The organism is Faecalibacterium intestinale (genome assembly GCF_040096575.1).
In the GTDB taxonomy this organism is placed as follows: domain Bacteria; phylum Bacillota; class Clostridia; order Oscillospirales; family Ruminococcaceae; genus Faecalibacterium; species Faecalibacterium intestinale.
Window position 1 is genome coordinate 1 of the sequence record NZ_JBBMEN010000014.1, and the last position, 57,671, is coordinate 57,671.

Sequence of the window (57,671 nt, forward strand, 5' to 3'; positions counted from 1 at the left end):
GTAAAGAACACGGAAATGAAAAAAGGAGCGAATGCACTTATGAAAAGCAAGATTATTGGTGTCTGCCCGAACTGTGGCAATTCCGTTGTGGAGCGTGAAAAGGGCTGGTTTTGTGAATCCAATCCTTGCCGCTTTGTTCTGTGGAAAGACAACGCCTTCTTCAAGCGTCTGGGCAAGCGGATGGACGCTCATGTGGCGGACAAGCTGCTGCGGGATGGTCGGGTCCGCCTGAAGGACTGCAAGAGTGCCAAGGGCAAGACCTACAACGCCACCGTGCTGCTGGGCACCGAACCCGATGGCCGCAGCAAGTTTTCTCTGGAATTTGAAGGTGGCTGCTGATGGAGCAGAAAAAAGAAGCGGTTTACCTTATCAACGATGAACGCTATCTCCACCTCCAGGAAAACGGTGCAGGAGTCGGCTTTGCCACCTACAACAAGGTAACTGGTGAGCCGCTGGAAAGCGGGCAGATCTCGGAAAAGAACCTGCCGCCCGATGGCAGGAACACCATCCCTGCCGCCCGGAACTGGTATCTGTTTGAACTTTCGGACGATGACCGTAAGGCCATCCAACAGGAAAGCGTAAAGATCCTCGAAAACATCCCGCAGGCGGGCATCGGCAGGCGGCGCATCTGGGAACCGGAAACGCTGCCGAAGGATATTCGTCTCATCAACAGCCACTATGACGACCTCTACCGCATTCCCAATGGCGGAGTTGTACAGGTGGATTACCCGGATGGGCGCAGCTTTACGGCACGGCTGGAACATCTGGATGATTATCACTTTGACATGGGCGGTCTGGGCAATGTGTTCCACATCTGCCAGTTTGCCGAGGTCATGGAACGAAACCATGCCGACTTCTACCCCGAAATTCAGACACAGGACGAGCAGGCCGCATGGGAACTGGGTGGCAAAGGTTATCTTGCCATCCAGTCCTGTGAGGATGGATGGGACTACACCATTTACCACAGCGATTTTTCCGTGATGGACGGCGGGCAGTTGGATGCCCCGGAACTGACCATTCAGGAAGCCCGTGAGCAGATTCTGGAAGCACACCACATGGAAAAGGGGCGGCGGCTGTTGCAGGACTACGATGCCGTCATGGATAAAGTTGCGGAAGCCGAGGAACTGCGTACAGACCACCGCCCTTCCACACTGGAAAAGCTGGCAGAACTGGCAAGTGATACGTCTGCGCCAAAATCGTCTGCACGTTCTGCGCCAGAACTGTGAGGTGGACGATGCAGCAAAAATGGAACCAGAATTTTGACGGTGAACCCATGACGGACATCCCGCAGAAGTTTCTGAATGCGGGGTGCGATGTTTATATGGTGATGCAGCTGCGGCATGACGAAAAAATCCTCGATGAAAGATTTGCTTCCATGCGGGAACTGCATCGTCGGGGCAAAACGCCCGACCCGGAGCATTACGAGGTCACCTACTATGCTGATCTGCCCGCCATGTGGCAGGATGTGCCGAACAACGAGATTTTGGAAGAACTATTTCAGATGTTCAACCTCTCCCGTCCGCAGGATTTTGAGGGGCACAGCCTGTCGGTCAGCGATGTGATCGCACTCAAACGCAATGGCAAAGTGTCTGTGCATTATGTGGACAGCATCGGCTTCAAGGAGCTGCCGGGGTTTCTGGATAAAAAGCCGGAGCACTCTTCTGTTCTGCAAAACCTCAAGGAGAAGTGCGATGCCCCGGAGTGCAATCCTACCGTCTGCCGGAAAGCGAGGGATGAACATGAACTTTGACCACGAGGAATTGACCCTGATGATGCTCTACAACACCGGCACCCGGCTGGGGCTTATCCACGAGTTGCGGCTCATGCTGTGCTACCTGATGCCCGACGAAACCGCCCTGCGGGAGTTGTCGGAGGGTGTTATCGAAAAGCTGAAACTGCTGACCGATGCGGAGTTTGTCGAACTGGAATTTCCCCCGGACTGATCTTTGCCGCCTGCGGGCGGCGTACATATCCTCTTTCTCTATGGTTGGCAGTGTGGTATAATTGGCTCAACAAACAAAAGTTTATATCTGCTAACGATAATTGCCGAATGGCAACGTGCAGATTGAAAGGTCTTCGCCATGAATCGTGCAGGATTTATGCAATTTATTCTTGAACAATATAGCGTTGAGCCGGATTACCCGTGGATGAAGAATCCCAATTTTGCAGTCTTCCGGCACAGCAACAATCAGAAATGGTTTGCCTTGATTATGGACATTCCAAGGAGCAGGCTGGGATTACCCGGTGACGAACTACTGGATGTGGTGAATCTCAAATGCGCCCCACTTCTGATTGGCTCACTGCGCAGTGAACCCGGTTTCTTTCCTGCCTACCACATGAACAAAGATAGCTGGATCACGGTTTCACTGGACAACAAAGCTGATGATGACAAGCTGAAAATGTTGCTGGACATGAGCTACACTGCTACTGCGTCAAAAATTCGTAAGAAGCACTGACAGTATTCTGTCCGTGCAATCAACATACAGAATGGAGAGTATCTGAAATGAAAATCGTAGTTTTGAACGGTAGTCCCCGCAAAGGCGGCAACACGGAGATTATGACACAGGCTTTTGCAGAAGCCGCCCGCAAGAACCAGAATGAGGTCAGCATTCTGGATGTAGCACCCATGAACATCCGTGGCTGTCTGGGCTGCAAATACTGCTGGGCACACAAGGGCGAATGCGTCCAGAAAGATGATATGGGCAAGGTCTTTGAGGCTCTGGTGGATGCCGACATGGTGGTGTTCGCATCGCCCATCTACTGGTTCGACATTACCGCACAGATGAAAACCGTCATTGACCGTCTGTATGCCGGCGGCAGTGTAGGCTTCCACTTCCACAAGACCGCCCTGCTGCTGGATGCCGGTGCCGACCATGTGTTCGATGCAGCCATCGCACAGTATAAGGCTATGACCTCCTATCTGAAGTGGGAGGATATGGGCATCATCACAGTTCCGAACATGGAAACCAAGGGCAGCATGACGACCGCTCCCAATCTGGCCGCGGTTATCAGACTGGGCGAATCGCTCTGATTTTTGAAAAATAATATTACATCCCTGCGGGCAATCATAAAACGGTTGCCCGCTATTTTTATGCTCAAAACCGGAAGGAGGCAACAATGTCTAGCAAAACCGAAGAATATCTTGCTCTTGCCCAGCGCACGGCAAACGGCTTGACGCGGTACTGGGAAAGCTGGACGGACTATCTGACCACAGCATCCCGGCTGTACAAGTACAGCTTTCCCGACCAGTTGATGATCTACGCCCAGCGCCCGGATGCCACCGCCTGCGCCGAATTTGACATTTGGCGCAACCGGATGAACCGCTATGTCAGGCGTGGCTCTAAGGGCATCGCTCTGCTGGACGAATCCAGCGGATTCCCTCGACTGCACTACGTTTTTGACGTAAGCGACACCGGGGTGCGCCGCAATTCCCGTGACCCGGAGGTGTGGCAGCTCGGTCCCGATTTGGTGCAGCCGGTTTCAGAAATGCTCGCCGCCACCTACGGCATCAACGGAGAGCGTGTCAGCCAGCAGCTTGCTGATGTTGCCGGGAAACTGGTGGCAGATTACTGGGACAACAACAGTGGTGACATTCTCGCCATCGTTGACGGTTCGCTTCTGATGGATTATGATGAAGCCGGAGTGGAGATGCAGTTCAAAAGCGCCGCCGCCATCAGCGTCACCTACACGCTGCTGGAACGCTGCGGGTTTGAACCGACAGGGTGGTTTGACAAGGACGATTTTCAGGCAATCTACAATTTTTCAACCCCAGATGCCGTCTACACCCTCGGCGCAGCCGTCAGCGACATGAGCCGGGAGGTTCTGCGGAACATCGAACGCACCGTAAAAACAACCATTCGCCGCCGAAACAATGAAAGGAGCCAGCATGAATATGAGCAGCAATCTGAGTTACACGCAGACCGGGGATTATCTTCTCCCGAACCTGACCCTGCATCAGCCGAAGACCCCGCTGGGCAAGTACGGCAGGCTGCGCCGGACGTACCTGAAAGACCATCGCCCAGTGCTGTACAACACGATGCTCCTGAACGGGAGCCTGTACCCGACCCTGACCGAACTGGAGCAGACCGCAGCAGCGATGAAGAAGCAACTGATGGCCGATCTGCTGGCGAAGAACCCGGCCCCGGACAAGGAGAAGAATCAGATGGCGTGGGTACAGCACATGAACAGCCTACAGGAGCAGGTCGAGGAAGTGATTCGGACGGAACTGATCTACAGCTAAGTTTTCTGGATGCCGTCATCCCCACCGAAGCCCAGCAAATTGAACATATCGACCGAGCGGAGAGCGAAAAATCGCCCTCCGCTTTTGTTTTGTCGCAGGCTGAAATTGAGAATGAACTGCGCAAGCATGGTTCCGGTTTTCAGGATGGCAAGCAGCGGATCATCGAACTGTACCAGACACAGCCCGACCGCAAACTCCGCGCTAAAGCATTGGCGAAAGAGTACGGCATCGGCGGACATTCGCAGGATTTTCTGGATGGCAGCAGCGGTTTTGTAAATCATGATGGAAAAGGACTTGAATTTGACCACTACCCGGATCATCAAAAGGTTACGTTAAGCTGGACACGGGTCGAGAAATACATCGACCTGATGATTCAGTCTGACCGCTACCTGACCGATAAGGAAAAAGAGCATCGTGCCGCCGTGCAGGAAGCGGAACGACAGCTCCCAATGCTGGATGGTGATGCCGCTGCCGAATACAATGCTCTGAAAGAGCAGTACCCCAATACCCTGATTGGCTTTGAACTGGGCGGATATTTTCTGTTCTATGACAAAGATGCAATCACTGTAAAGGAAGTTTTTCGTTCTAATTTGCTGTCACAGGAAAATGCGCTGGGAAAAGTCAAAGTGACCGGCTTTCTGCGCAGAGAGTGGGTAGCAAAATCGCAGAAGCTGTGGGCCGAGGGCAACAGCATCTATCTGGCTGGACAAGGCGGAGATGGTACCCACCACCAGACAAAATATCTGCGAGAGGAAGATTACCTGCCGATCGGCAGCATCATCAAGCTGGATGGCCGGGATTTCCGTGTGGATCATGTCAACTTCATGTTCAAGTCTGTCAGCTTGCAGGATATGGACTTGACTAACAGCGGACAGCCCATCTTCCGAAGCGAGGGTTTGCCCCATATCAGGGAACTGTATGAACAGCAGCAGGATGAACTTGCTGAGGTCGCCCCTGAAAAAACTGCCGATTACAAGGTTGGCGATTCCGTTGTTGTAGACCTCCCCACTAAAACCATTAAGGGAACTATCGGTTATGTGGGCGAAACCGATGTGCGCATTGACACCAGCGCACAGGGATATTCGTGGAGCAATGAGGTACTCAACAAAGAGCAGTTCGAGGGCGGTTTGCGGCAGGATGAACCTACACCTGATGAAGAACTGGACAAACTGCCGATCTCCGCAGAAGTCGATGGTAAATGGCAGACCTTTCCGAACGCTGCGGCCGCAGACGAAGCCCTGAACGCTGAACCGATGCCGGAAGCTGTGGGAAATTTTCACATTACGGATGATAATTTGGGTGTCGGAGGCCCCAAACAGAAATTCGCCCGCAATATTGAAGCTATCCAGACCCTGCGCACTCTGGAGCAGGAGCGTCGTGGTGCCACCGCCGAGGAGCAGCAGATTCTTTCGCAATATGTCGGCTGGGGAGGTCTGGCGGATGCCTTTGACCCCAGCAAAGAAAATTGGTCTGCCGAGTATACCCAGTTGAAAGGACTGCTCACCGAAGAAGAATATGCCGCCGCCCGCGCTTCCACGCTGAACGCGCACTATACATCTCCGGTGGTGATTCGTGCCATCTATAATGCCGTAGAAAAGATGGGCTTTCAGTCGGGAAATATCTTGGAGCCTTCCATGGGTATTGGCAACTTTTTCGGTATGCTGCCCGACAGCATGGCCAGCAGCCGTTTGTATGGCGTAGAACTGGATTCTATTACTGGCCGCATTGCACAGAAGCTGTATCCACAGGCTGATATCACCGTTGCCGGCTTTGAAACCACTGACAGACGAGATTTTTACGACCTCGCCGTAGGTAATGTTCCTTTTGGCCAGTACAAAGTCAGTGACAAGGCGTACAATAAGCTGGGATTTTCCATCCATAACTACTTTTTCGCAAAGACCATCGACCAGATCAGACCGGGCGGCGTGATTGCCTTTGTGACCAGCCGTTTTACGATGGACAGCAAAGACAGCACTGCCCGCAAGTATATGGCGGAACGCGCCGACCTGCTGGGCGCAATTCGTCTGCCCGACAATGCGTTCAAAGCCAACGCGGGCACCGAAGTGGTATCGGATATCATCTTTTTGCAGAAACGTGACCGTCCTGCGGACATCGAACCTGCATGGGTACAGTTGGGACAGACCGAAGATGGCTTCAGCATCAATCAGTATTTTGTTTCCAACCCGGAAATGGTACTGGGAAATTTGGAACTGGAAAGCACCCAGTATGGCCATGACCTGACCGTTGCACCAATCGAAGGTGCAAACCTTGCAGACCAGCTTACCGAAGCAGTGCAGCACATCGAGGGGCAGTACACTGCGGTAGAGATTTCCACCCCGGATGTTGCCGATGCGGAAGCACAGCGCAGAACGCTGCCCGCAGATCCAACCGTAAAAAATTTCAGCTATACTGTGGTGGACGGTGAAATCTACTACCGCGAGAACTCCATCATGACGCAGATTGAACTGTCCGACAACGCCAAAGGTCGTGTAGCTGGCATGGTGGAGCTGCGGCAGATTGTCAGTGAACTGATCGACCAGCAGTTGAACGACTTTCCGGACGAGGATATCAAGGCATCGCAGGCAAAGCTGAACGCCGCCTATGATGCCTTTACCGCAAAATACGGTCTGATTAACGACAAGAAAAATGCCAGACTTTTTGATGATGATAGCTCCTACTATCTGCTCTGCTCACTAGAAAACTTGGATGAAAACAGGCAGTTGAAAAGCAAAGCGGATATGTTCACCAAGCGGACGATTCGTCCAGAGCGTGTTGTCACAAGCGTGGACACCCCCAGCGAAGCACTGGCGGTGTCCATTGGTGAGCATGGCAAGGTCGATTTGCCCTACATGGCCGACCTGCTGGGCACTCCCGGTGACTATGAGCGCATCACCACTGAACTGTCTGGTGTGATTTTCAAAGATCCTGCCGCTGATGCTGACGATCCGGAAGCCGGCTGGCAGACTGCGGATGAGTACCTTTCCGGCAACGTGCGCGATAAGCTGCGCATGGCACAGCTCGCTGCAGAAAGCCACCCGGAGTTCAAGGTCAATGTGGACGCACTTGAAAAAGCCCAGCCCAAAGATCTGGAAGCATCTGAAATTGATGTGCGGTTGGGTGCCACATGGCTTGACCCCTCTATCGTGCAGCAGTTCATGATGGAAACTTTTCAGCCGCCCTACCGCATCCGCTACAACAACTCCATTACTGTCCGCTACTCTCCCTATACCTCCGAATGGCGGATCAGCAATAAATCTGCTACTGGCTTTGGTGACATTATGGCCACCGAAACCTACGGTACCCGCAGGGCCAACGCTTACAAGATTTTGGAAGACACTTTGAATTTGCGTGATAGCCGCGTTTATGATACCATCGTGGAGGATGGCAAGGAAAAGCGCGTGCTGAATCAGAACGAAACCACCCTCGCCCAGCAGAAACAGCAGGCTATCAAGGACGCTTTTGCTGGCTGGGTCTGGAAAGACCCGCAGCGGCGCGCCTTACTGGTAAAAAAGTACAACGAGCTCTTTAACAGCACCCGGCCCCGTGAGTATGACGGTAGCCACATTCATTTTGTGGGAATGAACCCGGAAATCAATTTGCGAGAGCATCAGCGCAATGCGGTTGCCCATGTGCTGTATGGGTACAACACCCTTTTGGCGCACGAAGTCGGTGCCGGCAAGAGTTTTGAGATGACGGCTTCCGCTATGGAACTGAAACGTCTTGGCTTGTGTCAAAAAAGTCTTTTTGTCGTGCCAAACCATTTGACGGAACAATGGGCCAGCGAGTTTCTACGCCTGTACCCCAATGCAAAGCTGCTGGTTACCAGCAAAAAAGATTTTGAACCTGCTAATCGCAAAAAATTCTGTGCGAGAATTGCGACCGGCGACTACGACGCAGTTATCATCGGACACAGCCAGTTTGAAAAGATACCCTTGTCCGCAGAACGACAGGAGCGTCTGATTCAGGAACAGATGGATGAAATCGAGGAGGCCATCGAAGAAGCGAAAGCACAGGTTGGTGAGCATTTCACGGTAAAGCAACTGGAAAAACTGCGTAAGTCTCTGAAACAGAAACTGGAGAAGCTGCAAGGCGCAGACCGTAAAGATGATGTGGTTACGTTTGAGCAATTGGGCGTAGACAGGTTGTTTGTGGATGAGAGCCAAAACTATAAGAACTTGTTCTTATATACGAAGATGCGGAATGTGGCCGGACTGAGCACATCTGAAGCGCAAAAATCCTCCGATATGTTTGGAAAATGCCGCTACCTCGATGAGATCACCGGAGGGCGCGGTGTTATTTTTGCAACGGGTACGCCCCTGAGCAACAGCATGACCGAGATGTATACTCTGATGCGTTATCTCCAGTACAACACCTTGCAGCAGAAAGGATTGACCCATTTTGATGCATGGGCATCCACCTTCGGTGAGACAACCACGGCTATTGAACTTGCGCCCGAAGGCACCGGATACCGTGCGCGCACTCGTTTTGCGAAGTTTTTCAACTTGCCCGAACTGATGGCGATGTTCAAAGAAGCGGCGGATATCAAGACCAGCGACCAGCTTCATCTCCCGGTGCCTGATGCAAAATTTGAGACGGTAGTGGTCAAGCCTTCGGAAATCCAACAGGACATGGTGCAGGCGTTGAGCGAACGTGCAGCCGAAGTCCACAGCGGTTCTGTTGACCCTTCTGTGGATAATATGTTGAAAATCACGTCGGATGGCCGCAAAATTGGTCTTGACCAGCGGTTGATGAATTCCGCTCTGCCCGATGACCCCAACAGCAAGTTAAATGCCTGCGTCAACAACGTCCTGCGCATCTGGAACGACACCAAGGAGCAGAAGCTGACCCAGTTGATTTTCTGCGATATGTCTACTCCCAAGGGGGACGGTTCGTTCAACGTCTATGATGATATTCGCACCAAGCTGCTCAACGCCGGTGTGCCCGAACAGGAGATTGAGTTCATCCACAACGCAGATACGGAGAACAAGAAAGCAGAACTTTTCTCCAAGGTACGCAGCGGACAGGTGCGTGTGCTGCTGGGCAGCACTGCCAAAATGGGAGCAGGGACCAACGTCCAGACGCTGCTCGTAGCGGTGCATCATCTGGATGTAGGCTGGCGTCCGTCTGATATGACCCAGCGTAACGGCAGAATCATCCGCCAAGGCAACCAAAACAAACAAGTCTACGTCTATAACTACGTCACGGAATCGACATTTGACGCCTACCTCTATCAGACCCTTGAGAATAAACAGAAGTTTATCTCGCAGATCATGACGAGCAAATCGCCTATGCGATCTTGCGATGATATTGACGAACAGGCTTTATCTTACGCAGAAATCAAGGCTCTGTGTGCAGGCGACCCTCGCATCCGGGAAAAGATGGACTTGGACGTGCAGGTAGCAAAATTGAAGGTGCTGCGCGGAGACTTCCAGAATCAGAAATATCGTCTGGAGGATAAGCTGCTCAAAACTTTCCCGGAGGAGATCCAGAAACAGAAAACCCGCATTGCTGCTTTACAACAGGACTCACAGATTGCAGCAGCACACCCGCAGGACAAAGAAAACTTCTGCGGCATGACCATCAAGGGCATGGTGTACGATGACAAAAAGGCTGCAGGCGAACGGCTGCTGCTGGCTCGGCAGGAGATGCCCAATGCTGATATGATGCTGCTGGGCACCTACCGTGGGTTTGAACTGAACATTCGATTCGACAGCTTCAAGAACGAGCATCAGGCCGTACTCCGGGCAGAGTTGAGTTACCCGGTGTCGCTGGGCGATGATGCGCGCGGCAATATCACTCGTCTGGACAATGCCATCGACAATTTTGCTGACCGAATTGCAGATGCTGAAAATGCTCTGCAAAATCTGGAACAGCAGAAGCAGGCCGCAGAGGTCGAAGTGGCAAAGCCCTTTGCACAGGAGGAAGAATTGGCCGAAAAGTCTGCCCGCCTTGCTGAATTGAACGCCTTGCTGAACATCGACCGTGACCGCAGTTCCTCGCAGGATGTTCCCGAAGAAACCGAGGAAACCGAAACACCTGCAATTCGTCCGTCTGTGCTGGCTGCACTGGGGGAAAAGACCAATCAGCCGGAGCCTGTCAAACCGTTCCGCAGCTATTATGATAAGGATGGTGATGCCCGGTGAGCGACCGCCGCGACCAGCAACTCCATTTCCGGGTCAGCAAACCGGAGTTGGAGCGGATTCGGAACAAAATGGAATCCAGCGGCATTCTGAGCATCGGCTCCTATCTGCGAAAAATGGCGCTGGACGGGTATTGTCTGCATCTGGATCTACCGCAGCTGCGCCGCATGGCGTATCTTTTGCAGATGTGCAGCAACAATTTAAACCAGTACGCCAAAGTAGCCAATGAAAATGGCCGGGTTTATGCTGCCGATATGGAGGACTTGCGCGCCCGGCTGGATGAACTAATCAGCATCGGCAAGCAAATTCTTTCCCGGTTGGCAGAACTTTAAAATTTTCCCCGCAGTTGGAGGACTGCGGTGTACATATAACGCTTGACATCCTTGCAACGTAGTAGTCGATACCTTTATAATAAGGGCGAACAGAAAGGAAGTGCTTGATATGATGTCTATGCTGAAGAAAATTGTTCTTTTCCCGATTTCTCTCTTTGTGGCGTTTCTGGCTCTGATGGCAAAGTGGTTGCTTACCTTGTCCAGCTATGTGGTCGCGCCGCTGATGCTCTACATCTTCGGCTGCGGCATCTACACCGCCTACCGCCAGACTTGGGATCAGTTTTTCATTCTGCTGGTGGCAGAGTTTATCTGCTTCGTTCTCTTTTTCGGCGCAACTGCCATCACAGAGGGCATCGGACGGTTCAGCGAATGGCTTGCAGAACTGTAAGTGTTTTTATCTTTGCCGCCTTCGGGCGGCTTTTTTGTTTGGGGCTGCGAACGCTACAAGTGGCTCAAGTATTGGCTGTCACACGGGGGTGATTCAGAATGGCCGCAACACGGCTGATTGCATTGCACAAAAACAAGGGCAAGTCGGTTGCGGCCTGCCTGAAAAGCCGCACGGACTACGCAAAGAATCCTGACAAGACGAACAGGGGAGAGCTGGTCAGCAGCTATGAGTGCAGCCCCTTGACCGCAGACGAAGAATTTATGCTGTCCAAGCGGCAATACGAACTTGCCACAGGGCGCAGACAGAAAAATGATGTGATCGCCTATCAGATCCGGCAATCTTTCCGCCCCGGTGAAATCACCGCAGAGGAGGCCAACAAGGTGGGCTATGAGCTGGCAATGCGCTTCACCAAGGGCAAATATGCGTTTATCGTTGCCACTCACACGGACAGGGAACACATCCACAACCACATTATTTATAACTCTACTGCGTTGGATGGAACACGAAAATTCCGGGACTTTTTCTTTTCAGCGTTGGCGGTGCAGCGGTTAAGTGACCTGATCTGCTTAGAGCATCAGCTCTCCGTCATTGAGATAAAGCCTTACCGGGAGCGGCAGAAGCGTGTTCTTTATCCGCCCAAGGAGAGCAACCGTGACCGCCTGTGTGGAATCATCGACAGCATCCTTGCAGAAAAGCCCAAGGATTACGAAGATTTTCTGCAAAAACTGGAACAGCAAGGTTATGAGGTCAAGCGTGGAAAATACACCTCCGTCAAGGGCGCACGGCAAAAACGGTTCATACGCTTCAAAACACTGGGGGCTGGGTACAGCGAGGATGAACTGCAAGCGGTGATTGCGGGAAAAACTGAACACCATCCACGTCAAATACAGCTGCTCCAAGAGCCGCCCTTCCAATTGCTGGTTGACATTCAGGCAAAGCTGGCCGAGGGAAAAAGCGAAGGCTATGCACGATGGGCGAAAAAATATAATTTGAAAGAAATGTCCAAGACGCTGATTTTCTTGCAGGAGCACAAAATTGGCAGCGCAGATGAACTGAATGAACGCACAGCGGCGGCAACAGAAAAATACCACCAGCTGGGAGATTCCATCAAAGCCGCTGAAACACGGATGGCGGAAATTGCTGTGCTGAAAACGCACATCGTCAATTACGCCAAGACCCACCCAGTCTACGATGCCTACCGGAAAGCGGGATATAGCAAAAAGTTTCTGGATACTCACCGCGAAGAAATCACACTGCACAAAGCAGCCAAGGCCGCTTTCGATGAAACAGGCTTAAAAAAGCTACCGAAGGTCAAAGCACTGAATGCAGAGTATTCCGATCTTCTGACCCAAAAGAAAGCAGCCTACCCGGACTATCGCAAGGCACGAGAAGAAATGCAGGAGTTGGTAAAGGCACAGAAAAATATTGAATTGTTCTTCGCAGAAGAAAAAGACGCACAGGAAAAGCAGCAGACCCGATAAACGAAAGTCGCCGAGGATTCTAACCCTTTCATGGGGCGGAATCCTCGGCGACTTTTTTAGTTTATGTAGCAGCGATCCTGCGAAACGAGCCAATCTTCACACAGCCGCTGGGCTTCATCTTTCGTTCGGCAGGTGCAGTTGAACAGCTTGCCGTGCAGGGAGCAGTAGGTGTAACGGATTTTCGGCACACCGTTCTCATCCTGAAATTTTGTGTAGCGTTCGTCACCGGGCATCAGATATAGTTGCTCCATTTCTGCATCGTCCTTTCCGTTTTTATGCGTCAGGCACACAACGCACCTATTCTACCACGAACATCGGAGTTATGCCATTGACGCTTGCACCAAAAAGCGACTCGGATTTTTGGAGAGAGTTTGTATTGACACATTCAAAAGCGTTCGGAAGGAACGCGTAGCCTGCACCGAAACGGTGCAGATCAGAAAGGGTTTGGGATTTCCCAACAAGCATTTTGCAACGCAAAATTTGCATTTGTGCGCACGAATGCACTGCTTGCCACAACAATGCGTCCTTTTTGTCCGCAATTTGTAATTTTCAGATTGGAGAAAAACGCCATGGCAAAGACGAAGGCTGAAGAAAAAGCTCTCAACCTTGATCAGATTTTGTTTAACTGCCGGGATTATCTGCGCGCTGCGCGCAACTCCGGCTCGTTCTTTGAAAAGCGTGATATCCCCCGCAGTACAGCCCCGAAGTTCTCAAAAAGGTCATGGAACAGGTAGAGAACTTTGAGGAGAACAATTAAGCATTTTCTCGTTTTAATGTGGGATTAGATTGCTGTAGACCTTAATACAAAAAGATAGATAATGAAAATCTGGTGTCTGCTGGTACCAAAAAGCAGTTTGGCATCCTGAAAGACCTGATGAACCGCTCCGACGTGGATATCATCGTCAACGCCTGTGATGCAGGGTAGTGCGGTTAGGTGACTTAAGAGAGAAAAAAGAGACCTCATCTCGTAAAAAAGTCAATGCGGTCGTCTGCTTCTGTATTGAAATACAGTGGACGACCGCGTTGATCTTTGATGAGCAAGTACTGCCATGCCCCACACAGCGGGCAAAACTGGACGCGCTGCTGTATAATAATCCTTTGGAGTACGCCCAGCTTGTGCTGATTGGTGAGATTGAGCACTATCTCTCACTTGGTTGTGACCACGGTAGAATGGAAGACTAACCTTTAATTAAAATAAACTATCAATAATACACTCGGCAGCTGTATTAAACATATCCATCATGGAAGTGTAGGCGCGTCAAGATAGTTTTGGGGAATTCATTGCGGTAAAGCGGTAGAAGTAAGACATATGATGCCATGGAGAACCGTTTGTCTGGTATTAACAATTGAATCAAGAGCTCAAAGAACGCCATAAACGATATTCCCTGAGACCAGCCCAATAATTGTGTAAACCTCCGGAGAGGTGTAAAATAGAAGCATCAGGATGGAGGGGAAAGATATGTCCCGAAGCCCGGAAGAAAAAGCCCGGAGAGAGAAAATCCGTGAACTGCTGCAGCTTGCAAATGTCAGCAGCATGGACGACATTCAGGAACTGTTCAAGGATACCATCGCTGAATTCATGGAAAATGGTTTGGATGCGGAGCTGGAAGAAGACCTTGGATACAGCCGGTACCCATAAAAATACCTCCAAAGTAGATTTTGGTTATTTAACCTGTCTACTTTGGAGGTATCATATCATCTAAAAAAGTCAGGTACTCTTTCCACATGGAAAACCAAGGGAGAGAGAGTAATATTCGGCTACCTTTTTAAATGCTATCCAACCTAATCTCTCCGTCCTCCATCTCCAAAATTCGATCTGCAGCCTGGGCCAAATCCGGGTCATGGGTCACATAAACCACCGTCTGATGCTGCTCGGCAGCTACAGCTCGTATCAGGGAGAAAACCTCCTCGCTGTTTTTGCGGTCCAAATTACCGGTGGGTTCGTCCGCCAGTACCACCGCCGGGTGAACAATCAGCGCCCGAGCAATGGCAGCGCGCTGCTGCTGTCCGCCCGAAAGCTGACCGGGCTGGCGGTGCAGAAGGTCGGCCAGACCAAGACGCTCGGTCAAAAATTTGAGGTATGCCTCATCGACGGCCTTTTTATCCAGCATGAGGGGCAGCAGAATATTGTCCCTTATCGTGTACTCCGGCAGAAGGTTGAAGGCCTGGAACACAAAGCCCAGCTTTGTGCGGCGCAGCCAAGCAAGCTCGTCGTCCGGCAGGTCGTACAGGCTCTGGCCCTCAAGCAGTACCTGTCCGCTCGTGGGTGCGTCCAGCCCGCCAAGGGCCTGCAAAAGTGTGGATTTGCCGCAGCCGCTTTTGCCGATAATGGCCGTGAAGCTGCCGCGCTCGATGCCCACGCTCACGCCTCGCAAAGCGTGCACAGTGCCCTCGCCGCTGCCGTAGACCTTTGTCAAATTTTTTGCTTCCAGTACGATATCCATACGGTCAGGCCTCCTCTTTCATGTTTTGCACCGGGCTGCACCTCACGGCCAGCGACAAGGGCCGCAGCTGCAGCCACAGCATAAGCACAAGATACCCCGCACACACCGCCAGATGCAGCGCCCACGGGTATTCCGAGCCGCGCATTGGCAGGCTGGTGAGCACATGTGTACCGCCAGCCCGTGTTGTCATGAGGCGGGCCGTCGTGATGGCCCACAGCAGGGCCACCGCCGCATGTCCTATGACCAGCGAGCACGCCCCGGCCGCGACGGTCTGCCGCAGACCGCTGCGCAGTAACATCCTGCGCGCAGTGCCCTCGGCCTGAAGGATACCGATGCGCCGCCGCTGCTGCTGCCAGTAGATATAGAACAGGTTCCACAGCAGGAACACGGCCAGCGCTGCGCCCAGCACGCCCGCTGTCGCACAGAGGAAGGCTGCGGACGAACCCTCCTGCCAAAGCCGCTGTGCGGTTTCGTAGTCGTTCGATTTCAGCACGCCGCCGCGTCTGGTGACCAGGGCGGCGATGGATTTTTGTGTCGCATAGGCGGCATCTTGATCCAGACGCACATTGATGGCTGTGTAGCCGTAGGCCTCGCCTACTTCGTCTGCCCACAGCTGCTGGCCAAGCGTCTCGCTGCAAAACACCGCATACGGCGAGACTATCACACCGCTGAGCGCCAGCAGGTCGTCCGGCAGCTCGGCAAAGCAGCCGCCGATGGTCAGCCCTTTCGTCAAGTCCTCGTCCGACGTCAGGGTCGGATAGCGCAGCGTCATCTGCTGGCCCGTAAAGTCCGCCGTACCCTCGGCCCACTGTGTCACGCCAGTTTCGTCAAGCACAAAGCTCTGCGAATACAACAGCACGCTCTCGCCCGAGAGCAGAGCGTCTATGTCCACCTCACCGCCGCACTCTGCGGCCAGCTGGCGCAGAGTGCTTTCCGGCAGGGCATAGACCTTTGTCTCCACCGTGGCCTCGTCCCACATCCTGAACGCTGACACGCTGCGGCTCTGGCCCATGTACAGCTGCCAGTACCCACGCTGGGCAAAGACCTCGCTCACAAGCCCGCTCTGGAACGGCAGCTCCGTGCGCACGGCGACGTCCTGCACGTCCGGCAGGCTGTCAAGGTCCTGCGCAAGACCGCTTGTCAGCGCCTCGCGCACCGACTGTATCTGCACTGCGGCGGTATCGGCCTTGCGCTGATAGGGCAGCAGGCTCCACGCAGTCAAAAACACACAGCTGAGCGCCAGTACAAGACCGACAGCGTTCAGCGCCACGACTCGCAGCGGCAGCGGACTGAGTATGCGCACCCTGCGCTGCGGCCTAACACGCTTTTGCGGCAGATGGGTCTGCGTCTGCCCGGCCTGCTGTACGGCTGGCAGCAGCATACCCGCCAGAATGGCCATAGCGCAAAGAGCAAGGCCTGCGCACAGCTGCCCGGCAGGCACGCTGAAATATTCAAGATTGCCCTGCACGGCCAGCCCTGCAACACAGAGAGCCGCGCCAAGGACCGCTCCAAGCGGCAGACTGACCGCGAGCAGCAGCACGGTCTCCCACAGGCACAGGCGCAGTATCATACCCTTGGCCGCGCCGATCATGCGCAGAGTGACAAGGCCCTGCTGACGGCGGCGTAGCTGGATGGAGCACAACCCAAACACGGCGCACAGCGTCAGAACGGCACAGATGCCCACAAAGACCGCAAGCCCGGTATCTCCCTCGGCCTGCGTGGGATAGGCATAGGTGTTTTGCACCCACGTCGGGTCCTGCGCGCCGTCGACATAAGGCACAACAGGCGTTTCTCCCTCGGCATAGCAACAGAGCAGCTGCACCGTGGGCTGCCACGCGGCGGGCAGGCTGTCCGCATCCGCGAGCACAGCGTCCACCGGCAGGTTATTATCCACCGCCCAATAGGCATCGTAGGATGGCAGCACACCGCAGAGAGTGTATCGCAGCGCAACGGCGTCGCTCTCGCCGTTTTTGGCCAGAAGCTCGATCTCCTGCCCCAGCTCATACGAAGCGCCAAGGCTGTCCAGCACCGAGGTCGTCAGCGCGATCTCGTGCGACGTCTGCGGCAGATGTCCGCTCAAAAGCTCTAGCCTGCCGCACGCAAAATAGCGCTCATCCGCCGTGCCCAGCGCACCAAACGCCAGCCCCTGCGCGTTGACAAGGCTGGCGTACTGCTGCGCTTTGCCCACAGCGGTGGGCGCTGTGCTCTGCACGAACTGCTCGGCCTGCTCGTCGTCGAGCGCATAGCGCGCGATCTGCCACGAGCCATAGATCGACTTGCGAGTCTCGTCCTGCGCCCGCGTGCCGCTGGCCGCATAGCACAGCATGGCCGTCATCAGCGCAAACGCCGCTGCAAGCACGCACAGCATCATGCGAGTGTCACGCCTGCGGCCTGCAAGGCCACTGTATGCCAGTTTGCAAAGTGCGGTGTGCATAGACATCCTCCTTTGGGTGCAAAGCACATTGAGTTATATGATTTTAAGCTTTCTTCTATACGAGCTTTAGAAGATATAGCTTATGCACGTCCCAAATCTACATCATAATAATAGTAGGTTCCACAACGAAGGCAAACATACATAAATGTTTGATATCTGTGGATGCTCTTATCCTCTTCATCCCACTTGAAGAATTCGCTTCCCACGGCAGATGCTTTCCATGCGTGTGGGCAAACAGCAAGAAGCGACGCTGAATCATCCCCCAAAAGTGTATTTGACAGAGGGTCAACAACTGCCGGAGATGTAGCAAATGTAGCAAAGCTCATTGCAACGCAGACGGACAACGTAAGGACGAACGAAATGAGTCTCTTCATACTTTTTCCTCTTTCTTTTTAGATAGAGTTGTATTTGGATATCACATTATTGTAATACCATATCTCTATCAAAATTACAAATGTGTCATCAATAGAATCCTCTAGGAATCACTTGTACTCTGAACTCTTTGGAATCTCTGGCTGGTATGCGGTAAAGAAACAGGTGCTGTTCACGCTCGCTTTTGCGATTGCCAATGCAATAGCACTAGCCGCTTTACCGATGACACAGCGCCAACTTGAAGACCCACTCATTTTTATACACCACCTTTCCTTTTGAATATATTTGTCAGTTGCTCCACTTGGCTTTTTCGATTTTTCCAACAGCGGAACAACTGCAAAGACAATCAAAACCCATTTCGATAAGTAGTAGATCGTTAGCGCTCTGGAGCGCGGGGTGATATTAGAAACAGCAATCACGACTGTGTCAAGGGAAGTTCGCATGGATGGCTGTATCGAAACCAGTCAAATTGTCTGTACATGCGATAAAAATATCCTCTACGCCCCGATTCCTCAGACCATTCAGTACGGTCGCCCAGAACCTTGCGCTCTCATTCTCGCCGACCCACATCCCCAGAACATCTTTGCGGCCGTCCAGATCAAGGCCGATGGCAATGCACACTGCTTTCTTTACGATTTGCCCTTCGCTGCGGACATGGTAACCATTGATACAATCAAATCACAAGAATCAATCTCTGTCCACGATTTTGTATCAAAATAGAGAAAACTTGTAACGAAATCGGTGTGGCTGCAAACAATATGACCCTCAACACTGGGCATCCAGCATTGAGGGCCATGTCTCTAAGTTATCTTTTGCATTGTTCTCGCACTGTATTGCAAATCAATCGTTAACCGAAGGCTTTTATTATGTCATGAAGAATTTCCATCTGCTGTGGGGAAAGATCATTTCCTTTTTGACTTGGTGAAAGCAGTTCATTACGGAGTTTAATTAAAGTTTTCTTTTGCGCACCAGTCAATCCAGAAAGAGATAGTACTTCTGGCGCATCCAGTCCTAGGAGTTCATCTGTTGAAATGCTAAATAAGGATGAAATGCTTGCAAGAACATCCAACGGAATTGCATGTGCATCACTCTCATATCCACTAACCGTGGATACAGCCTTATTTAACCGTTTAGCCAAATCCGCCTGCGTCCAGCCACGACTTTCCCTCAGCTTTTTTAGCTTTTCTCCTAAATAATGCTCCATTCCCGTACACTCCTATCCTATATAAAGTGTACTATTTGAAATTTCAACATAATCGTACTATACTACATATAATGTTCGATTATGTTGAAATTTGATTGACTTGTGAGGAGCAGGGCTGTATGTTGTGTGATAAAAAGCATTCCCATGTGCACTGGAGGGATTTCAAAATGAATGTCTTGGTTTGTGACGATGACCAGCAGATCGTTGATTCTATTATTGAAGAACTCAAAAAGAAAAGCGAGGAAACGCATGTATCATCAAGATTTTATGGTTTTTCTCAACCAAGCCAAATAGACTTATCACTTCCTTATGATATTGCGCTTCTGGATATTGATATGGGCGAAACAAATGGAATTGAGCTTGCCAGAAAGTTACGAGCGAGCAATGAAAACATTGTGATTATCTTCATTACGAATTTCATTCAGTATGCTCCAGAGGGATTTGAGGTTCAAGCCTTTCGATACTTACTAAAAGCAGATCTCTCTGCTAAACTTGATTCTTACTTTGATTCAGCCGTCCAAGAAGTGCTTCGGCGGAAACAGCTTATCACAATTTTAATCAACTCTGAAATTATCGATGTACCTGTAAATGACATTCTGTATTTAGAATCTCATCGAAGAATCATTGTCATGCACCTGTTGGACGAAAAACGTCCAGCATACCAGTTTTACGGTAACATAACGGAACTATCCGAAAAAATTGAGCCACTCGGTTTCCTTCGTATTCAAAAAAGCTATCTTGTCAATATGCACTATGTCGAAATCTTTCAATACAATAAAGTCCAATTGCGCGGTGGTCTTTGTCTGGCTCCAAGCGAAAAGAATTATAGTGAGCTAAAACAGAAATATTTACACTGGCGAGGTAAAAGTAGATGGATGCTTTAATCAGTTTGGTTTACACAATCATAGATTCAGTCTGTGTATGTCTGTTTTTAGACGCTTTTGCTTCGCACCGTTGGAGGGATCATAGATTCCTTGTCGGTGTAATAGTTCAAACTATTTTAATGTATGCATCTATTGAATTCAGTGTTATTGCCTTAAATCGAAACCAAATCGTCAAAATTCTCTTGATTCTACTATCCTGCTTTATTGTTGCCAGAACTCTATATGAAAATATCTCAGGAAGGTTTTTATTATTTCTTATTGTTGTAGAATATCTCTTGACTTATAGTTTATCTTTTGCAGTCGGAATGCTTGCAACTTCGGTTTGTGGGATGGATGCTCAGACGTTTCAAGCCGATAAGACTTTATCTCTAATCTATGGAATCTCTTATTATTCTGCTGAATTGTTTATTATTGCACTGTTTCGTAAAATAATGCTTCAGCGTATAGGCAACAGGCCCAGAAGCGATGCTCAACATTCGCAGCTGATACTGTACTTTCTATTTCCATGCGCATCGTTTGTAATGCTTGTGATCCTACTTTACGTTACAAGCGGTCATAATATAGAAGAGTTTGTTTCTGCTGGCTGTTGTATTCTCATTTTTATTTCAAATGTCGCAGTCCTCTTTTTATTGGAGCGAATGGAGTATGCCGCATTGGAAAGAGAACAGTTATTGATGCTTAACCAGCAGATTCAGCTGCAATCGAAAAACATGACTTCGGCAAGCGAACTTTATTCTGCCCAAAGGAAAAAAGTTCACGATTTTCGAGCGCACCTGAATATCCTAAATCAATTGATGAAGAATCAAGAGTATTCTGCCGCTGAAGAATATCTTGAAAAAATCACCGAACAGCAAACTGATCGACTATTCCTTGTCAACACACACCATCCTATCTTGGATGCACTTTTCAACACAAAAGCTGCCGAAGCAACTCAAAAGAAGATCAGTATTGATTTTGAAGTGAATGATCTATCAAATCTTCCATTTGATGCCTCTGATATAGTAGTGCTTCTATCAAACCTCTTGGATAATGCCATTGAAGCGTGTCAACGGTACGATAAAGGTGACAAAACGATTCATGTCATGGCGGTTGCGCAACAAGACTTTTTTATCTCTGTCCGAAACACATCAGAACCTGTTACAATTATAAACAGTTCCATTCCAACTACAAAACCAGAACCACAGCTGCATGGTTTTGGACTTGCGAACATCCGACTGATTCTTGAAAAATACAGCGGCGAGTATACCATGTTCTATGAAAATGGGTGGTTCCAGTTCACCGCTGATATACCGCTCACTCCGATTTCGTGACAAAAAAAGTCCATTTCGTTACATTATTGTGGAAATTGTAGCTCAACTTGTGTATTCTTTCTTTCAAGAAAGTTCTTTTAATGAGGATTGTCGCAATGAAAGATTTTGCAATGCAATTAACGCAAAAGTGCGTGTCGATGGGATTGCTTGATGAATCTTATTCTGAATGGTTTGCATATAGCATCGAAAAAAGAGTGACAACCTTATTCACTTGGCTTGTGCAGTGTCTGATTGGCGGTTTTTGCTTTGGCTGGACCTTAACGATTTCATTTTCTGTGTTCTTCCTCTTAATTCGGAAATACACAAACGGTTATCATGCTGCTACTTATAGTAAATGCCTGTTCTGTTCCATTTTATTAGAAGTAGTTCTTCTTGCTTCAATCTCCTACGTTTTCCGTACAGGCTTGGCGTTGCTTTTCTTAACTATAGTTTCTGATATTACAATTTTGTATATTGCACCAGTTAACAATAAAAGCATTCACTGGTCAACAAATGAATTTAAGGCTGCAAAAATAGCTGTTCGTTGGTTATTATTGATTCTAAATATTTTCGCAATTTTGTTGGTGGGAACTCAAATCGCTCCTTCCATACTACAAGGGTTGGTCGCAGCATTGACTGCTGATGCAATAACATTATCCATTTCACGCTGTCAAAATTGAAAGGAGGGCATACAAATGAAAATTCAAGTCAAACAGTTCGCCAAAAAGAAAATTGAAGCTCTGGTGAAGAAGGATATGCAGGAGTGGCCTCCGGGTTGTGCAGGCTGGATGTATCAGCCGAAGCGTCCCTATGTACCTGAGAAGCATCTGCAAGAAAAACGAAAATAAGTTCAATCCTGAGATGGCATGGTCGCTTTCCTGTTTCAACAGCAAAAAGCACTATGCCATTTTTCTTTGTTGGTGACTCCGATTTCGTTACGAATTTTCTCCATCTTATTACAGAAATGTAGACAATATTGCTTGCTGGGTATACAGTGTAAGAAAGGATGGCACAATGCACAAATCGAAAGGAGTTACTCCGATGCAGCAATATAACTTTGAATGAAATTCAAACTTATCAATCAAGTTTCATCGCACAGAGTGGATGAGGCTAAGGATGCTGTGCTTTTTTGTCGGAGGTGTTCCTTATGCTATCGTCTGAACAGAACTACGAAGCGCAGAATTTCGAGAGTGTCCAGTGCGCCATTGATTTTGAAAACACGATGAACGAGCTGGAGAAACAATTATACTATCGTCATCTTCCGCCAAAAGAGGTTGCCTTACGAGTCATGGAAGCCGCCTGTAAATTCTACGCCGCTGATTGGTGCGGTTTAATTCAGGTCGATCTCGATTTAGGGTTATGGAAACCATATTGGTGGCACAACGAATGTTCGGAAGATAAAACTACAGCTCTGACAAATGAATTTGAATCATCTGAATTTCTTGATCGCTGGGTGAGAGCCGTGCGCCGTGGAATTCCGATGGTAGTTTCTGACACTGAACTGATCAGAGAGCAATACCCGGATGAGTACAGCCTATATCAGCGCCTTGGCATTCAGTCGGTTTTGGCGATTCCCTTGGAACCTCGCCCGGTTGCATTGATTGCTGTTCGCAACCCTAAACGGTACATTTGCCAAACCAGTATGCTGAAACTGCTGGCCTATGTACTGTTGGTCGCTTACAATGATAGCCGGATGGTTGATGGTCTGAATATGACTTTGGCACCGGAAAATATTAAAAGCAGCCACGACATTTTTATCAGTCTGTTCGGTGAACTGAGAATCTATACGTCTCGTGGCGTTCTGCGTGAATCTGATTTGAAATCACCCAAGATCAGCCGATTACTTACCTATCTACTCCTTTCCCAGAAAAAAACTGTTCCCCCGATGGAGATCGTTCAAAACATTTGGCCAGAGGAAATGGAAGATGCAGAAGTACCCGGAAAGAATATGAAGTATCTGATTTATCGGCTTCGGCAGGCATTCAGCCTGATTTCGGATGAACAACTTGTACTTTCCACCGCATTTGGCTACCAGTTAAATCCCAATCTGCACATCACAACAGATTTTCAGAAATTTGATGAACTGACAGTTGCTGCGGCAAAGGCAACCTCCGTTGTAAACAAGGTTGGGCTGATGGAGAAAGCTGTTGAACTGTATCAGGGGAAACTTCTTTCTTCTGCAGAAGGTGAACACTGGCTGGTTCACACAGCAAATCGATATCATTTTGCGTATATGAGTACCGCTAACGAACTGTTGAAGCAGTTGATGACCATTCACGCCTATGATTTGATTCACCAATATGCAGCACTGGCATTGACGATCGCTCCTGAAAATACAAAAGCCTATTACTGGCTCATTCAGTCCTACCTGAAACAGAATATGGAGGAGATGGCCACAGGTGAACTAGTTGCTGCAAGACAGAAGCTGCCGGATGAAGAGTATCAGAAACTGCTTCAAGAACTCAAAAAATAAAACAGCGCTACTACGTCATACCACTTTCGTGCAACTTTCACGCAACTTCTGTACAACCTCATTTTTTCATAAATAGAACCATACCACCTTCACGCAACCGTCATACCACTTCCATGCAACCCTCGTGTGCTATGATAGCAAAGCAGTTTTAAGCCTTGCTGTCTGGCCGCGAGGGTTTTATTTTTTGTAATCTTTCCAGCCAGACACCAGCTTTCGACTCGCAGAATCCAAAAAACATATCGAAAGCCTGAGATGCATTAAAGGCCGAGGATACTTATACTGCTTTCCATTTTCGGATGGAAAGGTATCAGTAACCTTTTCTTTTAATGCGTCTTTTTTTTCGCTGAGAAAAGCCCGTAAACTGTCCCACAGTGAAGTGTCCTCAACCTCCGCATCCGGCGGAAAGGACCTTCATTATGTTCAGTACGAAAGAATTTGGTCAGCGTGTCAGCAATCTTCGGAAAGTTCGCAATCTTACCCAAGATGAGCTTGCATATCGAGTAAATGTAAATAAAGGTCATATTAGCCGAATTGAGCGTGGCACAGTTGCTTGCTCCTTAGAACTTCTTATTGATCTTTCAAATGAGTTGCACACCAGCACGGACTTTCTTTTAACCGGTATTGGCCCTTCTAATGATTTTGCCAAAGAGGAAATCGACACTGCCATCAGTATTCTTTCTTCCATAAAGCAACTGCTGTAATTTCAGGGTTTGGAATTTTCTTCCAGAAATAGGCCTACTAAGCCTACAAGGTAGGCCTACGAGGCCCACGCATTTCACAATTTGAGCCGCTATACTATAAGCAAGCCAGACAACATCTGGCATCCGCCCCTTGAAAATTGAACACGCATTCTTCAGTCACGTTCCTGTGATGATGAGCCACGTCCGTAACAAATGCGATGATCTCCCACTGAGGGAATGAGCGGTAGGTTGACGGTAAATGGATGACAGCTTCTCCATAGCTATGATCCATCACAGAATAATGATACTTCTGCCTTCGGGCAGCTCGGTGAGAACCACGGAGAGGTGAGAACCCTATGGATTCGGTACGCTGCCGGACGGCTGAAAGATTTCCCACACGAAAACAGAGTTTTCGGTTTCCGGGGATGTCGGGGACAAATACGGAAAGGTATAGAACTATAAATCACAGCAATTTGCTGTTTGAGATAGTAGGGTGGGCTGTGCGAGCAGCCCACTGTTACATATACGGATAGAAAGGAGAAATCCAAATTGGCCACACGAGGTAAAAAAGAGAAAGAGTATCCGCCTATGCCCGCAAACTGGATGTACAAGCGCGGGGATGTCTACATGATGGATCTGAATCCTTACAGCGGTTCCGAGCAAGGCGGCATCCGACCTGCCATTGTTGTCCAAAACGATGACGGTAATTTTTATTCCAATGTTCTTCTGGTCGTTCCGCTGACAACACAGATCAAAAAGCGAAATATGCCAACGCATTTTATTCTGCACAATCGCTTTTTGAGTGCGCCATCTATGGCGATTTGCGAAAGTCCGCGCCCCGCAGATAAATCCAGAGTGTTAAGCTACCTTGGGCACCTGTCCAAATATGAAATGCGGCAAGTGTCAGTGTGTCTGCAATACAGCTTTGGCTTCATTGGGTATAAGTCATTCCGAAAATACCTTACGGCTCCTCCGCAAGAGGATGTTCTCGCCGCTGCAAAAGAGCTGCTCTCCCAGCAGTTTCAGAATCTTCGGGTGCTGAACAGTCAGCCCCCTGCTCTCGCCAAGCACACAAAAGGCGATCTACATAGCATTGAGCAGATATCGGAAAGGATGCTCTCCACCCCGACGGAATCTTCTGTTGAGTTCATTGTTGCAGAACTGGATGATGCGCTTCAATCGCTTATGTTCCGCTGGAATATCTGTTATGAACGGTATTCCGCTTTCCGCTTATCCGATAACGAAAAGAAGAAAATCGGTTTGATTATCCAATCAGGAATTGATTTTCTGCAAAAGAAGAAGGAGGTTCCTTTATGATGAACGCAGTTGTAAAACCTTACCATGAGATGTGCCTGAACAGCAGCGAACTGATCGTGCCGCGCGACACTTATCAGCGTGCTCTTCACCCCGCTCGTGTTGCCCGCATCGCAAAAGAATTTGACGAGCGGGTTGCCAATGAGCCGAAGATCAGCTTCCGGGATGGTCACTACTATGTGATGGACGGACAGAACACCATCGCTGCACGGAAATTTCTGAACGGCGGCGAAGATTTGCAGATTCGCTGCAAGGTTTATTTTGGTATGACAGAACGAGAAGAAGCCCTCCTGTTTGCACAGCAGACAGGCATTTCGGAACGGCTGAGTGCAGGACAGAAGCTCCGTGCCCTGATTTTTGCAGGGGAGCCTGCTGCCGTTGCATTCCAGCAGGCCACCGAATTGGCTGGCGTTCATCTTTCTTTTGAAGAAGGCCGGGGCAAGCAGCGGATCAGCTGCATCGCAACCGCCTATCACGAATTCATCCGGCTTGGTCCTGAACTGTATATCGAATCCCTTGATGTTTTGCTGAATGCGTGGGACGGAGAACCTGATTCCATGAGTTCTGCAAATCTGCTCGGCATCTGCCGCTTTGTAGAACTGTACCACTCCGAATACAGTAAAAGCCGTCTGATTGCCAAACTGCGGCAGGTCGATGCATTCACGATTTTTCGCCTTGCACGAACCGCAGGCGTAAGCCTTCCCGGCAAGACGAAGTACCTTCAGCAGGTCTATACTATTTATAATGGTGGCAGCCGCCGGGCTGCATTGCCGCTCAAGTTTTAACTTTAAGTATATTTAACGAGGTATTATCCAATGATTATCCATGAAGAACCTTCGCCCAACTCGGTTTCCTCCCCTGTTTCCACAGCAAAGGACAGCCGCTGCTATACCGTAGAAGACCTGATGGAAATGCTGCTCCTGAGCCGTCCCACTGTCTACCGTCTACTGAAGCATAATGAATTCCGCTGGTTCAAGGTAAGCGGCGCTTACCGTATTTCCAAAGCCAGCTTTGAAGCATGGCTCAATGATGGCACTGTTGAACGCAATCCCGCTGTTTGACATCCTCAACATTTCACGCGAAATCTGCTATTCTTTAGCCGGGATGAGAAATCCCGGCTAAACTTTTACATAGATAGAGAGGTGTCTTTCATGGATGATATGCGGAATACTTCGGCTCCCTTATACGGAAAAGCTGAACCTGCCACTACCAAAACCACCATGTCGGTTCGTGAGATGCGGCAGCTTCTCGGCCTTGGCAAAACAGACAGCTATTGGCTGCTTCATAAGAATCTCTTTGAAGTCATTCTGATAAACGACAAAAGGCGTATCGTTATTTCCAGCTTTGAGAAATGGTATGCCAATCAGGTCAAATATCATAAGGTCCAATGGTTCGCCACCGGGCGAGGAACTTTGCAAACGGTCCTATTCCGTTCCTGACGCCGCCGAGATATTGAAGGTGAAACCCGAAACGATCTATACACTCATCCGACAGGGCAAGTTGAAAACAGAAACGGCAGACTTCTGTATGAGAATTCCCAAAGAGGACTTTGAGCGGTGGTACCGATCACAAAGTCGCTACCGCACAGCAGCCGACCGTGAGCGTGACCGGGAGATTGAAGCGCAAACCATCTCCATCCCGGAAATGGCAAAACTACTCGGTATCCCACGCAAGAATGTTTATGGGATTCTTGATTGCAAAAAATACCGAGATTGTTTCGTCATTGAGCGCGTGGCCGACAGGCCGCGCATTACCAAAAAAAGTTTTAAGGCATGGCTTAAAAGCCAATCTACATACCAACTTCAAAAACCGAAAAAAGAAACGCATGAGGAGCCGCCGCTAAAACTGCAATGTCCCAAGAATGGGAAATACTACAGTTTTCAGGAAATTCAGGCTTTTTACGGAATCAGCCGCCCAACACTTGACTCGTGGGTTCTCAAAGAAGGAATTCCAACGATGAAGTTGGGAAGGGTAAAACGCATCCAAAAAGATGCTTTCGATGAAGTTCTGAAGTCCAAACGTAAAGTAGAGGAGGATGTATAATGGCTAGCATTGTCAAACGCAATAACCGATACTGCGTTGTCTATACCTACAAACACACTAATGGAACGCTAAAGCAGAAATGGGAAACCTTTACCGACCTTGCAGATGCCAAAAACCGTAAGAAAGAGGTCGAATACAAAGAATCCGTCGGTACCTTTGTGGCACCCCAGTGCCGAACTCTAAAAGACCTGCTTAAAGAATACGTCACCCTGTACGGAAGAACCAAATGGGCACTTTCAACCTATCAATCAAACACTGCACTGATTTCAAACTACATAGAACCGCTTATCGGCTCAATGAAGCTGCAAGATCTCACCACCCGCGTAATTGAGGGATATTATCAGCGGCTGCTTAAATACGAAGCCGTTGACCCTATGTGTGGAAAGCGTCAGCATCAATACGTTTCTCCCGGCACAGTTCGTTCGGTTCACAAAATTTTGAGAAGTGCCTTTGAGCAGGCCGTAAAGTGGGAACTTATGGAAAAGAATCCCTGTATTTATGCCACCTTGCCCAAATACACTGCAAAGAAGCGTGATATCTGGACTGCCGAGACCCTGTTCCATGCCTTAGAAGTCTGTGATGATCCACGGCTCCGGCTTTGCATCAACCTCTCCTTCTCTTGTTCCCTGCGCTTAGGGGAATTGCTCGGTCTGACATGGGATTGTGTGGATATCTCCCCCGAAAGCATTGAAGCCGGGCGAGCCTCCATTTACATAAATAAGGAATTGCAGCGTGTAGATATTGCTTCGCTGAACGCCTTGGAAAATAAAAATGTCATCACTCGTTTTCCCTCGCTGAGTTCCCGCTGCACCACGGTCCAGGTTCTGAAAAGCCCTAAAACAGACAGCAGTATCCGAACCATTTTTCTCCCCAAAACAGTTGCTGAAATGCTTGTCCACTATAAAGCCGAGCAGGACATGACAAAGGACGCACTGGGTGCAGAATATACGGACTACAATCTTGTAGTTGCCGGCCCATTGGGAATGCCAACTGAGCAGTCTACCATCAACGGTGCATTGAAGCGGTTGATTGAGAAAAACAATCTCCCAAAAGTGGTCTTTCATAGCTTCCGACACTCCAGTATTACATACAAACTCAAGCTGAACGGCGGTGATATCAAAGCCGTTCAGGGTGACTCCGGCCATGCACAGGCTTCGATGGTCACAGAGCAGTATGCACATATCTTGGATGATGATCGGCGTCTGAATGCACAGCGTTTTGATGATTTCTTCTACCAGCATCAGGGCGCAGAGCCTGAAATGCCCCATCAAACAGCGCAGCCCATCCCTGAAAACAGCGCGGTCGATGCCGATGCGGCAGCAGCACTTACCAAATTGCTGGCCAACCCCTCTATGGCCGAACTCATCAAAAATCTTGCAAAGAACTTATAATCCTCTATACATAAACAGCGACAGCTTTCCGATTGGGAAAACTGCCGCTGTTTATGCTTTTAAATCACTCTAGACTTTTTCGCTTGACGAATGCTATAATATTATTAGATTTTCATGATTGGAGGTTTCCTTTATGAGTACCATTAGCGCACACCCGGTTTCTCCCATCGAATTTAACGAGGATACCATACGCGCCATCTTTGGTCATGAGGCTGCTGAAGATGAAACAATCGAGCGATTAAAGTCTTATTATTTAAAAACCAACATCTATAACAGCATGAAAAGTCAAATTCCACTTTTGATTTTGGTTGGGCATAAAGGTGTTGGAAAATCCGCATTATTAAAAGTGTTAGCGTCTGAAGATGGCGATGAAGGACGTATTCCTATAACTGTTCAACCCAACGATATTTTTGACCTAGATGTTTCTGAAGCAAATTTTCTGAAAAAAATCGAAATATGGAAAAACGGTCTAGCTACAATCATCTTTAACAAGTTGGTTCAATCGCTCAATGACCCAATTACATCCCGAATTTCAAATAAGACCTTTGCTGAATGGTGTTCGCGTTTCAACAATCTTTTACTAGCAACTTTTGGAAAAAAACTTACCGACCTACAAACTGAGGCCATCAACCTCTCTAGCTCCACTTTCACATCCATGTTAAAGAATACACTTTTCAGTGAAAAACCAATTGTTATTTACTTGGATGACCTAGATCGTGGCTGGGAAAACACCACCGCTGATATTAAAAATTTATCTGCAATGCTAAATGCCGTCCGCGATTTAAGTCGTGATATGCAAAATCTAAAGTTCCGCATTGCATTAAGAAGTGATGTTTATTATGCCGTTCGCACCTCTGATGAAACAACTGACAAAATTGATGGCAGTGTAATTTGGCAAAGCTGGTCAAACCATGAAATACTGGTTATGCTTATCAAACGCATTGAAACATATTTTGGACGTGAAATCAATCAAGATTTTTTACTTTCCCAAAAGCAACGTGATATTTCTCACTACTTAAATCAAGTATTTGAAGAACGTTTTCACGGGAGTGGTCACTGGGAAAATGCTCCTATGTATCAGGTTCTAATGTCACTTATTCGAAAGCGTCCGCGTGATTTGGTCAAACTATGTACATTAGCTGCAAGAAAAGCCTATCAGAATCACCATCATCTTATTTTAACAACTGATCTTGAAAGTGTTTTCAAAAACTATTCCAATGATCGCTTGACCGATACAAGCACCGAATACAAATCCGAACTTCCCATGATACAAGAGTTGCTTCTGAAAATGAAGCCCTCCCAAAAAGAACTTCTAGCATCTCCCTGCCTTTTTACCAGAGAACAACTCATAAAAAAGTTAAGCAATATACTCTCTATGAGCCATTTTACTTTTAAAGATGGTAAGGAAGTAACACCTCAGAGTCTGGCGGCTTTTCTGTATAAGATAAACTTTATCACTGCTCGCAAGAGCACCGGAAGCGAAATCCTACGAGTATATTACGATGAGAATCAGTACATTTATAACGATTTCACTGATTTTGGTTATTCTTATGAGATTCATCCTGCCTATCGTTGGGCTCTCCAGCCCAGTTCACCTGCTGCTCTTTTCCGACAGATTGAATTGCTAGAAAGCGACGACCAGCCCTAGTTCTTCATAATAAACAAAACAACGGCAATCCTCCCACCATGGGAAGTTGCCGTTGTTTTTGGTTAAACCTTATTATGCGGACTTCTTGTCATCTAATGCCTTTACTTCCTCAATAGAAAGCTTTGTATACCGAGCGATTTGCTCATACGGAAGCCCATCTGCGAGCATCGTTTTCGCGCTCTCGATAGCTTGTTCGCGTTTTGTTTCTTCTCTCACTTCTTCAAATGCTCTGCACATCGTTGCCACTCCCTTCGTATCTTCTTTGAAATAACGCACCCGCTGTGCCAGAACAGGATAGTTCATGTCATCCGGGTTCGTACAGGTAAAGTCGTGCATCAGCTTTCCCAATGCGGTGTCGTCTTTGATCTGAGAGTTTACATAGATAATATGTGCTTCATCTCCGAAGGATTTTCCCATTTCCTCAATGATGCGATTGATATGATAAATAGGAAGTCCACCCCGAAGCACATCGTTCTCTGTGATAAAGATTACATAGGTCTCGTTCAGTGCGTCATACGCATCGCCCTTTCGGGTGAGATTGGCATCCAGCAGGCTGCTGTTATATCTTGCCCTCTTTGCGACTGCTCCACTGTCACTGCGCTGAACCTCGACATTGTAGGCACGATTTTCATGATCCACTGCCAGAATGTCAAGCCGCACGGAACGACCCTGTATATTGTTCAGGTCATGCTGCCCATGGACTTCTTTAACCTTTAAATCATCCCGATTCAGGATGATCCGGAGCAAGAATTCCGCACACGGCTTATCTTCAAAGACCTTGCTCATGAAGTTATCGTCCATGAGTCGGAAGTCGCGGATACGCCGCAGATCTTCCTCATGTTTGCGCTCGAAATCAAGGTCTTTTTGTATTTTGACTTCTGCCATCAGTTCACCTGCTTTCTGTTCCTTGTCTAAGGTAAGAATACCATAAAATCGTTCTATTTACAAGATGAAGCCCTTCCTACTACATAGGCCAGAATCCTTTCATAGCGTGTTCTGGCCATGTTCCTATTGCAACTATGATTCCGACATGGTATCATAAATCCAGAAACAGGCTTCAGCTGCTTTTTACAACTGGTGTTCTTCTGGTGCCTATGAACAGCCACGCGCCTCCCAGCTAATGAAAGGTGAGCGTTGTACAATAGAGCGGCCACTTTTCATTAGCTCAGCTAATTTCCAGCTAATGAGCATCTGTTTACACAGAATAAAAAAGGTTCGAATCCATTTACATACGTTGACATCCCAACAAAAAATTCATTGATATAGAGTAGAATATATTACCCTATTTTGCAATGGGTTTACAGATGCACGGGCTACTCCTAAGCGGAAGGCCGTGTGTTCGAATCACATCGGGGACGCCACTTAAAAATGCGAAGATCATTTTTCCATGGGAAAGACGATCTTCGCATTTTTCATTTTGAACCTATCACCAAAATCAGCCAGCGAATGCCATTAGCAGAATTTTCAGTTCCGGCTAATCAAGCTCCATAGAGCACCTTATGCCCAGTTCATCCGGCCGTAGCGGGTGGTCAGCTGGCAGATCTCCTTTTGAAGCTTCTTTGTCAGCTGGGTCTTTTTCAGCCGCCAGCGCCAGTTCTGGCCTACGGTAGAGGGCTTATTGGTGCGGGCGGCGTTATCCAGCCCCAGCCAGTCCTGCATGGGGATGATGCATCTTGCCGCTGCACTGCGCAAAATCAGTGCGATCATGTTTTTATAAAGCTGCTCGTCCGGGGTGGCGTAGTCGTACAGGTAATCCCGCACCATGGCGCGCTCGGCGTCCGAGATGGTCTGGTACCACGAGACCAGCGTCTCGTTGTCGTGGGTGCCGGTGTACGCCACGCTGTTCACCGGGTAGTTGTGGGGCAGGTAGTCGCTGGCGCTGCCGGTATCGCGGGAGTCAAAGGCAAATTCCAGCACCTTCATGCCGGGGAAGCCGCTGTCCCGCACCAGCTGCCGCACGGTGTCGCTCATGTAGCCAAGATCCTCGGCAATGATCTCCCGCTTGCCCAGCGCCTGCTCCACGGCGCGGAACAGCTCGATGCCGGGGCCTTTTTCCCAGTGGCCATCCACCGCGGTCTCGCTGCCGTAGGGGATGGAGAAATACTCATCAAAGCCGCGGAAGTGGTCGATGCGCACCACATCGTACAGCTCAAAGCAGTACCACAGCCGGGTGATCCACCACTGATATCCGGTCGCGCGGTGGGCTTCCCAGCGGTAGAGCGGGTTGCCCCACAGCTGACCGGTAGGCGAAAAGCCATCCGTGGGAACGCCCGCCACTGCCGTGGGAATGTTGTCCTTGTCCAGCTGGAAGAGCCCCGGGTTTGCCCATGCGTCTGCCGAATCCAGCGCCACATAGATGGGGATATCACCAATGATCTGGATGCCCTTGCTGTTGGCGTAGGCTTTCAGCTTGCGCCACTGCTCGTCGAACTTGAACTGAAGATACTTGTGGTACTCCACCTCAAAGTACAGCTCCCGGCGGTAGTAGTCCATGGCGGGCTGCCAGCGCAGACGGATATCCTCTGTCCACTCGATCCACGGCTTGCCCTCAAAGCGATCCTTCACCGCCATGAACAGGGCAAAATCGTCCAGCCACCACTTGTTTTTCTCGCAGAATGCCGTAAACGCTTCGTTGTGGCCGATGTCGCTGCGGGAGTACGCCAGCCGCAGCAGACGGCCGCGCTCGGTATACAGGCGGCTGTAATCAATGTCGTCTGCCTTGCGGCCGAAGTTTGCCTTTTTGCACTCGGCGGCGGTCAGCACTCCTTCCTCCACCAGTGCGTCCAGACTGATGAAATAGGGGTTGCCCGCAAAGGCGGAAAAGCTCTGGTAGTGGCTGTCGCCGTAGCTGGTCACACCCAGCGGCAGGATCTGCCAATAGGTCTGTCCGGCTTCCTTGAGCCAGTCCACAAAGTCGTATGCTTCCTGCGAGAAGCAGCCGCTGCCCAGCACAAGGTCGTAGCCCTCGCCCCGCACGTCGGCTTCGCTGTTGAAGTCGCCCAGCAGAAAGGCGGTCTTTTTTGTGCCCGCCGCCTTTGAAAGCTTTTCCCACTGGGGAGCGAAAGGCTCTACCTCGTCCTTCCACCAGCCCAGATGCACCGTATAATACCAGACATCTCCTGCACAGATGCCCAGCGTGCGGCGGGTCCTCCAGTTGCTGTAATCATTGATCTGGCTCAGCAGCAGGTTTTCGGCGGCGGTGATGGGTGCACGGCTGAACACCGCCGCGCCCTCATCGTAAATGTCGTAGCCCACCTTTGCCGGAAGCCAGCTCCAATAGTAGTGCACACCCCGCGCTTCCAGCATTTTTGCCACGGCTGCGGCGTGGTTGTCCGCTTTCAGCAGCACCATATTGCCGGGGCAGGGGTAGTACCCCGCCGGAGCCTCTGCCAGCAGCGGCGCAGCGGCGGTTTCGCCCTCCACGGTGTCCCGCACCTGCAAGGACAGCCCTTCCATCAGCCGGGAGACCAAGTAGCGGGTGCGCCGCATCATGGCGCAGCTGGGCTACGAGCCGAATTTTGAGGCCGAACCGGTGGAGGCTTTTTCCAAGACCATCGGCATCATTCTGCCCTCCTCCCAGCGGGACGTCTACGAAAACGCCTTTCATCTCGAGATCATCCGCGGCATCGGGCAGTTCTGCAACCAGCGGCGGTATGTGAACACGGTCATCACCGGGCAGGACGATGCCGAAGTGCTGGACGCCATCCAGAGCATGGTGGCCAACGCACAGGCGGATGGGTTTATTTTGCTCTATTCCAAAAAGGACTGCCCGGTGGCGGCGTATCTGCGCAACGAGGGGCCGCTCCATGTCATTGTGGGCAAGGCAGCGCAGTCTGCGAACCAGACCATCTACATCGACAACGACAACGCCCTTGCCGGGGAGGAAGCCGCCGATTACCTTTATGAGATGGGCCACCGCCGCATTGCGTATTTCGGGGTCAATAACGCCATGCTGTTCTCCGCAGAGCGCAAGCGGGGTTACCAGATGTCCCTGCTCAAGCACGGCATCACTCCCCGGGAAGAGGACTGTGTGGAGGTCAACACCCTGAACGACGCCTACGAGGGGGCGCTGAAAGCCCTGCTCACCGCGCCGGACCACCCCACCGCCATGCTGGTCAGCGACGACATCCTTGCTGTGGTGCTGGAACAGTTCTGCGGCAAACTGGGACTGCGCGTCCCGAAGGACCTGTCCATCGTGTCCTTCAACAACTCGCTGTTCTCCCGCATCACCAGCCCGCAGCTGACCACCGTGGACGTGAACCCCTACCAGCTGGGCATGGAAGCCGCCAGCCAGACCATCAACCACATCGAGAACCCGAACCTTCTGGCAACAAAGATCATCGTGCCGCATAAGCTCATCCCCCGGGAGAGCTGCTGCCCGCCGCCGGAGGTCTATAGCAATTCAACTTTTTAATGCAATAGCAACATCGTTGAATTGCATATCGCAGAGATGCCGTTTTGATGTTGCGCTAATTTCTTGACTTGCGATAATAAGAATAATGGGACTGTTTTCTCTTTTTCAGAGAAGAGGGGGTACAGAGCCCCGCTATGCAAAAAGTCCACTTGCCCCTGCGATCGACCAGATAAAATCTTTGGCATTGTGGTCAAAATTGTGGTCAAAATCAAATGAGGTCAGCCCATAAACGAAAAAAATCCAACGATTTCCAACGTGAAATCGTTGGATTTAAATAGTCCAGCAGAACTGGGCAAATCCGAACTTGTCGGGGCAAGGCCCCTCCATCTTGCTTGCGCAAGACCGTTCTGTTGCTCAAAAGCCCCACTGGGGCTTTCGTTGCTTCGCAAACGCAAACTTTTTTCTCCGCAATCGGTGGTCAAAGCGTCCTCAAATCGGACGGTTTGGGTGCCATCCTTGTAGTTGAATGTGAGCAGCATCCGGTCATCGTACAGAAAAATGGCATTCACAAAAATTTCAATCAGCGCTTTCCGCTGCTTTTTCTGCGAAATATCGAACTTTCTAAATTTCATCAGCCAGAATCGGATGAAATCCTCATTGAAGCTGGGCTTCTTCAATTTTTCATCTGCGATTTTTACAGTCAGCTCTTCTTTCTGGCTTTCCAGCGCTTCCAGACGCTCTTTCGTTGTCCGGGTGTACAAGCCGTCCTCGATTGCCTTCATCAGGTTGTCCAGCTTTTTGTTGACCTCTCGCAGTTGCTTTTCCAGCAGCGGGATCGTGGTATTTTCCTGATTCTGGACATCCATGACCAATTGAACGATCTTGTCGATCACCGCATCGTCCTGAATCAGCTTCATCGTCTCCCGGACGACTAGATCTTCCAGCCATTCTTTCTGCACGGTCTTTTTGTTGCAGCCCTTGCGCCGCTTGACATTGGCGCATACTTATATTTTTTCAGCAAGTGCTTCACCATCTTACGCATACTCGCACGGGCAGTTTCTTTTTTCTGCAGGTCTATTACGCTCGCATTACTGAATTTCTGCGTTTCCAGCCATCTCCATTGCAGCGTTCGATTGACACAGGTTGAGTTATCGGCAGATACAGCAAACACAACGGGCAGCTCTGGTAACAGAGCTGCCCGTTGTGTTCGTTTATGAAAAGGAGAACTTAGATCTCATACCACTTGATCTCGTTGGCATCCAGATGCAGAGCAAAGCTGCTGCCGTCTGTGGTGTAAACGGTGGTGTCCTGCGGCTCGTAGGTGTTGTTCACCACGCAGTACTTGCCGTTTTTGACGTAGGCGTGCACCTCCACGTTGTAGTTGGAGCTGAACCATGTATGCAGTTCCTCCTCGCTGTGGGCGCTCCACAGGATAGCACGGTACAGGGTACGGCTGTTGGCAAAGCTGTACGGCACGCCGCTGATGTACACGGCACGACCCTTGCCGAAGTCGTGGGCGGCCATCTGTACTTCCTTGTTCCGCTGCACCAGCACCTCGGTGCCCTCAAGGGCGTAGATGTTCTTTTTGCCCTCGCCAAAGTCCACGGGTTGGTCGGCATCCTGCAGAATGAAATGGTCCGGGTGTTCTTCCCAGTTGTACTTGTCGTAGTTCAGGGTGAAGCCGTTTTCTTGCTCCACGCCCAGCACGCTGGCAAGCTGGAGAATGTGGCCCTGATACGGGTGACCGGAGGGCTCGCCCACGCCGATAAAGCCGCCGCCGTTCCAGACGAACTTGCGGATGGCAGAGGAGATCTCCGGGTCTTCCCACCAGATGCCGCCGGTGTGTGCGGTGTCGGCATCGCCGACATTGATAATGACATCCAACGAATCCAGCAGATGCGGGTCGTTCTTGATATCCTCAAAGCTGATAAACTTCACATCAAAGGGCGCACCGGACAGCATCTCAATGACACCGGCATAGCTATAGTTCTGCTTATAATAGAGGGCGTGATGCACCATGTGGCAGCCCCAAGCCCGCATTTTACCCCAGCAGTTCAGCACGGCCACTCGCTTGACACAGTAGGGCGTGGTGCCCTTGATGTTCTCGTACAGTTCGCGGAACTCGTTGCAGACGCTCTCCACGTAGTCCACGAACTCCGGGAACTGCAAGGCTAGTTTCAGATAGCCGCCATAGCCGATGCGGTCGATGGGCTTGCGCAGGATAGCGCGGCGGGCTGTAACCCAGTTCTCCTTGGCTTCCCGCACCGGGTCGCCGCCCTCGTGGAAGGTGTCGGGGAAGAAGTACGGCAGGAAACGGCCCTCGGTGTACTTCACGCCCTCAATGTCAGAGATCAGGCGCAGGGTGGAGCCGTTGCCCACGCTGCCCACTACAGCATCCAGTCCGATGGTCTTGAACTCCGGCATGAAAGGTTCGGTGCCGATCCAGTGATCGCCGAGGAACATCATGGCTTCGCACCCGCACGCGTGGGTGATGTCCACCATCTCCTTGGCAAGCTTTGCCACCTCGCGGCGCTGGAAGTCCTGAAAATCCCGGAATTCCTTGCTGGGCACCCGGTACTGGTTGTTATAGTAGCCCTGATCGATGATGTACTCCGGGCGGAACTTGTAGCCCACTTCCTGCTCAAACTGGTTGAGGATATAAGGGCTGACCGAAGCAGAGTATCCATACCAGTCCACGAACTTCTCCCGCTTCAGCTCGTCGAAGATCAGGGTGAACTGGTGGAAGAAGGTGGTGTAGCGGATGACGTTAACATAGGGGTGCTCTGCAATGAACTTGCGCAGACGTTCCATCGAATACTTGTGGGTCTTGGGCTGACGGACATCAAAGGTGATCTGGTGCTCAAAATTCGTCCAGCCGTTGGTGGTAGCGTTGTACATATGCACCGGGTCCCAGATGAGGTAAGCCAGAAAACTGACGGTATACTCATGGAACGGTACGGCCTGTACGGTCACACTGCCGTCGGCGTAGCTCCACTGCTCCGGCGGCACGGGCTGACCGGTGGTTCGATCCATGACCTCCCACCAGCGGGTGATGTCGTCGTTGGTGTTCACCTGCATCAGCTCCGGGCTGATGCCCTTCATCAGCGGGATGGTCACGGTGTCGCCGGGTGCGGTGTAGAAGCCGGTCATGATGTAGCACTGCTGCACCTCGTCCGGGTTCGCCTTGGCCCATGCGTTATCCTTGCGGGTGGTATAATAGGTGGAGTAGATCTTTGCATCGGCATCCTTCAGCTGCTGCGGGAAGTCGGTGCCGTCGCAGTCGCGGATGGCGTCTGCACCCCACTTTTTTAAGATCTCCAGCGTTTCGGGCACAACGTCCAAGTCTGTGGGAATGGTCACGCGCCCGGACTTTCTTGTTTCATCCATAGGGATTCTCCTTTACCTCTCTCTTATCCTCAATCCTGATAGGTCGCATTGTAGATGGCCAGCACAGCCAGCAGCAGCGCTACGCCCACCAGCATGATGCCAAGCCCTGCCAGCTGTCCGGTCATTTTCCAGCCGGACACCACCAGCACCAGTGCCAGTACGAACAGCACCAGCATCAGGATCATACGCAGGGCGGGATGGTTTTTCCAATATGCTTTCATCGTCTGTCACCTTAACCTTTCAGGCCGCCCACGGTCATACCCTGCGTCAGCTGCCGCTGCACGCAGATGTACAAAATCAGGGTGGGCAGCATCACCAGCACAAGACCTGCGTACATGGTACCGTACTGGGCGGCGCTCTGCTGCGCCTGCATCAGGTTCAAAAGACCTACCGGCAGGGTGCGGGGTGCCTTGGTGGAGCTCATCAGGGTCATGGAGATGATATACTCGTTCCAGAAGGACAGGAAGTTGAACAGGATAATGGTGATGATGGAGGGCTTTGCCATGGGGAAGATGATGCGGGTCATGGTGGAAAAGTAGCTTGCACCGTCGATATAGGCGGCCTCCTCAAAATCGTGGGGCAGGGTGGCAAAGTAGCCCGACAGCAGGTAGATGGTAAAGGGCAGCGCGGTGGCGGCGTACACCACCGCCAGCACCACCAGATTGTTCAGCAAAAAGCCGCTGCCGAAGTGGCTTTTCAGCCACACATCGCCGTCCCGCAGCATCAGGAAGATGGGCACCACGATGTAGTTCACGTTGATGAACAGGCCCGCCATGAACAGGGTGTTCAGCACCTTGCACCCCTTGAAGTGAAAGCGGGACAGGCAGTAGGCGGCGGGCAGGGCAACAACCAGCAGCAGCGCCAGCGCCAGCGCGGTGACGATGACCGAGTTGAGCATATATTCGCCCATTTTCGCGCCGTTCCATGCGTTGACGAAGTTCTGCCAGTAGAACCCGGCGGGCAGTGCCCACGGGTTGCCGTAGAACTCTGCATTCTGCTTGATGGAGGCCATGAACACCCATGCCACCGGCACGATGATGGTAACGGCCAGCAGAACCAGCACAAAATAGATGAAAAACTTGTACAGACCTTCCGCAGAGCGGGAAGATTTTTCGGTGGTATTCTGCATCTTCTTCCCTCCTTAAAATTCCAGCGTATCGCGGTTGGTGACTTTGTTGACACAGGCAGACAGGGCAAACGAGAACAGGAAGATTACCACGCCGATGGCCATACTGTAACCATACAGGCCAGCGTCTTTCTGGCTGTACATATAGCTCAGCGCCACATCCGATGCGCCGTTGGGCCCGCCGCTGGTCATGGCCTTGACGAAGAGGAAGGCCATGTTGATGGTGGAGATGATAAAGAAGGTGAGGGTGGTGCGGATATTCGTCCAGATGAGGGGGATGGTGATCTGGAAGAACTGGGTCAGCCGCCCGGCACCGTCCAGATTGGCGCTCTCGTACAGGCTGATGGGCACGGCAGACATGGAGGCCATGTACATGACCATGTAGTAGCCGATGGCCTGCCACACCATGGCAATGATGATGGAGGGGATGACCAGTTTTTCGCCCTTCCACAGGATGGGGTCGCTCATGTTGCGGAACAGGCCGATGATGCTGTTCAGCATGCCGTTTTCCGGCTTATAGATGGCAGAGAAGATGCCGGAGATGACGACCACCGACAGGATGTTGGGGATGTAGAAGATGATGCGGAAAAAGTTCTGGCCTTTGATCTTCTCCCGGGTGAGGATGGCGGCAAATACCAGTGCAAAGGCGAAGGTGATCAGGGTGACCGTTACCACCAGCAGGATCATATTCTGCATGGAGCGGATGAACTGGGCGTCCCGCAGCAGATGCTGGAAGTTTTTAAGCCCCACAAAAGTCTCGTTGGGAGAATAGGCACCCCGCTCATACAAACTCATGCGGAACACGTTGAGGGTGGGCAGGATCATAAAGAGGAAAAACAGGATGGTAGCTGGTGCCACACAGAGGAATACGAACCGTTTGCGGCTTTTATCCGTTCTCATAGGGGATTGACCGCTCCTTTCTTGATGGTACTGTACAGCCCAAAAAAGCGGAGGCGGTAAAAACCGCCCCCGCTGGGCAGGGCTTAATTACTCGATGATGTTGGCGCGCATCTGGTCGCTGGCGGACTTGATGCCATCGATCCACTGCTGCTCGGTCATGCTGCCGGACACCAGAGAGTTGACAGGGTCGAAGAACACGGTGCGCACTTCCACACCGGGGATGGCGCTGAAGGCTGCAAAGTTGCCCATGGCGGCCTTCGCGCCGTTATCGTAGATGGAGTAGAACATCTTGTTGTCGCCTTCCAGACTGTCGGCGATGCCCAGCACAGGCTGGATAGCGCCGCTCTCGGCAAACAGCTTGCAGGCTTCATCGCTGTACAGGTAAGCCACGAACTGCTTGGCGGCATCCTGATGCTCGGCACCCGCCGGGATCCATGCCTGCTCGAACCAAGTGTAGCTGTAACCATCGCCGCCGGCCTTGACAGCGGGCAGGGCGGTCATGCCCCACTCAAAGCCGTCTGCACGGGGAGCCTCGGCCATCTCGCCCACGATCCAGGTGCCGTTGGGCATGAACAGGGCCTTGTTGTCCAGCACCAGCTGCTGGTTCTGGGTAAAGTCCTGATCGTTGGCCTGTGCGGGGGTGATGGGGTTGGTGTAGGAAGCCAGCTTTGCCACGATATCAAAGCAGGTCTTTGCTTCGGGGGTGTCCCAGATGCCTTCTTCGTAGTGGGTAGCCTTGTTGAAGAAGTCAGGGCCGCCTGCGGCGTACATCAGTGCGTAGAAGAATGCGTCGAAGTAGCCGGTGGTGGGGTAGGTGAACAGATAGGTGCCCTCGGCAGCAGCTTTATCACCCAATGCCCACATCTCGTCCCAAGTAGTAGGCACATCCCAGCCCTTTTCCTTCAGGAAACCGGCGTTGTAGAACAGGCCGCAGGGGCTGTAGAACATGGGAGCCAGATAGGTTTTGCCGTCGCCGTAGGGGTTGGTCAGGGAGGTGTCGGTAAAGCCGCCGGCGATCTTCTCGCTCACCTTCTTGCTCTCGCCGGGCACGGTCATGCTCAGCACATCGGTGATGTCGGCGATCAGGTTGCCCTTGATGAACTGCTCGGTCAGGGCAGCCTCACGGCCGGTGGCCAGATGGACAACGTCGGGGTAGTCGCCGCCCTGCATGGAGGGGCCGATGACGTCCTCCAGCTTCTTGTCGGTGGTCAGGTCCACCTTGATGCCGGTCTGTGCGGTAAAGGCCTCGGCGACCTTCTTCCACATATCAGCGCCGTAGCCGGTCTCGATGGCGGCTACCTTGATGGTAACGTCTGCAGCCGCCGCTGCGGAAGAAGCGGCGGTGGAGGATGCCACGCTGGATGCGGTGGAGCTGGAAGAGCCGCCGCAGGCAGCCAGACCCAGTGCAGCGGCGCCAACGCCGGCCGCCTTCAGGAAATTACGACGAGAAATACGATTCATACTGTGTTGCCTCCATCATTTTGTTCCGTTCAAACACAGCCGGGCAAACAGGCTTTGCCCGAAGGACTGTGTGTTTTTCTGTCTCCAATATAAATTCTTTCGCTTCCTTGCTCAAGAGGTTTGTTGTTTCATTTTTTATAGATATTGCTTTCTAAAAAATTCTTCCAGCAAAAGTGCTAAAAATCTTTTAAAAGTTTCAGCATAATCCCCAACCTGTAACTGTTTTGACATATTTCGAAGGGACTCGAGAAACAAAAATATAAAAATTAGCCTAAAATCAGGGCTTGCTTTTTTTGTGTGTTCCCTCTATAATGAGGGTAAAGTGCACGAAACAACGCACCATTTTGGGGTAATATTTTCAGAATGTTGCGTTTGTTTTTAGAAAATTTGCGTTTCCCGAAGGAGCCGATCATCTATGAGTACCCAGCGCTTTGATATCCGCCACGCGCCCGCTCCGCGGGAATCCTTCCGTCTGCTGTACATCAGCAAGAGCCGGTTTGGCGGCGATTGGAACAGTACCACCCACACCCACTCCTGCACGGAGCTGTTCTACTGCCTCAGCGGCGAGGGACAGTTCTACCTTGCCGGGCAGCTGTTCCCGGTAAAGCCGGACGATATGGTCATTGTGAACCCGCAGGTGGAGCATACCGAGCTTAGCCTGAACGCCTCGCCCTTGGAGTATATCGTGCTGGGCGTTGCCAGCATGGAGTTTTTGTTCAGCAAGACGGATACGAACTACGCCATCTTCAATTGCCGGGAGAACCGGGAACGGATGGTCACGTTGCTGCACATGCTGCTGGCCGAGGCCGACCGCAGCTTAGACGGCTGCGAGACCGTTTGTCAGGACCTGCTGGAGGTACTGCTGATCTGGCTGGTGCGCTGCACCACCATTTCGCTGCAGCTGGAGGAGGCTGCCCCGACCGAGAACCGGGAGTGTACCGAGATCAAGCGGTATCTGGACACCAACTACCGCGAGGATATCTCGCTGGACCTGCTGGCAGAGCTTGCCCACCTGAACAAATACTATCTGGCCCACACCTTCCAGCGGGAGTACGGCATTTCCCCAATTACTTACCTGAACCGCCGCCGCATTGAGGAGAGCAAGCATATGCTGGGCAACACCAGCTACAGTCTGGCGCAGATCAGCGAGCTGATGGGCTTTTCCTCCCCCAGCTATTTCTCCCAGTGCTTCCGCAAGGCGGAGGGCATGACCCCCAACGAATACCGCCGTCAGACGCGGCAGGGAAAACGCCCCGCCCCGACAAAACGGCATGAAGTATAACGAAAACGAGGAATTTATGATGAAATCCGTTACCCTTTCTCTGCTCCAGTCTGCTGCAAATGCCTTTGATTTTGGCGGGCCTGTGCTCTGCGATGCTCACCACTATGGTGAGGGGCATATCAACGACACCTTTGTGGTCTGGCGGGAAGATCATTCCAAACGCTTTATTTTGCAGCGCATCAACACAGATACCTTTACTAACCCGGTGGGCCTGATGGAGAATGTCTGCGGCGTGACCCGGCATCTGCGGGCGAAAATTCTTGCCGAGGGCGGCGATCCAACACGGGAAACGCTGAATGTCATCCCAACTTTGTCGGGGTCGACTTGCTATCTGGATGCAGACGGCGGCGCATGGCGTGCCTACGACTTTGTAGAAGATACCATCTGTTTGCAGCAGGTCGGCAGCGAAGCCGACTTCCGCACCGTGGCCGAGACACTGGGCAAATTCCAGAACCAGCTGGAGGATTACCCGGCCTCCACCCTCCACGAAACCATCGCCCGCTTCCACGACACGCCCAACCGCTATGCCAATTTTGAAAAAGCCCTCGCCGCCGATGCACTGGGCCGGGCAAAAAATATCACGTCGGAAATCGAATTTATCCATGCGAGGGAGCAGGACTGCCATGTCCTGCTGGATCAGCTGGCAGCTGGCGAAATTCCTCTGCGCGTCACCCACAATGACACCAAGATCAACAATGTCCTCATCGATGCCGCTACCGGAAAAGGCATCTGTGTTATTGACCTCGACACCGTGATGCCGGGACTTTCGGCCTACGACTTCGGCGATTCCATCCGCACCGGTGCCAACGACTGCGCTGAGGATGAACCTGACCAGAGCAAGGTCCATTTTGACCTGCATCTGTACGAAGTGTTCGCCAAAGGGTATCTCTCCACTGCCGGGGCATCCATGAGCATGGCAGAAAAAAAGAGTCTTGCATGGGGTGCAAGGCTCATGACACTGGAATGCGGCATCCGTTTTCTGACTGACTATCTGGAGGGCGACCATTATTTCCATGTTGCTCGCCCGGATCACAACCTCGACCGCGCCCGCACCCAGTTCACACTGGTGCGGCAGATGGAAGAGGTTTTCGATCAGATGCTGGAAATCGTCTGCCCGGACAATCACTGATTTCGCAATCTCCTCCATTCGGATACAGCAAGAAGCATGGACGCTCTCCTTTTCGGGGGCGTCCATGCTTCTTTTTACAGCTTATGCCCGATAATGTGCAGCGTGATGTGATTCTGGAGATCATTCACAAGCATAAGGACTACCTTACTTCTCTGGAAGCCGCACTCGCAGATGTTAAAGACCAGACAGCATAACAACAGGCACATGGTATGCTGTTTACCGATGTCCAAAGGAGCGTGCGTTTGAACAAAAAGAAAAAGCCCACAAACACTTCCCCTTATCCCGATGAAGTCATCGACCGTCTGGCACGGGCATTCTACCCGGCCATTCTTGCCTGCTGGAACAGCGAGGAAGGCCAGCGGTCACTTGTCGGGGCGGAGGCCCCTCCATCTTGCTAACGCAAGACCGTTCGGTCGCTCAAAAGCCCCACTGGGGCTTTTGTTGCTGCGCAAACGCTAATTTTCCGAAGAAAACAAATAATCCGAACCCATCTCCTATCGGAAACAAGTTCGGATTATTTTTGTTTGGTCCGAGTGGCGAGAATCGAACTCACGGCCTCTTGAACCCCATTCAAGCGCGCTACCAAAACTGCGCTACACCCGGATATCTGTTTGCGTTTGCCGCTCACAGCTTGATTAGTATACCCGACTTTTCCCGTTTTGTCAAGCGCTTTTTCCAAATTTCTTATGCCGTTTTTACATTTTGCTTTCCCGGCCTTTGCCCGCCGAAGGGATGCGCGAAAGAGCGTTATTTTCAAAAATCGCTATACACATCTTCCTCGTCATCCTCGCAGATCGGGGTGGTGTCGTCCGGCGGTGCGCCAAACTCTACCGTGGCAAAGGCCAGCGCGAACACGCTGTCTGCCCCGGCATGGAGCAGTGCCTGTGCGCAGGCGGCAGCGGTCGTGCCGGTGGTGATCACGTCATCCACCAGCAGGATGCGCTTGCCCTCCACCTGCTGCGGCTGTGCCGCCCGGAACGCGCCTGCTACGTTGGCCATGCGCTGCTCCAGCGGCAGACCAGCCTGATGCCGTTTGGCGCGGGTACGCTCCAATGCCTGCGGTGCCAGCGGCACCTCCATGGCTTTTGCCAGCGGCAGCGCCATCAGCTCCGGCACGTTGTAGCCGCGCTTTTTGCCGGAGGCCGGCACCGGCACGATCAGGTCGTACCCGATAGCTGCCCACGGCACCGGCTGCGGGAGCAGCTCGCCGTACTGCACGGTCAGTTCCCCGCCAAAGGCCAGCTGCACCAGACGGTTGCCCATCTCCACAGCCCGCCACGGCTTGCCCTGATACTTTGTGTTCAGGATGCCGCGCCGCACACAGCCGCTGTAGCGGTAGGGCGCAGCTGCACCGGCCAGATTGCTGATATAGTGCTGCGCCGGGTCCAGCCGGATACCCGGCTTGCGGCGCAGCGCTTCCAGCTGCTCTGCACAGTCCGGGCAATCCCGTACATCTCCCAGCACCCGGCCGCAGAAGGGGCACTCACGCGGGTAGAGCAGCTGCCGTACCGCCCGCAGCGCCCTGCGCCGGGGGTCATAGTAGTCCATCAGTCCTTTTTGACTGCCACGATCACCCGCACGCGCTTGCCTGCTGCGCAGCCAAAGTTATCGTACCAGCCGGTCAGGTAGTAGCCCTCGGAGTTCACCTCGGAAAGCTTGGTGGCATAATACTGACCCTTGTACCACAGGTACACCTGCATATCGTCAGCCGTCTCGTAGCGGGTGCCGTTGCTCATCACCGATGCTGCGCCCACCTTGTCGATCTTCATGGGCATCAGCTGGATCATGGTCTTTACCGTGCCGTTCACGTTCTGCCGCACTGCCAGACCGCCCGCCAGCACCGGATACTTGACGGAGGTGGAAAAGCTGGCCTGACTACCGTTGACGTAGCAGATATAAGTAGCGCCGCCGCCCACAAAGTTGAGGATGGTGCTCATGGGCTGACCAGTGATATCGGCCAGCTGCTTGAGACCGATGCTCAGCAGCGAACCGGAGCTGCTGGTGATGCGGTTCCAGACCGTGCTCAGCAGCGAGCCGTCAATGACGCCCCACAGGATCTCGCTGGTGGTGGGCACCAGTACATCGCGCAGATCATCCGTCACCGTCGTGGTGTTGGTGGTACTGCCAGTGCTGCCGGAGCTGGAAGAGCTGTTCCCGGAGGAACTGCTCCCCGAACCGGAGGAGCCGCTGCCGGTCAGGGTGCCCAGAATGGAGCTGGCGTTGACGGCCAGATTCTTCACATCGTCCAGCACGCCGTATTTCCACAGGTCGCCGGTGACATCGTTCAGGATCAGGCGGTCGATCTGTCCCTGTTCATTCAGCGTATAGTAGCGCACGGTCAGGGCATTCAGCTTTGTCCCCGCTATTCGGCTGGGACGAACCGTCCCAGCCAACCCCTCCGATGTCGTATCCAGAATTTGTACGTCATCGGCCAGAGCATAGTCCCCCAGCGCGGTGGCGGTTTCGTTGATGGTACCGCTGACCGATTTGGACTCGATGGCGGTCACCTGCTCTCCCTCGGGGGTCACGCTGATCTCCACCAGCCAGCCGGTGGGATAGTTCAGGCTTTTGTCGATGTTCACGGTGCGGATGATGCCGTCGGTGCACATCACCGAGATCTTTTGCAGCACGTCTGCGCCGTTATCCTCTACAAGACTGCGGTTGGCGGTCTGCACCACGCCGTAGAACACGCTGTCGGCTTCCTCGCCGGTGATCACATCGGCTACCTCGTTGTCCATGCCCAGCAGCAGGGTGACCACTTCGCCCACGCCGCCGCCGTTCAGGGTGGAGATCTTGGACGCCACCGCAGCGCTGCCCAGACTGTAGGTGCTGCCCGCCACAGTCAGTGCTGTAGGTGCGCTGGCGCTGGGCGATACCGCGGTAATGCGGCCTGCGGCGCGGCGGGTGTAGATCCACACCGTCTGCAGGCTTTCGCTGTAATAGTACACATCGTACTTGTTCAGCTCTGCCGAAGCGGAGGTCTTATCGTTGCGGTAGACGCTCACCGGCGTAAAGGGCAGCTGGGTGCCCTCCTCCGCCACAAAGGGACCCTTGCGGCTCTTGAGCAGCACCGAGGAGGTATCCACCTGACCGTTGGACACCGTAAAGCCCAGCGAGCTGCCGTAGGCGCTGCCGCTTGCGGTGTTGGCGCGCAGGGCGTTGTACAGCAGCAGGGTGCACTGCTCGTAGGTCATAGCCTGACCCTGCGTGCAGGTCAGCTGATCCCGCAGACCGATCTGCTGCGCCTTGTTCAGCTGTGCCTGCGGGAAGGAGCCGGTCAGGTCGGTGGTCTTATAGCTCAGCAGCTTCAGCACCGCTGCACAGGCTTCCTCCAGCGTGACGGTGTTGTCCGGGCGGAAGGAGCCGTCGGTGTAGCCGTTCATCCAGCCCTGCTGCACCGCAATGCGGATGTAGGGTGCCCACTGGGAGGTGCCGGGCACATCCCGGTACAAGGTGCCCACAGTTCCCTGCGCGTCCACACTCTCCCGGTAGGTGGAAAAGGACACCAGCATTTTGGCAAAGGCACCGCGGGTAACGTTGGCGCCAAGCTCCTGACCGGTGGGCACAGCGCCCAGAGTGATAGCCGTCTGCAGAGCCGTATTGTTGATGCTGGCCGCCGAGACCGGCAGCACCAGCACCGACACCGCAATGCTGACCGCCAGCAGAAATGCGAGAATCCGTTTTTTCATTGGTCGTACCTCTTGTTCTTTGTTTATCACGCCGCCGCGCTCAATCGTAGCGCAATGCTTCAATGGGGTTCAGCCGGGCTGCGCGCCGTGCCGGCAGATAACCGAACAGCACGCCGATGCCCACCGAGATGCCAAAGGCCACCACAATGGAGTTAAAGGAGGGGCTTACCGTAACGGTGGTATCAGTCATGAACATGGGCAGCACCCTGTTCGCCACCATGGACATTACATAGCCCAGCGCAATGCCTAAAACGCCGCCCAGCGCAGAGGTGGTAGCTGCCTCCACCACGAACTGCGCCAGAATGGTGCGTTCCTTTGCGCCCAGCGCCTTGCGGATGCCGATCTCGCGAGTGCGCTCGGTCACCGACACCAGCATGATGTTCATAATGCCGATGCCGCCCACCAGCAGCGAGATGCTGGCGATGCCGGTAAGTATCACGATGACCATGTTGATCATCTTGTTCATTTCCTCCAGCCACTCGCTGGCACTGTACACATAGTAGCCGTTTTCGGTCTTGAGGATCGACATCAATTCCTCTTCCATGGTGGTCTTGGCCTCGTTGGCAAGGCTTTCGTCGGCCATCATGGCAGTGTAGCAGTCCACCATGCTCTGGCTGGAAAGCCGCATCACGGTGGTGTAGGGCAGATAAACACAGTCATCGTCGCTGCCCTGCTGCATGGTAGGGTCGCTGACCTTGGCAGACAGCACGCCTACAACGCGGAACTTGTTGGCACCGATCTTGAGGGTCTGTCCCACGCCGTTGCCGCCAAAGGCCACGCGGTTGAGGTAATCGCCGATGACGCAGACCTGCTTATTGTCCTGCATATCCATGTACTGCAGGCCGCGTCCCTGAACGATCTGGTAGTTTTTCATTTCGGTAAAGTTTTCGTCCACACCACTCATGTTGGACCAGCGGTAGCTGGTGGTGCCGATCTTCAGCGTACCGCTGGCGCTGCCGCTGAAGTTGACCTGCGGCGACACCGCCTTGATCAGGTCGGAATGCCGCTGGCAGATATCGTACATCTCCTCCACCGGCACGGTGCGGGAGCCATAGCCCCACACCTGAATGCTGAGGGTGTTGGTGCCCAGTGCGGAAAAGCTGTCCCGCATACTTTTGGTCATACCGTTGCCCAGACCCACGATGACGATGACCGCCATCACGCCGATGATGATGCCCAGCATGGTCAGAAAGGTGCGCAGCTTGTTGCTCCACACATTCTGGATGGCCTGCCGGAAGGTTTCAAAGATCATGCCTGTTCCTCCTTTTCCGGCGTTTCGGGCAGCAGGGTGGGCTGCACCATAGCCTCCGGTGCGTGGGAGTCGCCGTCATACACCACCTGACCGTCCTCCAGCCGGATGATGCGGTCGGCCTGCACGGCAATGGAGTTGTCGTGGGTGATCAGCACTACGGTGTGTCCCTGCTTGTGCAGCTGCTGCAAAAGCCCCAGCACCTCGCGGCCGGTATGGGAGTCCAGCGCGCCGGTGGGCTCGTCTGCCAGAATGACCGGCGGGTTGCGCACCAGTGCCCGCGCAATGGACACACGCTGCTGCTGACCGCCGGAAAGCTGGTTGGGGCGGTTTTTCAGCTTGTCGCCAAGCCCCACCTGCTCCAGCACCTCCCGGGCGCGGACATGGCGGTCGGCGCGGGAGATGCCCGCATACACCAGCGGCACCTCCACGTTTTCCATCAGGTTCAGCTTGGGCAGCAGATTGTACTGCTGGAAGATAAAGCCCAGCATCTCGTTGCGGATGGCGGCCAGCTCGTTGCGGTTCATCTTGCCCACATCCCGGCCGTTGAGCCGGTAGGTGCCGTGGGTGGGCACATCCAGACAGCCGATGATGTTCATGCAGGTGGATTTGCCCGAACCGGACTGGCCCACGATGGCCACGAACTCGCCTTTTTCGATTTTCATGGTGATGTGGTCGGCAGCCTTTACCGTGGTATCGCCCATCTGGTAATACTTGCACACCGCATCAAACTCGATCAGAGCGCTCATTCATCCCTCCTGCGTCAATTCACCACAACTGCACCGGTCTCAGCGGGGTCAATGCCTTCTGCCGGCTCTTCAGCGTCCGCTGCGGGTTCTTCGGCGTTTTCCGTCTCCTCCGGCAGCATTTCCTCGCCGCCTTCGGCAGGGTCTGCGGCGTTTTCGGTACCGCCGATCACTTCACCGTCGGAGTAGTCGTAGCCGCCGTCGTCATAGTAGCTGTCGCTGCTCACAGAGCTGGGGTCGTAGGCGATGGTATCACTCTCGGACAGGCCGCTGGTCACCTGCGTATAGTTGTCATCACTGACGCCGGTCTTGACCTTGACGTACACATAACCCTCCGGTGCGCTCATGGAAGCATCAGCGTTCACGGCGCTGGGAGAATCCTGCCGCACCAGCACATAGCTGCCCCGCACAATGGCGGCGTTAGGCACGGTAAGCGCATTTTTGGCCTGTGCCACCACGATCTCGGCGTTGGCGTTCATACCCGGGCGCAGACCGGTGGTCTCGTCAATGCGCACGGTCACCGGGTAGGTGGTGGTACCGCCGCTGGTATCACCCTTCATGGACACACGGGTGACCAGACCCTCGTAGGTCTTATCCTTCACGGCGTCTGCGGTCACCTGTACGGACTGCCCCACCTTCAGGCTGCTGACCTGCAGCTCGTCCACTTTGATAGTCATTTCCAGATAGCTCAGGTCGTAGATGGTGCACAGGTCGCTGCCGGTGCTCAGGGCATCGCCCACCTTGGCATTTTTCTCGATGATGGTGCCGCTGATGGGCGAGGTGATGGTGTAGTTATCCATGGTGTCCTGCATATTCTGCATGGACAGTTCCGCACCGCGCAGGGTCTCGGAGGCAGACTGGATGGACTCGGTCAGTTCCTCACCGCTGAGGGTCAGGATGATGTCGTCCTTGTTCACGTTGCCGCCCTCCCGCACATTGATGGCGGTGACAGTACCGGAAGTCAGCGCAGTCAGGGTGCGCTCGGCCTGATACTGGAAGTTGGCTGCCGCAATGGAACTGACCCCGTTGACAGTAGCCGTAGCAGCCTGTGCCGTGGTCAGACCGCCCGCGTTGGACACCGAGAGGGTCACAGTGCGGGTAAGCAGGTTGCCGGTGCTCAGGGCATCGGTGCCGGTCACGGCGGTAATGGTGCCGGGCAGCACCTCAAAGGTGCCGTCCAGCGTGACCTCGGCGGTCTGCCCTACCGAGAAGTTGGCAGCATCCGCAGCCGGGAACTCCAGCACCAGATTCATCTTGGAGCTGTCCCGCACCACGGCCACCTCCTGACCGCTCTTTACCTCATCGCCCTTGTTCACCTTCAGGCTGCTGACGACGCCCGCCACCTCAGCACGGACATACTGGCGGTCTACGGTCTTATCGTAGCTGCGCTGCGCCTGCTGCAGGGTGATGGCTGCCTGCTCCACCTTGGTGGTGGCGTCGGAGGAATCCACCGTGTACAGCACAGTGCCCTCTTCCACGATATCGCCCTCTTCAAAGCTGCCGGTCAGCACCTTGCCGGACACCAGCGATTTGACACTGTAAGTATTGGCGGGATTCAACGTGCCGGTGACGCTGAGCGTGTTGGAAACATCCCGGGTCTCGGGCATGACTTCCGTATAGGAAGTATCCACATTAGCGGGCTTTGCGCTCTTGGGCTTCAGCAGCCACCAGCCGCCTGCCAGCACCACAATAGCTACCGGCACCAGCCACTTCCAGTTCTTTTTGGCAAAGGCCGCCGCGCCGCCTTTTTTCGGTGCAGCTGCTGTGCCCTGCTGCGGGTCGGCGGGCTGTTTAGACTTGTTCCAGATCATTCTTGCCGTTCCTCCTAGGTTCTTTTATGACAAGATACTTTTTTGTAAAAAGCATCCATCAGAAACTCTTATTTGTAGTGTATCGCATTTTGCCCCGATAAACAAGCGTCCAATTTTCGTTTCACGGCATTTCCACAAAGTTTCAGCTTTTTTTAACAAAAAGGCTGCTGCACAAAATCACTGTGCAGCAGCCTTACGGGTAATTATATTACAGCGGCTCAGACCTCAAAGTTGGGGTCGTCCTTCAGCATATGGATGTTGGACATAAAGGCGCTCTGCTCGGGGTCGGTGAACTCGGCATCCTTCACATACTTGTTCAGCACAGCTGCGGTGCGCACGGGGTCGGCAATAGTGCCGGCACCGCCGATGCAGCCGCCGGGGCAGCCCATGCCCTCCAGCAGATAGCCATTGTACTTGCCGGCCTTGGCCAGCATCAGCAGCTTCTTGCAGTCGGCCAGACCCTGTGCGGAGGCGATCTTCACCTCCATGTCGGGACGCCATTCCTTGATCTTGTCGGCAACAGCCTTGGCAACGCCGCCGGACTGTGCAAAGCCGCGGCCTGCAGCAGAAGCGTAGCACAGATCCATCTCGGCGGGATCCACTTCCAGATTGTCCAGATCCAGATCCTTGGCTTCAATGATACCTGCCAGCTCCTCAAAGGTCAGCACGAAGTCCACATCGGAGCGGACGGTACGGCGGGAAGCTTCCAGCTTCTTGGCGGCGCAGGGTCCGATGAAGCACATACGTGCTTCGGGGTCGGCCTGCTTCATCATGCGGGCGGTGAACACCATGGGGGTCATGGTCATGGAGATGTTCTTGGCAAGGCCGGGGAAGGTGGTCTTTGCCATCATGCTCCATGCCGGGCAGCAGGAGGTAGCCATGAAGTCCAGCTTCTCGGGTACTTCCTCCAAGAAGTCGTGTGCTTCGTCCACGGTGCACAGGTCGGCACCGATGGCAACCTCCACCACATCGCAGAAGCCGATGGCCTTCAGGGCGGACTTCAGCTTGCCGGTAGAAGCCAGAGAGGGGAACTGGTTGATAAAGGCGGGAGCGACCAGCGCATAGATGCGGTCACCGCGGTTGAAGCCCTGGATCAGCTGATAGATCTGACCCTTGTCGGCAATGGCACCGAAGGGGCAGTTCACCAGACACTGACCGCAGGAGACGCACTTGCTGTAATCGATCTCGGCACGGCCCAGCTCGTCAGAGTGGATAGCACCCATGCCGCAGGCAGCGGCGCAGGGACGCTCGGTCTTGACGATGGCGTTGTAAGGGCAGACGGTGACGCAGCGGCCGCACTTGATGCACTTTTCCTGATCGATGGTGGAACGGCCGCTCTCCCAAGTGATTGCCTTCTTGGGGCACACCTCCATACAGGGGTGTGCAAGGCAGCCCTGACACAGGTCGGACACCTTGACCAGCTTTTCCGGGCAGCGGTTGCAGGCAAACTTGATCACGTTGACCAGCGGGGGATCATAGTACTTATCGGCGATGGAGGCGTCCTCCAGACCGGAGACCACGCTGTTGTGCTCGTCCATGCGGCGGGTGGGCAGACCCATAGCCAGACGCACGCGCTCCTCAACGATGGCGCGCTCGAGGAAGATGTCCTTGCGCAGCTTGCCCTCTTCACCGGGGATGATGGTATAGGGGATCTTGCGCATCAGGTGGTTGGCCTGCTCGCCCTTGACGTTGGCGTAAGCCATGCGGGCGACCTCGGTAAACACCTGACGGCGGATCTGGATGACCGTGGTATTGATTCCTCTGAAACTCATTCCAATCTCTCCTTGCTTTGAAACAGCCATAAAACGGAGCCGCCTGCCCTGTGTGCAGAGCATAAAACGGCGCTATACGGGCGCGGATGGTACCGTGCTGGTTGCTTACAGCACGCCGGACCCGATAAATCCATCTTCATTTTAACATAAAGACGTGCGTATGGAAAGGGCAAAATACAAAAATCGTTAAAAATTTATTGTATTCATGCGGATGCACAGAATGTATAAGTAAAATGAAAAATTTTCAGCAAAGTGCTGCACGCACCCGCTCGCCGTCGTAGCGGCCCAGCTTTACCCGCACGATCTGCCCGCTCTCGCAACCGGGAGCGGAGACCACCACCGGGATGTACAGCCGGGTGTAGCCGGTAAACAGCGTGCCGGACAGGGGCGTTTCCAGCAGCACCTCGTCCTCGGTGCCCTCAAAGGCAGCCAGTGCCTCGCAGCGCACCTGCTCGGCCACGGCGTTCATGCGGCGGCTGCGCTCCTGCTTTTCCCGCTCGTGGATCTGATCCGGGAAATCGTAGGCCGGGGTGCCGCTGCGGCGGGAGTACGGGAACACATGGACCTTGACAAAGCCGATCTTCTTCAAAAACGCGCAGCTCTCCTCAAAGTCCTCTGCCGTCTCACCGGGGAAGCCGCAGATGCAGTCGGTGGTAAAGCTGACCGGGCGGCTTCCGTAGGCGGCGCGGATCTGTTCCACCACCTGTGCGTACTCCTGCGCGGTATACACCCGGCGCATCCGGCGCAGGGTGGCGGTGCAGCCGCTCTGCAGGCTCAGGTGGAACTGGGGGCAAAGCTTGTCCACCGCCGCCAAGCGGGAGATAAATTCCGGGGTGAGCATATCGGGGTCAAGGCTGCCCAGACGAATGCGCTCGATGCCCGGCACCTGTGCGCATTTTTCCACCAGTTCCACAAGATTCGTGCCGGTATCCAGCCCGTAGCTTGGCAGGGAGATGGCGCTGAGCACCACCTCGCGGTAACCGGCAGCGGCCAGCTGGTGCAGCTCGGCCAGAATGCTCTCCTCGGCACGGCTGCGCACCGGCCCGCGGGCGCGGGGGATGACGCAGTAGGCGCACTGCCGGTTACAGCCGTCCTCTACCTTGATAAAGGCGCGGGTGTGGGTCTCGAACCGCTCCACCGGCAGCTCCTCGAACTGCTCGCCGCGCTGGTGCGGGGCAATAGCTACGATGCGCTCGTGGCCGTCCAGCAGCTTTTGCACGTTGTCCAGAATGGCCTTGCGGTCGCCGTTGCCGCACACAAGGTCGGCTTCCATAAACTGCGCGGCTTCCTCCGGGAAAGCCTGCGGGTAACAGCCGGTCAGCACCGTCACCGCACCCGGATTCTCGCGCTTTTTGCGGCGCAGCCACTTGCGGCTCTTCTGGTCGCCGAAGTTGGTCACGGTGCAGCTGTTCACAATGAACACGTCCGCAGCCTCGCCTTCCTGCGCAATGGTAAAGCCGTTGGCACGGAACAGCTGTTCCAGTGCGCCGGTCTCGTTCAGGTTGACCTTGCAGCCCAAGGTATAAAAACAAACTCGCATGAGAGGGGTTCCTTTCCACAAAATGGGATAAAATAGGGTTTACTCTTCATTATATAACAAAACAACGGCAGTACGCAAGACCGGAATTGCACCGTCCGGCGGCAATTGGTGGAAAACCGGGCGCAAAAAAGGCTGCTGCACAAAGCACTGTGCAGCAGCCTTCAACAGGTGCAAATGAGATAGGATCAGGCCGCTGCCACCTTCAGCGCAACGGTGATTTTGCCGTTGACGACCTTCAGGTTGTTGGCAACGGTGGAATCAAATTCGTAATTGGCGGGTACCTTGTCGTTGTTCTTGGCGACCTCGGCAATGATCTTGCGGGCGGTGTCCTCGTCGATGCCGGTCACGCCCTTGGGGAAGCTGTGCTTGCCGGAGGTGATGCTCTTACCGTTGACCAGCACCTCGTACTCGACCTCGACCATGGCGACCTTGACAGCGATGATCATGCTCTCCTTGCCGGTCTCCTTGTCCTTGACGAAGGTAAGGCAGTTCGGATAGTCCTTGTCCACGGTCACATCTGCGCCGCGGTATGCCTCGGGACCCTGTTCCTTGACCAGCTTCAGAGCCAGATTCAGGTTGCCCTTTACCGTATTGATAAGAATGCGGGGCATGGTCTTGCTGAAAACCTCGGTATAGGTCTTTCCGTCATCAACGCTGCCCATGATCACCAGCTTAACATCATCGAACCAGGAGCAGCCGGTCAGCATGGAAGCGCCGGCAGTGGCGACCGCGGTAACACCAGCCAGCTTGAGGAACGTACGGCGAGAAATCGTGCTCATAAGAATCCCTCCAGAATAAAATCAATACATATCCAAAATACAGGGGATCTCCTGTTGGTCATAGCATACCGCAAAATAAGGCGTTTTGCAACGGATGTGTTCACACTTTGTAGATAAGCACTGAATTCCCGCACAAAAACTGAACAAATTGCCCAGCGGCATACCTGCAAAAGCGGTGGCATACACTGCAAAAAGAGAGTTTGCGCGGGGAGGTATGAGGAATGGAACGGAGAAATCTGGCGCTGCTGTGCGCGGGGGTGGTCTGCTTCTGGCTGTTTGCGCTGGCCTTTGGTACGGCGCAGGGCAAAGGGCTGCGCATCCAGCCGGCGGTGCAAACACAGGCAGAACCGGCAGTGCAGCCCCTGACGGTCACCCCGCCGCAGCTTACCCTGCCCTGCCGCGCGGCGATGCTCATCGACCAGACCAGCGGCACGGTGCTTTATGAGATGAATGCCGACCAGACCATGCCCATCGCTTCCATTACTAAGGTGATGACCCTGCTGCTCACCTTTGAAGCGGTGCACGCCGGGCGGCTGACCATGGACACTGCCGTGCCGGTCAGCGAGCACGCCTACCACATGGGCGGCAGTCAGATCTGGCTGGAGCCCGGGGAGCAGTTCACGCTGGACGAGATGCTCAAAGCCATCTGTGTGTCCTCCGCCAACGATGCGGCGGTGGCAGTGGCAGAGCTTGTGGGCGGCAGCGAGCCTGCCTTTGTGCAGCAGATGAACGCCCGCGCCGCAGAGCTGGGCATGGAGCACACCACCTTCCGCAATGCCTGCGGGCTGGACACCGAGGGACATCTTTCCACCGCACGGGATGTGGCCATCATGAGCCGTACCATTCTGAATACCTGCCCGGAGGTGCTGCACTATACTGGTATCTGGACGGACACTTTGCGCGGCGGGCAGACCCAGCTGGTGAACACCAATAAGCTGCTGCGGCGGTACAACGGCATCACCGGGCTCAAGACCGGCACCACCGGCGGGGCGGGCGTGTGCATTACCGCCAGCGCCACCCGGGACGGGCTGGACCTCATCGCGGTAGTTCTGGGTGCACCTTCCAGCAAGGAGCGGTTCGAAGCCGCCACTACCCTGCTGGACTACGGCTTTGCAGCCTACCGCGCCGCACCGGTGCCCCTGCCGGAGGATCGCCCGCTGCAATTAAAGGTAAAGGGCAGCACGGAGGAGACTGTGCCGCTGGATTATGCTGCTCTGCCGCAGACCGCCCTGCTGCCCGCCGAGAGCGCCGGGCAGCTGACCGTGCAGCTATCCCTGCCTGAGGTGCTGGAAGCCCCGGTGACCCGGGGACAGACGGTGGGCAAGGCGCAGCTGCTGTGCGGCGAAGCGGTGCAGGGGGAGTACCCGGTGTGCGCCGCCGCCGATGCGCCGTGCATGGATTTTGGCACCGCGTTGCAGCTGCTGTGGGACAGCCTGCGGGGTGCTGCAGCCTGACCCTGCACCGAAAAAGGCGCTTCAGCGCACAAAAGTGCGCCGGACGCCCGGCAGAGCTGTTGGATACCTGAACAAATATGGATGAAGAAACAAAAAAACACTATTAAAATTGTATGAAATCTAAGGAATTTGACCTTGACTTTACCCGGAGGGAACGGTACACTTATACCAAGATATTTCCTCGCAGGGCAAAGACCCGGCAGATCGTTTGGAGGTTTTAATAATAATGAGTGTC

Annotated in this window: 53 protein-coding genes, 1 tRNA gene and 3 pseudogenes (1 of these 57 running past the window's edge); 32 read left to right on the plus strand and 25 right to left on the minus strand. The window is 52.8% G+C overall.

All coding sequences use genetic code 11. From position 1 onward, the window contains the following. Positions 1–39 precede the first annotated feature (39 nt). The 10 genes from WMO20_RS09710 (at position 40) to WMO20_RS09760 (ending at position 12,581) form a co-directional block, all read left to right on the plus strand. Entirely contained in the window at positions 40–339 is a 300-nt protein-coding gene (locus WMO20_RS09710) for a hypothetical protein (RefSeq protein ID WP_349186712.1), read from the plus strand. Next, positions 339–1,226, plus strand: coding sequence for an LPD16 domain-containing protein (locus WMO20_RS09715; protein WP_349186713.1), 888 nt, complete (start codon positions 339–341; stop codon positions 1,224–1,226). Before WMO20_RS09710 ends, WMO20_RS09715 begins: the two co-directional genes overlap by 1 nt. A gap of 8 nt (positions 1,227–1,234) precedes the next feature. Further along, positions 1,235–1,750, plus strand: coding sequence for a YodL domain-containing protein (locus WMO20_RS09720; RefSeq protein ID WP_349186714.1), 516 nt, complete (start codon positions 1,235–1,237; stop codon positions 1,748–1,750). Further along, entirely contained in the window at positions 1,740–1,943 is a 204-nt protein-coding gene (locus tag WMO20_RS09725; protein WP_349186762.1) for a transposon-transfer assisting family protein, read from the plus strand. The genes WMO20_RS09720 and WMO20_RS09725 overlap by 11 nt, the downstream gene beginning before the upstream one ends. Before the next feature lie 138 nt (positions 1,944–2,081). Beyond that, positions 2,082–2,456 carry an MmcQ/YjbR family DNA-binding protein gene (locus tag WMO20_RS09730; protein ID WP_112115040.1) on the plus strand — a complete coding sequence of 125 codons (375 nt, stop codon included), beginning with the start codon at positions 2,082–2,084 and terminating at the stop codon, positions 2,454–2,456. Positions 2,457–2,503: 47 nt separating this feature from the next. Continuing rightward, entirely contained in the window at positions 2,504–3,031 is a 528-nt protein-coding gene (locus WMO20_RS09735; RefSeq protein ID WP_112115039.1) for a flavodoxin family protein, read from the plus strand. Positions 3,032–3,117: 86 nt separating this feature from the next. Next, positions 3,118–10,383: a helicase-like domain-containing protein gene (locus WMO20_RS09745; RefSeq protein ID WP_494337718.1), complete on the plus strand. Its 7,266-nt coding sequence runs from the start codon at positions 3,118–3,120 to the stop codon at positions 10,381–10,383. Then, positions 10,380–10,712: a plasmid mobilization protein gene (locus tag WMO20_RS09750; protein ID WP_349186716.1), complete on the plus strand. Its 333-nt coding sequence runs from the start codon at positions 10,380–10,382 to the stop codon at positions 10,710–10,712. Before WMO20_RS09745 ends, WMO20_RS09750 begins: the two co-directional genes overlap by 4 nt. A gap of 109 nt (positions 10,713–10,821) precedes the next feature. Beyond that, entirely contained in the window at positions 10,822–11,100 is a 279-nt protein-coding gene (locus WMO20_RS09755; protein ID WP_117526342.1) for a hypothetical protein, read from the plus strand. Positions 11,101–11,198: 98 nt separating this feature from the next. Beyond that, complete coding sequence (locus WMO20_RS09760) at positions 11,199–12,581, plus strand: relaxase/mobilization nuclease domain-containing protein (RefSeq protein ID WP_349186718.1); 1,383 nt, start codon at positions 11,199–11,201, stop codon at positions 12,579–12,581. 56 nt (positions 12,582–12,637) lie between these two features. Here the strand turns inward: WMO20_RS09760 and WMO20_RS09765 are convergent, their stop codons facing one another. Further along, positions 12,638–12,832, minus strand: a complete 195-nt coding sequence (locus WMO20_RS09765; RefSeq protein WP_097773950.1) for a DUF3873 family protein — start codon at positions 12,830–12,832, stop codon at positions 12,638–12,640. A gap of 318 nt (positions 12,833–13,150) precedes the next feature. Here WMO20_RS09765 and WMO20_RS09770 point away from each other — a divergent pair, with 318 nt between their 5' ends. The 3 genes and pseudogenes from WMO20_RS09770 to WMO20_RS09785 all read left to right on the plus strand — a co-directional run. Beyond that, the gene (locus WMO20_RS09770) at positions 13,151–13,315 is read left to right on the plus strand and encodes a hypothetical protein (RefSeq protein ID WP_170126654.1); all 165 of its coding nucleotides are present in this window, start codon (positions 13,151–13,153) and stop codon (positions 13,313–13,315) included. Positions 13,316–13,580: 265 nt separating this feature from the next. After that, entirely contained in the window at positions 13,581–13,763 is a 183-nt protein-coding gene (locus tag WMO20_RS09780; RefSeq protein ID WP_242889553.1) for a DUF6061 family protein, read from the plus strand. Between the two features lie 277 nt (positions 13,764–14,040). After that, positions 14,041–14,214, plus strand: a pseudogene (locus tag WMO20_RS09785) (IS256 family transposase); the annotation flags it as partial. Between the two features lie 133 nt (positions 14,215–14,347). On the opposite strand, the gene WMO20_RS09790 reads toward WMO20_RS09785, so the two are convergent. From WMO20_RS09790 to WMO20_RS09810, 6 genes and pseudogenes are all read right to left on the minus strand, one after another. Further along, a complete protein-coding gene (locus WMO20_RS09790) occupies positions 14,348–15,025 on the minus strand; it encodes an ABC transporter ATP-binding protein (RefSeq protein WP_015536507.1) in 678 nt (225 codons plus the stop codon). A 4-nt stretch (positions 15,026–15,029) separates the two neighbouring features. Continuing rightward, the gene (locus tag WMO20_RS09795) at positions 15,030–17,459 is read right to left on the minus strand and encodes an FtsX-like permease family protein (protein ID WP_349186722.1); all 2,430 of its coding nucleotides are present in this window, start codon (positions 17,457–17,459) and stop codon (positions 15,030–15,032) included. 80 nt (positions 17,460–17,539) lie between these two features. Then, positions 17,540–17,833 (minus strand): hypothetical protein, encoded by a 294-nt coding sequence (locus WMO20_RS09800; RefSeq protein ID WP_349186724.1) that lies wholly within the window; start codon positions 17,831–17,833, stop codon positions 17,540–17,542. 108 nt (positions 17,834–17,941) lie between these two features. Next, a complete protein-coding gene (locus WMO20_RS14495; protein ID WP_353963826.1) occupies positions 17,942–18,274 on the minus strand; it encodes a cyclic lactone autoinducer peptide in 333 nt (110 codons plus the stop codon). After that, a pseudogene (locus WMO20_RS09805) lies at positions 18,261–18,491 on the minus strand (transposase); the annotation flags it as partial. The gene WMO20_RS14495 and the pseudogene WMO20_RS09805, both read right to left, overlap by 14 nt. A 187-nt stretch (positions 18,492–18,678) precedes the next feature. Beyond that, positions 18,679–19,035: a helix-turn-helix domain-containing protein gene (locus WMO20_RS09810; RefSeq protein WP_097770897.1), complete on the minus strand. Its 357-nt coding sequence runs from the start codon at positions 19,033–19,035 to the stop codon at positions 18,679–18,681. 167 nt (positions 19,036–19,202) lie between these two features. Between WMO20_RS09810 and WMO20_RS09815 the strand changes: the two genes are divergently transcribed. The 13 genes from WMO20_RS09815 (at position 19,203) to WMO20_RS09875 (ending at position 30,757) form a co-directional block, all read left to right on the plus strand. After that, positions 19,203–19,919, plus strand: a complete 717-nt coding sequence (locus WMO20_RS09815; RefSeq protein ID WP_349186726.1) for a LytR/AlgR family response regulator transcription factor — start codon at positions 19,203–19,205, stop codon at positions 19,917–19,919. Beyond that, positions 19,907–21,229 carry a sensor histidine kinase gene (locus WMO20_RS09820; RefSeq protein ID WP_349186727.1) on the plus strand — a complete coding sequence of 441 codons (1,323 nt, stop codon included), beginning with the start codon at positions 19,907–19,909 and terminating at the stop codon, positions 21,227–21,229. Before WMO20_RS09815 ends, WMO20_RS09820 begins: the two co-directional genes overlap by 13 nt. Positions 21,230–21,324: 95 nt before the next feature. Further along, a complete protein-coding gene (locus WMO20_RS09825; RefSeq protein ID WP_179860380.1) occupies positions 21,325–21,888 on the plus strand; it encodes an accessory gene regulator B family protein in 564 nt (187 codons plus the stop codon). Between the two features lie 15 nt (positions 21,889–21,903). Beyond that, positions 21,904–22,056: a hypothetical protein gene (locus WMO20_RS09830; RefSeq protein ID WP_154251299.1), complete on the plus strand. Its 153-nt coding sequence runs from the start codon at positions 21,904–21,906 to the stop codon at positions 22,054–22,056. 299 nt (positions 22,057–22,355) lie between these two features. Beyond that, entirely contained in the window at positions 22,356–23,681 is a 1,326-nt protein-coding gene (locus WMO20_RS09835) for an AfsR/SARP family transcriptional regulator (RefSeq protein WP_349186728.1), read from the plus strand. A gap of 416 nt (positions 23,682–24,097) precedes the next feature. Continuing rightward, positions 24,098–24,382 (plus strand): helix-turn-helix domain-containing protein, encoded by a 285-nt coding sequence (locus WMO20_RS09840; protein WP_097800061.1) that lies wholly within the window; start codon positions 24,098–24,100, stop codon positions 24,380–24,382. A 528-nt stretch (positions 24,383–24,910) separates the two neighbouring features. Beyond that, a complete protein-coding gene (locus WMO20_RS09845; protein WP_349186730.1) occupies positions 24,911–25,678 on the plus strand; it encodes a type II toxin-antitoxin system PemK/MazF family toxin in 768 nt (255 codons plus the stop codon). Next, positions 25,675–26,460, plus strand: a complete 786-nt coding sequence (locus WMO20_RS09850) for a DUF6551 family protein (protein ID WP_097773969.1) — start codon at positions 25,675–25,677, stop codon at positions 26,458–26,460. The genes WMO20_RS09845 and WMO20_RS09850 overlap by 4 nt, the downstream gene beginning before the upstream one ends. 30 nt (positions 26,461–26,490) lie before the next feature. Further along, a complete protein-coding gene (locus WMO20_RS09855) occupies positions 26,491–26,736 on the plus strand; it encodes a helix-turn-helix domain-containing protein (protein WP_349186732.1) in 246 nt (81 codons plus the stop codon). Between the two features lie 90 nt (positions 26,737–26,826). Beyond that, entirely contained in the window at positions 26,827–27,114 is a 288-nt protein-coding gene (locus WMO20_RS09860) for a hypothetical protein (RefSeq protein WP_349186733.1), read from the plus strand. A 19-nt stretch (positions 27,115–27,133) separates the two neighbouring features. After that, a complete protein-coding gene (locus WMO20_RS09865; protein WP_349186735.1) occupies positions 27,134–27,718 on the plus strand; it encodes a helix-turn-helix domain-containing protein in 585 nt (194 codons plus the stop codon). Next, positions 27,718–29,109: a tyrosine-type recombinase/integrase gene (locus tag WMO20_RS09870; RefSeq protein WP_349186738.1), complete on the plus strand. Its 1,392-nt coding sequence runs from the start codon at positions 27,718–27,720 to the stop codon at positions 29,107–29,109. The genes WMO20_RS09865 and WMO20_RS09870 overlap by 1 nt, the downstream gene beginning before the upstream one ends. Before the next feature lie 133 nt (positions 29,110–29,242). Continuing rightward, positions 29,243–30,757 carry an ATP-binding protein gene (locus WMO20_RS09875; RefSeq protein ID WP_349186739.1) on the plus strand — a complete coding sequence of 505 codons (1,515 nt, stop codon included), beginning with the start codon at positions 29,243–29,245 and terminating at the stop codon, positions 30,755–30,757. Between the two features lie 72 nt (positions 30,758–30,829). On the opposite strand, the gene WMO20_RS09880 is transcribed toward WMO20_RS09875, so the two are convergent. Both WMO20_RS09880 and malQ read right to left on the minus strand, forming a co-directional pair. Further along, positions 30,830–31,642 (minus strand): Rpn family recombination-promoting nuclease/putative transposase, encoded by an 813-nt coding sequence (locus tag WMO20_RS09880; protein WP_349186741.1) that lies wholly within the window; start codon positions 31,640–31,642, stop codon positions 30,830–30,832. Positions 31,643–32,254: 612 nt separating this feature from the next. Then, a complete protein-coding gene (gene malQ / locus WMO20_RS09885; protein ID WP_349186764.1) occupies positions 32,255–33,733 on the minus strand; it encodes a 4-alpha-glucanotransferase in 1,479 nt (492 codons plus the stop codon). A 502-nt stretch (positions 33,734–34,235) separates the two neighbouring features. On the opposite strand from malQ, the gene WMO20_RS09890 reads away from it, so the two are divergent. Further along, positions 34,236–35,171: a substrate-binding domain-containing protein gene (locus tag WMO20_RS09890; protein ID WP_349186742.1), complete on the plus strand. Its 936-nt coding sequence runs from the start codon at positions 34,236–34,238 to the stop codon at positions 35,169–35,171. Positions 35,172–35,389: 218 nt separating this feature from the next. Here WMO20_RS09890 and WMO20_RS09895 read toward each other — a convergent pair whose 3' ends face one another. From WMO20_RS09895 to WMO20_RS09925, 7 genes and pseudogenes are all read right to left on the minus strand, one after another. Beyond that, complete coding sequence (locus WMO20_RS09895) at positions 35,390–36,028, minus strand: kinetochore Spc7 family protein (protein WP_349186743.1); 639 nt, start codon at positions 36,026–36,028, stop codon at positions 35,390–35,392. A 14-nt stretch (positions 36,029–36,042) separates the two neighbouring features. Next, positions 36,043–36,189 (minus strand): annotated as a pseudogene (locus tag WMO20_RS09900) (type I restriction enzyme endonuclease domain-containing protein); the annotation flags it as partial. 149 nt (positions 36,190–36,338) lie between these two features. After that, the gene (gene gnpA, locus WMO20_RS09905) at positions 36,339–38,498 is read right to left on the minus strand and encodes a 1,3-beta-galactosyl-N-acetylhexosamine phosphorylase (protein ID WP_349186744.1); all 2,160 of its coding nucleotides are present in this window, start codon (positions 38,496–38,498) and stop codon (positions 36,339–36,341) included. Between the two features lie 29 nt (positions 38,499–38,527). Continuing rightward, positions 38,528–38,719 carry a DUF6903 family protein gene (locus WMO20_RS09910; RefSeq protein WP_097793535.1) on the minus strand — a complete coding sequence of 64 codons (192 nt, stop codon included), beginning with the start codon at positions 38,717–38,719 and terminating at the stop codon, positions 38,528–38,530. An 11-nt stretch (positions 38,720–38,730) separates the two neighbouring features. Further along, complete coding sequence (locus WMO20_RS09915; protein WP_005946252.1) at positions 38,731–39,627, minus strand: carbohydrate ABC transporter permease; 897 nt, start codon at positions 39,625–39,627, stop codon at positions 38,731–38,733. Positions 39,628–39,639: 12 nt separating this feature from the next. Continuing rightward, on the minus strand, positions 39,640–40,524 hold the full coding sequence (locus tag WMO20_RS09920; RefSeq protein WP_005926926.1) for a carbohydrate ABC transporter permease: 885 nt from the start codon (positions 40,522–40,524) through the stop codon (positions 39,640–39,642). Between the two features lie 87 nt (positions 40,525–40,611). Continuing rightward, positions 40,612–41,985: a carbohydrate ABC transporter substrate-binding protein gene (locus tag WMO20_RS09925; RefSeq protein ID WP_349186745.1), complete on the minus strand. Its 1,374-nt coding sequence runs from the start codon at positions 41,983–41,985 to the stop codon at positions 40,612–40,614. Positions 41,986–42,400: 415 nt separating this feature from the next. Between WMO20_RS09925 and WMO20_RS09930 the strand changes: the two genes are divergently transcribed. The 3 genes from WMO20_RS09930 (at position 42,401) to WMO20_RS09940 (ending at position 44,794) form a co-directional block, all read left to right on the plus strand. After that, positions 42,401–43,267 (plus strand): AraC family transcriptional regulator, encoded by an 867-nt coding sequence (locus tag WMO20_RS09930; protein WP_316539514.1) that lies wholly within the window; start codon positions 42,401–42,403, stop codon positions 43,265–43,267. 19 nt (positions 43,268–43,286) lie between these two features. Then, a complete protein-coding gene (locus tag WMO20_RS09935) occupies positions 43,287–44,396 on the plus strand; it encodes a phosphotransferase enzyme family protein (protein ID WP_349186766.1) in 1,110 nt (369 codons plus the stop codon). A 242-nt stretch (positions 44,397–44,638) separates the two neighbouring features. Continuing rightward, a complete protein-coding gene (locus WMO20_RS09940) occupies positions 44,639–44,794 on the plus strand; it encodes a hypothetical protein (protein ID WP_242983191.1) in 156 nt (51 codons plus the stop codon). 127 nt (positions 44,795–44,921) lie between these two features. On the opposite strand, the gene WMO20_RS09945 is transcribed toward WMO20_RS09940, so the two are convergent. From WMO20_RS09945 to WMO20_RS09985, 9 genes are all read right to left on the minus strand, one after another. Continuing rightward, positions 44,922–44,999 (minus strand) — tRNA-Pro (locus WMO20_RS09945). A gap of 150 nt (positions 45,000–45,149) precedes the next feature. Beyond that, positions 45,150–45,944, minus strand: a complete 795-nt coding sequence (locus WMO20_RS09950) for a ComF family protein (RefSeq protein WP_349186746.1) — start codon at positions 45,942–45,944, stop codon at positions 45,150–45,152. After that, positions 45,944–48,085: an S-layer homology domain-containing protein gene (locus WMO20_RS09955; RefSeq protein ID WP_349186747.1), complete on the minus strand. Its 2,142-nt coding sequence runs from the start codon at positions 48,083–48,085 to the stop codon at positions 45,944–45,946. The genes WMO20_RS09950 and WMO20_RS09955 overlap by 1 nt, the downstream gene beginning before the upstream one ends. A 40-nt stretch (positions 48,086–48,125) precedes the next feature. Then, positions 48,126–49,337: an ABC transporter permease gene (locus tag WMO20_RS09960; protein WP_349186748.1), complete on the minus strand. Its 1,212-nt coding sequence runs from the start codon at positions 49,335–49,337 to the stop codon at positions 48,126–48,128. Next, entirely contained in the window at positions 49,334–50,083 is a 750-nt protein-coding gene (locus tag WMO20_RS09965) for an ABC transporter ATP-binding protein (protein WP_112090666.1), read from the minus strand. Before WMO20_RS09965 ends, WMO20_RS09960 begins: the two co-directional genes overlap by 4 nt. A gap of 14 nt (positions 50,084–50,097) precedes the next feature. Then, complete coding sequence (locus tag WMO20_RS09970; RefSeq protein WP_349186749.1) at positions 50,098–51,891, minus strand: HlyD family efflux transporter periplasmic adaptor subunit; 1,794 nt, start codon at positions 51,889–51,891, stop codon at positions 50,098–50,100. 218 nt (positions 51,892–52,109) lie between these two features. Beyond that, positions 52,110–53,663, minus strand: coding sequence for a 4Fe-4S dicluster domain-containing protein (locus WMO20_RS09975; RefSeq protein WP_349186751.1), 1,554 nt, complete (start codon positions 53,661–53,663; stop codon positions 52,110–52,112). Between the two features lie 244 nt (positions 53,664–53,907). Further along, positions 53,908–55,203 carry a tRNA (N(6)-L-threonylcarbamoyladenosine(37)-C(2))-methylthiotransferase MtaB gene (gene mtaB / locus WMO20_RS09980; RefSeq protein WP_349186753.1) on the minus strand — a complete coding sequence of 432 codons (1,296 nt, stop codon included), beginning with the start codon at positions 55,201–55,203 and terminating at the stop codon, positions 53,908–53,910. A gap of 185 nt (positions 55,204–55,388) precedes the next feature. Next, positions 55,389–55,982, minus strand: coding sequence for a twin-arginine translocation signal domain-containing protein (locus WMO20_RS09985; RefSeq protein WP_349186755.1), 594 nt, complete (start codon positions 55,980–55,982; stop codon positions 55,389–55,391). A 221-nt stretch (positions 55,983–56,203) separates the two neighbouring features. Between WMO20_RS09985 and WMO20_RS09990 the strand changes: the two genes are divergently transcribed. Together WMO20_RS09990 and WMO20_RS09995 are read left to right on the plus strand one after the other, a co-directional pair. Beyond that, positions 56,204–57,436: a D-alanyl-D-alanine carboxypeptidase family protein gene (locus WMO20_RS09990; RefSeq protein WP_349186756.1), complete on the plus strand. Its 1,233-nt coding sequence runs from the start codon at positions 56,204–56,206 to the stop codon at positions 57,434–57,436. Between the two features lie 226 nt (positions 57,437–57,662). Further along, a protein-coding gene (locus WMO20_RS09995; protein ID WP_005920256.1) for a glucose-6-phosphate isomerase crosses the window boundary here: on the plus strand, positions 57,663–57,671 show its beginning. It continues 1,323 nt past the right edge of the window; 9 of the gene's 1,332 nt are visible here — the first part of the coding sequence; the start codon lies at positions 57,663–57,665; the stop codon falls past the right edge of the window.

Bases quoted from the DNA above. Each gene is read 5' to 3' on its own strand.
- WMO20_RS09710 (WP_349186712.1), top strand. From the start codon at position 40: ATGAAAAGCAAGATTATTGGTGTCTGCCCGAACTGTGGCAATTCCGTT.
- WMO20_RS09715 (WP_349186713.1), top strand. From the start codon at position 339: ATGGAGCAGAAAAAAGAAGCGGTTTACCTTATCAACGATGAACGCTAT.
- WMO20_RS09720 (WP_349186714.1), top strand. From the start codon at position 1,235: ATGCAGCAAAAATGGAACCAGAATTTTGACGGTGAACCCATGACGGAC.
- WMO20_RS09725 (WP_349186762.1), top strand. From the start codon at position 1,740: ATGAACTTTGACCACGAGGAATTGACCCTGATGATGCTCTACAACACC.
- WMO20_RS09730 (WP_112115040.1), top strand. From the start codon at position 2,082: ATGAATCGTGCAGGATTTATGCAATTTATTCTTGAACAATATAGCGTT.
- WMO20_RS09735 (WP_112115039.1), top strand. From the start codon at position 2,504: ATGAAAATCGTAGTTTTGAACGGTAGTCCCCGCAAAGGCGGCAACACG.
- WMO20_RS09745 (WP_494337718.1), top strand. From the start codon at position 3,118: ATGTCTAGCAAAACCGAAGAATATCTTGCTCTTGCCCAGCGCACGGCA.
- WMO20_RS09755 (WP_117526342.1), top strand. From the start codon at position 10,822: ATGATGTCTATGCTGAAGAAAATTGTTCTTTTCCCGATTTCTCTCTTT.
- WMO20_RS09760 (WP_349186718.1), top strand. From the start codon at position 11,199: ATGGCCGCAACACGGCTGATTGCATTGCACAAAAACAAGGGCAAGTCG.
- WMO20_RS09765 (WP_097773950.1), bottom strand. From the start codon at position 12,832: ATGGAGCAACTATATCTGATGCCCGGTGACGAACGCTACACAAAATTT.
- WMO20_RS09770 (WP_170126654.1), top strand. From the start codon at position 13,151: ATGGCAAAGACGAAGGCTGAAGAAAAAGCTCTCAACCTTGATCAGATT.
- WMO20_RS09790 (WP_015536507.1), bottom strand. From the start codon at position 15,025: ATGGATATCGTACTGGAAGCAAAAAATTTGACAAAGGTCTACGGCAGC.
- WMO20_RS09795 (WP_349186722.1), bottom strand. From the start codon at position 17,459: ATGCACACCGCACTTTGCAAACTGGCATACAGTGGCCTTGCAGGCCGC.
- WMO20_RS09800 (WP_349186724.1), bottom strand. From the start codon at position 17,833: ATGAAGAGACTCATTTCGTTCGTCCTTACGTTGTCCGTCTGCGTTGCA.
- WMO20_RS14495 (WP_353963826.1), bottom strand. From the start codon at position 18,274: ATGCGAACTTCCCTTGACACAGTCGTGATTGCTGTTTCTAATATCACC.
- WMO20_RS09810 (WP_097770897.1), bottom strand. From the start codon at position 19,035: ATGGAGCATTATTTAGGAGAAAAGCTAAAAAAGCTGAGGGAAAGTCGT.
- WMO20_RS09815 (WP_349186726.1), top strand. From the start codon at position 19,203: ATGAATGTCTTGGTTTGTGACGATGACCAGCAGATCGTTGATTCTATT.
- WMO20_RS09820 (WP_349186727.1), top strand. From the start codon at position 19,907: ATGGATGCTTTAATCAGTTTGGTTTACACAATCATAGATTCAGTCTGT.
- WMO20_RS09825 (WP_179860380.1), top strand. From the start codon at position 21,325: ATGAAAGATTTTGCAATGCAATTAACGCAAAAGTGCGTGTCGATGGGA.
- WMO20_RS09830 (WP_154251299.1), top strand. From the start codon at position 21,904: ATGAAAATTCAAGTCAAACAGTTCGCCAAAAAGAAAATTGAAGCTCTG.
- WMO20_RS09835 (WP_349186728.1), top strand. From the start codon at position 22,356: ATGCTATCGTCTGAACAGAACTACGAAGCGCAGAATTTCGAGAGTGTC.
- WMO20_RS09840 (WP_097800061.1), top strand. From the start codon at position 24,098: ATGTTCAGTACGAAAGAATTTGGTCAGCGTGTCAGCAATCTTCGGAAA.
- WMO20_RS09850 (WP_097773969.1), top strand. From the start codon at position 25,675: ATGATGAACGCAGTTGTAAAACCTTACCATGAGATGTGCCTGAACAGC.
- WMO20_RS09855 (WP_349186732.1), top strand. From the start codon at position 26,491: ATGATTATCCATGAAGAACCTTCGCCCAACTCGGTTTCCTCCCCTGTT.
- WMO20_RS09860 (WP_349186733.1), top strand. From the start codon at position 26,827: ATGGATGATATGCGGAATACTTCGGCTCCCTTATACGGAAAAGCTGAA.
- WMO20_RS09870 (WP_349186738.1), top strand. From the start codon at position 27,718: ATGGCTAGCATTGTCAAACGCAATAACCGATACTGCGTTGTCTATACC.
- WMO20_RS09875 (WP_349186739.1), top strand. From the start codon at position 29,243: ATGAGTACCATTAGCGCACACCCGGTTTCTCCCATCGAATTTAACGAG.
- WMO20_RS09880 (WP_349186741.1), bottom strand. From the start codon at position 31,642: ATGGCAGAAGTCAAAATACAAAAAGACCTTGATTTCGAGCGCAAACAT.
- WMO20_RS09895 (WP_349186743.1), bottom strand. From the start codon at position 36,028: ATGAAGCTGATTCAGGACGATGCGGTGATCGACAAGATCGTTCAATTG.
- gnpA (WP_349186744.1), bottom strand. From the start codon at position 38,498: ATGGATGAAACAAGAAAGTCCGGGCGCGTGACCATTCCCACAGACTTG.
- WMO20_RS09910 (WP_097793535.1), bottom strand. From the start codon at position 38,719: ATGAAAGCATATTGGAAAAACCATCCCGCCCTGCGTATGATCCTGATG.
- WMO20_RS09915 (WP_005946252.1), bottom strand. From the start codon at position 39,627: ATGCAGAATACCACCGAAAAATCTTCCCGCTCTGCGGAAGGTCTGTAC.
- WMO20_RS09920 (WP_005926926.1), bottom strand. From the start codon at position 40,524: ATGAGAACGGATAAAAGCCGCAAACGGTTCGTATTCCTCTGTGTGGCA.
- WMO20_RS09925 (WP_349186745.1), bottom strand. From the start codon at position 41,985: ATGAATCGTATTTCTCGTCGTAATTTCCTGAAGGCGGCCGGCGTTGGC.
- WMO20_RS09930 (WP_316539514.1), top strand. From the start codon at position 42,401: ATGAGTACCCAGCGCTTTGATATCCGCCACGCGCCCGCTCCGCGGGAA.
- WMO20_RS09935 (WP_349186766.1), top strand. From the start codon at position 43,287: ATGAAATCCGTTACCCTTTCTCTGCTCCAGTCTGCTGCAAATGCCTTT.
- WMO20_RS09950 (WP_349186746.1), bottom strand. From the start codon at position 45,944: ATGGACTACTATGACCCCCGGCGCAGGGCGCTGCGGGCGGTACGGCAG.
- WMO20_RS09955 (WP_349186747.1), bottom strand. From the start codon at position 48,085: ATGAAAAAACGGATTCTCGCATTTCTGCTGGCGGTCAGCATTGCGGTG.
- WMO20_RS09960 (WP_349186748.1), bottom strand. From the start codon at position 49,337: ATGATCTTTGAAACCTTCCGGCAGGCCATCCAGAATGTGTGGAGCAAC.
- WMO20_RS09965 (WP_112090666.1), bottom strand. From the start codon at position 50,083: ATGAGCGCTCTGATCGAGTTTGATGCGGTGTGCAAGTATTACCAGATG.
- WMO20_RS09970 (WP_349186749.1), bottom strand. From the start codon at position 51,891: ATGATCTGGAACAAGTCTAAACAGCCCGCCGACCCGCAGCAGGGCACA.
- WMO20_RS09975 (WP_349186751.1), bottom strand. From the start codon at position 53,663: ATGAGTTTCAGAGGAATCAATACCACGGTCATCCAGATCCGCCGTCAG.
- mtaB (WP_349186753.1), bottom strand. From the start codon at position 55,203: ATGCGAGTTTGTTTTTATACCTTGGGCTGCAAGGTCAACCTGAACGAG.
- WMO20_RS09985 (WP_349186755.1), bottom strand. From the start codon at position 55,982: ATGAGCACGATTTCTCGCCGTACGTTCCTCAAGCTGGCTGGTGTTACC.
- WMO20_RS09990 (WP_349186756.1), top strand. From the start codon at position 56,204: ATGGAACGGAGAAATCTGGCGCTGCTGTGCGCGGGGGTGGTCTGCTTC.